Source organism: Pseudomonas sp. FW300-N1A1, from assembly GCF_058789115.1.
The window spans coordinates 1-41,821 of record NZ_JBYTBK010000042.1 but is presented as its reverse complement, the minus strand read 5'-3'; the positions used below and the strand labels follow the sequence as shown (position 1 = coordinate 41,821).

The 41,821-nt window shown below is 60.4% G+C and carries 44 protein-coding genes and 1 tRNA gene; 29 read left to right on the top strand and 16 right to left on the bottom strand.

From position 1 onward, the window contains the following. Positions 1 to 174 precede the first annotated feature (174 nt). The 4 genes from AC3WQN_RS21975 to potE all read right to left on the bottom strand — a co-directional run bounded on the left by AC3WQN_RS21975 (position 175) and on the right by potE (position 3,699). Positions 175 to 663, bottom strand: a complete 489-nt coding sequence (locus AC3WQN_RS21975; protein ID WP_095080393.1) for a copper chaperone PCu(A)C — start codon at positions 661 to 663, stop codon at positions 175 to 177. Then, complete coding sequence (locus AC3WQN_RS21970) at positions 663 to 1,268, bottom strand: SCO family protein (protein WP_103402217.1); 606 nt, start codon at positions 1,266 to 1,268, stop codon at positions 663 to 665. Before AC3WQN_RS21970 ends, AC3WQN_RS21975 begins: the two co-directional genes overlap by 1 nt. Positions 1,269 to 1,408: 140 nt before the next feature. Continuing rightward, the gene (locus tag AC3WQN_RS21965; protein ID WP_103402216.1) at positions 1,409 to 2,314 is read right to left on the bottom strand and encodes an amino acid ABC transporter substrate-binding protein; all 906 of its coding nucleotides are present in this window, start codon (positions 2,312 to 2,314) and stop codon (positions 1,409 to 1,411) included. A 44-nt stretch (positions 2,315 to 2,358) separates the two neighbouring features. Then, complete coding sequence (gene potE / locus AC3WQN_RS21960) at positions 2,359 to 3,699, bottom strand: putrescine-ornithine antiporter (protein ID WP_103402215.1); 1,341 nt, start codon at positions 3,697 to 3,699, stop codon at positions 2,359 to 2,361. A gap of 313 nt (positions 3,700 to 4,012) precedes the next feature. Here potE and AC3WQN_RS21955 point away from each other — a divergent pair, with 313 nt between their 5' ends. From AC3WQN_RS21955 to AC3WQN_RS21940, 4 genes are all read left to right on the top strand, one after another. Then, on the top strand, positions 4,013 to 5,617 hold the full coding sequence (locus tag AC3WQN_RS21955; protein ID WP_103402214.1) for a tetratricopeptide repeat-containing response regulator: 1,605 nt from the start codon (positions 4,013 to 4,015) through the stop codon (positions 5,615 to 5,617). Continuing rightward, entirely contained in the window at positions 5,614 to 6,306 is a 693-nt protein-coding gene (locus AC3WQN_RS21950; RefSeq protein WP_103402213.1) for a sensor histidine kinase, read from the top strand. Before AC3WQN_RS21955 ends, AC3WQN_RS21950 begins: the two co-directional genes overlap by 4 nt. A gap of 199 nt (positions 6,307 to 6,505) precedes the next feature. Continuing rightward, positions 6,506 to 7,747, top strand: a complete 1,242-nt coding sequence (locus tag AC3WQN_RS21945; RefSeq protein WP_178081960.1) for a glutamine synthetase family protein — start codon at positions 6,506 to 6,508, stop codon at positions 7,745 to 7,747. Positions 7,748 to 7,818: 71 nt separating this feature from the next. Then, entirely contained in the window at positions 7,819 to 9,204 is a 1,386-nt protein-coding gene (locus AC3WQN_RS21940; RefSeq protein ID WP_103402211.1) for an MFS transporter, read from the top strand. Positions 9,205 to 9,261: 57 nt separating this feature from the next. On the opposite strand, the gene AC3WQN_RS21935 is transcribed toward AC3WQN_RS21940, so the two are convergent. The 4 genes from AC3WQN_RS21935 to flgA form a co-directional block, all read right to left on the bottom strand. After that, positions 9,262 to 10,008, bottom strand: coding sequence for a flagellar brake protein (locus AC3WQN_RS21935; protein ID WP_103402210.1), 747 nt, complete (start codon positions 10,006 to 10,008; stop codon positions 9,262 to 9,264). Between the two features lie 94 nt (positions 10,009 to 10,102). Next, a complete protein-coding gene (locus AC3WQN_RS21930) occupies positions 10,103 to 10,570 on the bottom strand; it encodes a flagella synthesis protein FlgN (RefSeq protein WP_103402209.1) in 468 nt (155 codons plus the stop codon). 49 nt (positions 10,571 to 10,619) lie between these two features. Continuing rightward, a complete protein-coding gene (gene flgM / locus AC3WQN_RS21925) occupies positions 10,620 to 10,946 on the bottom strand; it encodes a flagellar biosynthesis anti-sigma factor FlgM (RefSeq protein ID WP_103402208.1) in 327 nt (108 codons plus the stop codon). A 151-nt stretch (positions 10,947 to 11,097) separates the two neighbouring features. Next, entirely contained in the window at positions 11,098 to 11,859 is a 762-nt protein-coding gene (flgA, locus tag AC3WQN_RS21920) for a flagellar basal body P-ring formation chaperone FlgA (protein WP_103402207.1), read from the bottom strand. A gap of 81 nt (positions 11,860 to 11,940) precedes the next feature. On the opposite strand from flgA, the gene AC3WQN_RS21915 reads away from it, so the two are divergent. The 6 genes from AC3WQN_RS21915 to flgE all read left to right on the top strand — a co-directional run bounded on the left by AC3WQN_RS21915 (position 11,941) and on the right by flgE (position 17,185). Then, entirely contained in the window at positions 11,941 to 12,873 is a 933-nt protein-coding gene (locus AC3WQN_RS21915) for a chemotaxis protein CheV (protein WP_103402206.1), read from the top strand. 45 nt (positions 12,874 to 12,918) lie between these two features. Beyond that, a complete protein-coding gene (gene cheR, locus AC3WQN_RS21910; RefSeq protein WP_103402205.1) occupies positions 12,919 to 13,746 on the top strand; it encodes a protein-glutamate O-methyltransferase CheR in 828 nt (275 codons plus the stop codon). A 460-nt stretch (positions 13,747 to 14,206) separates the two neighbouring features. Further along, positions 14,207 to 14,614: a flagellar basal body rod protein FlgB gene (gene flgB, locus AC3WQN_RS21905; protein WP_095145550.1), complete on the top strand. Its 408-nt coding sequence runs from the start codon at positions 14,207 to 14,209 to the stop codon at positions 14,612 to 14,614. 3 nt (positions 14,615 to 14,617) lie between these two features. Then, positions 14,618 to 15,061, top strand: a complete 444-nt coding sequence (gene flgC, locus AC3WQN_RS21900) for a flagellar basal body rod protein FlgC (protein WP_095080366.1) — start codon at positions 14,618 to 14,620, stop codon at positions 15,059 to 15,061. Positions 15,062 to 15,076: 15 nt separating this feature from the next. Next, positions 15,077 to 15,802 (top strand): flagellar hook assembly protein FlgD, encoded by a 726-nt coding sequence (gene flgD / locus AC3WQN_RS21895; protein ID WP_103401861.1) that lies wholly within the window; start codon positions 15,077 to 15,079, stop codon positions 15,800 to 15,802. A gap of 30 nt (positions 15,803 to 15,832) precedes the next feature. Then, positions 15,833 to 17,185 (top strand): flagellar hook protein FlgE, encoded by a 1,353-nt coding sequence (flgE, locus tag AC3WQN_RS21890; RefSeq protein ID WP_103401860.1) that lies wholly within the window; start codon positions 15,833 to 15,835, stop codon positions 17,183 to 17,185. A 298-nt stretch (positions 17,186 to 17,483) separates the two neighbouring features. Here the strand turns inward: flgE and AC3WQN_RS21885 are convergent, their stop codons facing one another. Next, on the bottom strand, positions 17,484 to 18,917 hold the full coding sequence (locus tag AC3WQN_RS21885; protein WP_103401858.1) for a M48 family metalloprotease: 1,434 nt from the start codon (positions 18,915 to 18,917) through the stop codon (positions 17,484 to 17,486). Positions 18,918 to 19,014: 97 nt separating this feature from the next. On the opposite strand from AC3WQN_RS21885, the gene AC3WQN_RS21880 reads away from it, so the two are divergent. Both AC3WQN_RS21880 and AC3WQN_RS21875 read left to right on the top strand, forming a co-directional pair. Beyond that, positions 19,015 to 19,254: a sulfurtransferase TusA family protein gene (locus AC3WQN_RS21880; RefSeq protein ID WP_103401857.1), complete on the top strand. Its 240-nt coding sequence runs from the start codon at positions 19,015 to 19,017 to the stop codon at positions 19,252 to 19,254. Between the two features lie 32 nt (positions 19,255 to 19,286). Then, entirely contained in the window at positions 19,287 to 20,357 is a 1,071-nt protein-coding gene (locus AC3WQN_RS21875) for an AI-2E family transporter (protein WP_095145555.1), read from the top strand. A gap of 140 nt (positions 20,358 to 20,497) precedes the next feature. Here AC3WQN_RS21875 and AC3WQN_RS21870 read toward each other — a convergent pair whose 3' ends face one another. Next, complete coding sequence (locus AC3WQN_RS21870; protein ID WP_103401856.1) at positions 20,498 to 20,971, bottom strand: peroxiredoxin; 474 nt, start codon at positions 20,969 to 20,971, stop codon at positions 20,498 to 20,500. Positions 20,972 to 20,982: 11 nt separating this feature from the next. After that, positions 20,983 to 21,543, bottom strand: coding sequence for a glycine cleavage system transcriptional repressor (locus AC3WQN_RS21865; RefSeq protein ID WP_095080353.1), 561 nt, complete (start codon positions 21,541 to 21,543; stop codon positions 20,983 to 20,985). A gap of 328 nt (positions 21,544 to 21,871) precedes the next feature. Here AC3WQN_RS21865 and dapA point away from each other — a divergent pair, with 328 nt between their 5' ends. From dapA to AC3WQN_RS21840, 5 genes are all read left to right on the top strand, one after another. Then, entirely contained in the window at positions 21,872 to 22,750 is an 879-nt protein-coding gene (dapA, locus tag AC3WQN_RS21860; protein ID WP_095080349.1) for a 4-hydroxy-tetrahydrodipicolinate synthase, read from the top strand. A gap of 17 nt (positions 22,751 to 22,767) precedes the next feature. After that, positions 22,768 to 23,880 (top strand): NlpB/DapX family lipoprotein, encoded by a 1,113-nt coding sequence (gene bamC / locus AC3WQN_RS21855; RefSeq protein WP_095080344.1) that lies wholly within the window; start codon positions 22,768 to 22,770, stop codon positions 23,878 to 23,880. Between the two features lie 4 nt (positions 23,881 to 23,884). Continuing rightward, the gene (locus AC3WQN_RS21850) at positions 23,885 to 24,643 is read left to right on the top strand and encodes an MBL fold metallo-hydrolase (RefSeq protein ID WP_095080341.1); all 759 of its coding nucleotides are present in this window, start codon (positions 23,885 to 23,887) and stop codon (positions 24,641 to 24,643) included. Between the two features lie 28 nt (positions 24,644 to 24,671). Continuing rightward, entirely contained in the window at positions 24,672 to 25,385 is a 714-nt protein-coding gene (purC, locus tag AC3WQN_RS21845) for a phosphoribosylaminoimidazolesuccinocarboxamide synthase (protein WP_047526793.1), read from the top strand. 83 nt (positions 25,386 to 25,468) lie between these two features. Next, positions 25,469 to 25,558: transfer RNA gene (locus AC3WQN_RS21840), tRNA-Ser, on the top strand. Positions 25,559 to 25,748: 190 nt separating this feature from the next. Here AC3WQN_RS21840 and AC3WQN_RS21835 read toward each other — a convergent pair. Further along, entirely contained in the window at positions 25,749 to 26,042 is a 294-nt protein-coding gene (locus AC3WQN_RS21835) for a short-chain dehydrogenase (RefSeq protein ID WP_103401854.1), read from the bottom strand. 614 nt (positions 26,043 to 26,656) lie between these two features. On the opposite strand from AC3WQN_RS21835, the gene AC3WQN_RS21830 reads away from it, so the two are divergent. Next, positions 26,657 to 27,211: a hypothetical protein gene (locus AC3WQN_RS21830; protein ID WP_103401853.1), complete on the top strand. Its 555-nt coding sequence runs from the start codon at positions 26,657 to 26,659 to the stop codon at positions 27,209 to 27,211. A gap of 11 nt (positions 27,212 to 27,222) precedes the next feature. Continuing rightward, positions 27,223 to 27,384 (top strand): hypothetical protein, encoded by a 162-nt coding sequence (locus AC3WQN_RS21825; protein ID WP_158248619.1) that lies wholly within the window; start codon positions 27,223 to 27,225, stop codon positions 27,382 to 27,384. Positions 27,385 to 27,665: 281 nt separating this feature from the next. Here AC3WQN_RS21825 and AC3WQN_RS21820 read toward each other — a convergent pair whose 3' ends face one another. Continuing rightward, positions 27,666 to 27,953, bottom strand: a complete 288-nt coding sequence (locus AC3WQN_RS21820) for a helix-turn-helix domain-containing protein (protein ID WP_103401862.1) — start codon at positions 27,951 to 27,953, stop codon at positions 27,666 to 27,668. A 343-nt stretch (positions 27,954 to 28,296) separates the two neighbouring features. Between AC3WQN_RS21820 and AC3WQN_RS21815 the strand changes: the two genes are divergently transcribed. The 4 genes from AC3WQN_RS21815 to AC3WQN_RS21800 all read left to right on the top strand — a co-directional run bounded on the left by AC3WQN_RS21815 (position 28,297) and on the right by AC3WQN_RS21800 (position 31,117). Continuing rightward, positions 28,297 to 28,422 carry a hypothetical protein gene (locus AC3WQN_RS21815; protein WP_256587341.1) on the top strand — a complete coding sequence of 42 codons (126 nt, stop codon included), beginning with the start codon at positions 28,297 to 28,299 and terminating at the stop codon, positions 28,420 to 28,422. A gap of 49 nt (positions 28,423 to 28,471) precedes the next feature. Continuing rightward, positions 28,472 to 29,653 carry a pyridoxal phosphate-dependent aminotransferase gene (locus AC3WQN_RS21810; RefSeq protein WP_103401852.1) on the top strand — a complete coding sequence of 394 codons (1,182 nt, stop codon included), beginning with the start codon at positions 28,472 to 28,474 and terminating at the stop codon, positions 29,651 to 29,653. Between the two features lie 99 nt (positions 29,654 to 29,752). After that, positions 29,753 to 30,673, top strand: a complete 921-nt coding sequence (locus AC3WQN_RS21805) for a LysR family transcriptional regulator (RefSeq protein WP_103401851.1) — start codon at positions 29,753 to 29,755, stop codon at positions 30,671 to 30,673. Positions 30,674 to 30,751: 78 nt separating this feature from the next. After that, a complete protein-coding gene (locus AC3WQN_RS21800) occupies positions 30,752 to 31,117 on the top strand; it encodes a 5-carboxymethyl-2-hydroxymuconate Delta-isomerase (protein WP_103401850.1) in 366 nt (121 codons plus the stop codon). A 16-nt stretch (positions 31,118 to 31,133) separates the two neighbouring features. On the opposite strand, the gene AC3WQN_RS21795 is transcribed toward AC3WQN_RS21800, so the two are convergent. The 3 genes from AC3WQN_RS21795 to AC3WQN_RS21785 all read right to left on the bottom strand — a co-directional run bounded on the left by AC3WQN_RS21795 (position 31,134) and on the right by AC3WQN_RS21785 (position 34,345). Beyond that, positions 31,134 to 32,069 (bottom strand): LysR family transcriptional regulator, encoded by a 936-nt coding sequence (locus AC3WQN_RS21795; RefSeq protein WP_103401849.1) that lies wholly within the window; start codon positions 32,067 to 32,069, stop codon positions 31,134 to 31,136. A 144-nt stretch (positions 32,070 to 32,213) separates the two neighbouring features. Then, on the bottom strand, positions 32,214 to 33,131 hold the full coding sequence (locus AC3WQN_RS21790; RefSeq protein WP_103401848.1) for a DMT family transporter: 918 nt from the start codon (positions 33,129 to 33,131) through the stop codon (positions 32,214 to 32,216). Beyond that, a complete protein-coding gene (locus tag AC3WQN_RS21785; protein WP_103401847.1) occupies positions 33,128 to 34,345 on the bottom strand; it encodes a cyanate transporter in 1,218 nt (405 codons plus the stop codon). The genes AC3WQN_RS21790 and AC3WQN_RS21785 overlap by 4 nt, the downstream gene beginning before the upstream one ends. A gap of 680 nt (positions 34,346 to 35,025) precedes the next feature. Here AC3WQN_RS21785 and AC3WQN_RS21780 point away from each other — a divergent pair. The 6 genes from AC3WQN_RS21780 (at position 35,026) to AC3WQN_RS21755 (ending at position 41,578) form a co-directional block, all read left to right on the top strand. After that, a complete protein-coding gene (locus AC3WQN_RS21780) occupies positions 35,026 to 36,408 on the top strand; it encodes a glutamine synthetase family protein (RefSeq protein WP_103401846.1) in 1,383 nt (460 codons plus the stop codon). Positions 36,409 to 36,576: 168 nt separating this feature from the next. Further along, positions 36,577 to 38,226, top strand: a complete 1,650-nt coding sequence (locus AC3WQN_RS21775; protein WP_103401845.1) for a phosphoethanolamine transferase — start codon at positions 36,577 to 36,579, stop codon at positions 38,224 to 38,226. A 72-nt stretch (positions 38,227 to 38,298) separates the two neighbouring features. Continuing rightward, entirely contained in the window at positions 38,299 to 38,979 is a 681-nt protein-coding gene (locus tag AC3WQN_RS21770; protein WP_103401844.1) for a class I SAM-dependent methyltransferase, read from the top strand. A gap of 118 nt (positions 38,980 to 39,097) precedes the next feature. Next, positions 39,098 to 40,231: a ribonuclease D gene (rnd, locus tag AC3WQN_RS21765; protein WP_103401843.1), complete on the top strand. Its 1,134-nt coding sequence runs from the start codon at positions 39,098 to 39,100 to the stop codon at positions 40,229 to 40,231. Next, a complete protein-coding gene (locus tag AC3WQN_RS21760) occupies positions 40,228 to 40,521 on the top strand; it encodes a YcgL domain-containing protein (protein WP_103401842.1) in 294 nt (97 codons plus the stop codon). The genes rnd and AC3WQN_RS21760 overlap by 4 nt, the downstream gene beginning before the upstream one ends. 124 nt (positions 40,522 to 40,645) lie before the next feature. Continuing rightward, on the top strand, positions 40,646 to 41,578 hold the full coding sequence (locus AC3WQN_RS21755; protein WP_103401841.1) for a D-2-hydroxyacid dehydrogenase: 933 nt from the start codon (positions 40,646 to 40,648) through the stop codon (positions 41,576 to 41,578). Positions 41,579 to 41,821 lie beyond the last annotated feature (243 nt).

Here is a 41,821-nt window from a genome sequence, read left to right as displayed (position 1 = left end):
GTAGTGTGGGGTTTCCCCATGTGAGAGTAGGTCATCGTCAAGATTAAATTCCGAAACCCCTATCTGCATCTGCAGGTAGGGGTTTTGTTTTTGTGCGCGAAAAAGTTTCAGCCAAAACTAAGGGCCCTATGAGGGCCCTTGTTTGTACCAAGGTTGTGTTCGAGCCTTGGGCAATCAATGCATCATGCTGTGATCTGCCATGTTCAGTGCCCGCGCCTGGGCCTCGACCGTGATCGACTCTTTCTCGCCTTTGGCATTCTCGACCGTCAGGGTCAGCGGTACCTTGTCGCCTTCTTTGACCTGGGCAACCAGATCGATAAGCATCACGTGATAGCCGTGCGGGTCCAGCGAGACGGCTTTGCCAGCAGGCAATGCCACGAACGCCACCGGTTGCATGCTCATCACATCGTTCTTCATGGTCGACTGGTGGATCTGCACTGTCTTGGCCACCGGCGACGCGACACTCAGCAGCTTGCTGTCGTCGCTTGCGGTGATGGTCATAAAAGCGCCGCTCGCTTGTTGTCCCGCGACGGTGGCGCGAACCCAAGCGTCGTCAACCTGGGTCTGGGCCGAAACCTGGCAGGCCAGCCCCAGCAGGGACAGCCCGAGCAGGGCATGTTTGACGCGCTGGGTGATGCCGGTTTTATTGGCCGTTGAGTTCATTAGCAAACCTCCATGACAGTGAGCAAATCTTCCGCGCACTCTTGCGCGGTAAGTGAGTGGGACAAGCCAAGGCGCAACGTTCCCCTGGAGTCATAGACATAACTCGTGGCGGTGTGCGAAAGGGTGTAGGTGGACCCACTGGGTATTTTTTCGTAGAACACATCGAACTCTTTAGCCGTGGTGGCCGTTTCCTCCAGTGTCCCGTAAAGCGCGACAAATGAAGGGTCGAAGGTTTTGACGTAGGCATCCAGTACGGCCGGCGTATCACGCTCGGGGTCCAGGGTGATGAAGATCACCTGCAGGCGGTCGCCATCCTTGCCCATCAACTTCTTGGCCTGTACTGCGCGAGCCAGGGTCGTGGGGCAGATTGCCGGGCATTGGGTGAAGCCGAAGAACACCATCGGCATCAGGCCTCGAAAGCTGGAAAGCGTTCTTGTGTTGCCCTCGGTATCTTTCAACTTGAAGGTACGCCCAAGGATCTTGTCGCTCAGGTCCTTACCGTACTTGTAGGACAGCTGGCCTCGACTGTCGCAACCGCTGAGGAGGCCAAGGCCCAGCAGACCCATACCTGCAATCACCTTTCGGCGAGTCAAATCAACACTCATCTAATACCGCCCTTTGAATGGCCCGACGCTCCTGAGATCTGTCGAGGCGTGTCATCTTCAAATTGCGACATGGTATCAAAATGACGGTGATCAATAGCTTGCTAATGGACGATAGGTCAGACGTTTACCATCGACGGGTACTAAGGCAATGCATAAATCTTGAACAGCTTCTTCACCGTATCGCTGGCACCCCCCAGGTACTTGGCATAAGCCTGCTCCATCACTCCTGAACGGTAAGCCTCACTGAGTGCGGTATCGACCAGCAGACGCAGGTCCTCATTGCCGCGCTCCATGGCCATCGAGGCCGGTGCGTACTCGTAGATGCGGTCAAGCACCATCAGGTTGCCGTCGGGATAGTCTGCCGCCAGCTGGTTCTTGAGCAGCATGCGTTCGGCGAAGTAGGCAGAGACCTTGCCATCGGCCACCTGCTTGAGCCCTTCGTGGCTGTTCTCGACCGTGACCAGGGTGGTAATGACACCCAGGGTGCGCATCTGCCCACGAATCCACTGTTCGGTGACACCGCCCGCCGGTGCGGCAAAGGTCTGGTTGGACAGGCCGCGGTTGAGGGTTGCGCGCCAGGTCGGGCCGGTATGGGCCTCTTGGCCGTTGAGCACATTGAGCAACGCAGGCGGCGCGTCCTGGCGGACCACGGCCGAGAGACCGGCGGTGTAGATCGGCACGGAAAAGCTCACGCTCTTGCGTCGTTCGAGGCTTTGCGGGGTGGGTGTGCAGAGGATGTCGATGTTTCCCGAGCGCACGGCATTGATTTCATCGACCTGCCTGACCGCCTGGTAGCGCACTTGCAGCGCGGGCAACGCCAGTTCGGCCTTGAGTTTGTCGACGACGGTCTGGCACAGGTCGATGGCAAAGCCTTTGGCCTTGTCACCGTCCTGGGTGCTGAAGGGCGCAAAGTCATTCAGGTAACCGAGGGTGAGGCTGTTGCTGGCCCGCACCCGCTCCAGCGTATCGGCCCGGACCGTGCCGGGCAGCAGCATGAGCATGCAGGCAAGCAGCATGGGGGTAAGGGGCGGCCTCTTCATGTTCATGTCCTTTCCCGTGATCAGTTGTCGTGCCGTCCTGGTGGGCGCCACTACGCGTCCCCGATCTCGCTCAGGGGCGGCGGCGGGGTGCCGACAAAGCGCTTGGCAATGGAGGCATAGAGCAGGTAGCCGATCACCAGCACCAGGGTGCCGCCGAACACGGCCTCCATGCCACAGGAGTAAAGGGCATAAAACGAGTACGTCAGCGCCACCAGCAACACCAGGCTGTTGCGTACATACACCGAGGCACTGACCTTGGCCTTGTACATGATCACCAGCAGCCCCGTCAGCGCGGTGACGTAGGGCACCAGGTTGGTCACTGCGGCCAGGCTCACCAGTTTGCTGAACTGGGCGCTGGCATTGGGTGAAATGGTCGAGAGCGCCATCAACGTCTGCAGTACGGCGCACACCGCCATGCCGATGATCGGTGCATTCATTGCGGTGACCTTGCTGAAAAAGTTGGGGAACATGCCCTGGTCGGCGGCCATCTTCGCCGTTTGCGCCAGGGTGAACTGCCACCCCAGCAGTGAGCCGATGCAGGCCATGACGGCCAGCACCATGATGATGTTGCCGATCATGGGGGTGAACATCCGGGCATAGACGAGGGCGAACGGCGCGGAGGAGTTGGCCAGTTCCGCATTGGGAATGATGCCCTGGATGACGGTGGTCGACAGCACATAGATCACGGCGGCCCCCAGTGTCCCGAACAGGCAGGCCAGGGGCACCGTGCGCTTGGGGTTTTCTACCGCATCGATGGCTTGAGCGGCGGATTCCATGCCCAGGAACGCCCACAGGGTCAAGGGGATGGTCCTGCTCACGGCCTCGGAGATCGGCAGCTCGTTCGGGTTCCAGGCGGCAATCAGTACCTCGGGCTTGAACCAGAACCAACCGATGATGCACAGGCCCGCCACTGGAATGATCACCCCCCAGACCGTGATCGCGCCGATCCTGCCGGTAATGCCGGGGCCGCCAAAGTTGGCCAGCGTGGTTACCCAGATCAGGCCGATCGTGCCGATGAACAATGGGATAGCACCGCTGCCCAGCCATGGCAGGAACTCCGTCATGTAGCCCACGGCGGAAATCGCCACCGCCACGTTGGCGATGGCCAGCGACAGGAAGTAGAGGTAGGAGCACAGAAAGAAGCCCGACTTGCCATGGGCCTGTTCGGTGTACGCCGACATCCCGCCCGAACGCGGGCAAAATATCCCGCATTGGGCAAAGCAATAGGCGATGGCCATTGAGCCTATCGCGGTGAATATCCAGGACAGCAACGAGACGGCCCCAAGCTGGGCCATGTTGGTGGGTAGCATGATGATGCCCGAGCCCATCATGTTCACGGCCACCAGTGTGGTCAGCCCCGTGAGGCTCATTTTCTTGCCTGACTCAGCCATTGCTGACTCCTTGCCCGGTTCAAGGCATTGACCATGAGTCCGGCGCAATACGACGGGCCATTGGCAGTCTGCGATCGAGGGGGGATCAACACCCGCAGTACTGGGTATAGATCAAATTGGTCCGTCGTCATGTCATCGGCCATGGGATTTCCCGACAATTTCGTGATTGTTTGCCGACACCTTCAAGGGAATGCCCAGTGCGGCCGATAACCCGACGGGTCGTTGTCCTGCGCTGCGCCAAACCGGGCCGCGACATTGAGCTGGCTGTTGCATGTGTCTTTGGGTTCATCTTCTTAATTGCCTGGAATCTTCGATGCTGGCGTACCACCAAAAAAGTTTTTTGATCGTCGATGATTTCTCGGATTTCCGCAGTTCCGTCAGGTCGATGTTGCGTGAGCTGGGAGTCAAGGATGTCGACACGGCCGACACCGGAGAGGCCGCGCTGCGCATGTGTTCGCAAAAGCGCTACGACTTCATCCTGCAGGACTACCACCTGGGCGATGGCAAGAAAAACGGTCAGCAGGTACTCGAAGACCTGATGGTCGATAAGCTGATCAGCCACGAAAGTGTGTTCCTCATGGTCACCGCCGAGAGTAGCCAGGCGATGGTGCTCAGCGCCCTTGAACATGAGCCGGATGCCTACCTGACTAAGCCGTTCAACCGCGCCGGGCTTGCCCAGCGGCTGGAGCGACTGGAGCAGCGCAAGACCTTGCTCAAGCCGATCATGCAGGCGCTGGATCGGGGCAAGCCGGTCGAGGTGCTGAACGCCTGCGTTGCCCTGTGCAAGCAGGACCCGCGCTATGCGCCGCTGTGCCTGCGCTATCGCGCCGACGCGCTGCGCGACATGAACCAGAACGAAGCGCTGGAGCGACTGTACAACAGCATTCTGGCGGACCGTCCGCTGCCTTGGGCCTATGCCGGTCTGGGGCGATTACTGTTCAAGCGCGGCCAGCCCGGCCAGGCCAAGGCGCTGTACGAAAAGGCGCTGAAGGTGTTTCCGATGATGCCCGGGTTGTACGACGGACTGGCCGATGTGCTGGTCGCCCAGGGCGACACCAGGACGGCACAGCGTGTACTGGAAGAGGCGGTTCGCCTTTCCCCCCTGGCGGTGCGGCGACAGGCCCTGCTGGGCAAGCTGGCGATGACCAACGAAGACTTCGACACCTCCGCGCGCGCCTATCGCCAGGCGGTCTCCCAAGGTGCGCAGTCGCGCTTCAAGGACCCGGAGAGCAACCTTGGCCTGGCGCACGCGCTGATCAGCAAGGGCAGCGAAAGAGGCCTGGATACCCGCACGCGCCTTGAGATCAACCAGACGTTGAGCGCGGTCGCCAAGGACAATCCCAATGACCCGGGCTTGCAGATCCGGGCCCGCCTGATGAAGGCCACCAGTCTGCTGATCAATGATGCCGAAACGGCGGACAAGCTCACCGAGCAAGCGTTGATCCGTCTCGATGGCATGGAGCAGTTCATGAGCGCCGAAGCGGCGTTGCTGGTGGCCAAGCAGTTGAAGATGCTGGGGCAGGCTGACGCCGGTAATTCGATGTTGAAAAACTGCGCGGAAATCTACGGTGACGACCCGGTGGTGATGCAGGGCATTGCCAAGCAGACCGACGACCCTGCGATTCTCAATTCCGGTACCGCGGCGGCCGACCTCAACCGGCAGGGCGTTCGCAGCTACAAGGCCGGTGCGCTGACCGAGGCCCGGGAACTGTTTCGCGGTGCGCTGCTGCTGCAACCGAAGAACATCAGCATCGCCCTCAACATGGCGCAGTCGCTGTTGCACGGGAACACGGCCAGCCTTGACGCGACCCTGCTGGACGAATGCCGTCGCTGCTTGAAGATGGTCGGCCTGATGCCCGAGAGTGACCTGCGGTATTCGCGTTATCAAAAGTTGCGAGACAAGGCGTTTGGCGAATGAATGAGAGTGAACCGGGGCTCGATTTTTCCACGGTGATTGCCTCCACCGTCCACGACATGAAGAACTCCCTGGCCGTGCTGATGCAGGCGCATGGTCAGTGGCTGGCTCGCTTGCCAGAAGCGCAGCAGCAAAGCGGCGAGCAGGGCGTGATCGACTTCGAGTTCGCCCATCTCAACGGCATGCTGGTGCAGTTGCTGGGGCTCTACAAACTGGGCGTCAACCAGTTGCCATTACGCCCGGACTACCATGAACTGGACGATTTCATCGAAGCGCAATTGGCCGCGCATCAAGAGGTGTTCAAGAGTCGCGGCATTCTGGTGACGTTCGAGGTCGACCCCTTGAGCCCGCTCGGGTTCTTTGATCGTGAGTTGATCGGCACGGTACTGGCCAACGGCATCAACAATGCCATCCGCTATGCCCGCAGTTCGCTGCTGATCAGTGTGGGCGAGGAAACCGGGCAGTTGGTGCTGACGATCAATGACGATGGCGAGGGTTACCCGATCCGGATGCTCGAGCGTCAGGCTGACTATGTGCAGGGCATCAACCCGGCCAGTGGCAGTACCGGGCTGGGTCTGTATTTCGCCGCACGCATTGCCCGGCTGCACCAGCGCAATGGCGTGCAGGGGCGCACCGAGATCAGCAATGGCGGGCCGCTGGGGGGCGGGCTGTTCAGTCTTTACCTGCCGTAGGCGCTTTATTCGTTGGGCCTGCTTGATATTCCGAACGGCTGAAGCCTATTTTGTACATGTCGCCGTTCGCGGCCCGCATTACAACAAGGATTGAGTCATGACGACCGATGGCCAGAGCTCACTCGCGCAGCGATTGACCGGCATTGATGAGATTGAGTGTGTCACGCCGGACCTCAATGGCGTGCCGCGCGGCAAGGTAATGACCGCTGAGGGTTTCCTCGAGGGGCGACGCTTGCAGATGGCGCGGGGCGTGCTGCTGCAATGCATCATGGGCGGTTACCCGCCCGCACGCTTTTACGGCAGTGACGACGGCGACCTGGCGCTCAACGCTGACCCGCAACAGATCCATCGTTTGCCCTGGAGCCAACCACCTCGTGCTTTGGCCATTTGTGACGCCGACGAGTTGAGCGGCGCAAGCTCGCAACTGTCCACCCGCGGCCAGTTGAAAGCAGTGATCGCCCGTTATGCCGCGCTCGGCCTGGCACCGGTGGTGGCGACCGAGATGGAGTTCTTCGTGTTTGCCCCCAACACTGACCCGACCCAGGCCTTCCAGCCGCCTGTCGGCCTGGATGGGCGCCGCGAGAACGGTCAGTCGGCCTTCAGCGTCTGTTCCAACAACGGCTTGCGGCCGTTTTTCACTGAAGTCTACGAATGCATGGCGGCGCTGGGGTTGCCGCGCGACACCTTTATGCACGAGATGGGTGTCAGCCAGTTCGAGATCAACCTGTTGCACGGCGATCCCTTGCTGCTGGCGGACCAGACGTTCCTGTTCAAGCACCTGCTCAAGGAAGTGGCACTCAAGCACGGCTTGACCGTGGTGTGCATGGCCAAGCCGTTGCCGCATACGCCGGGCAGTTCGATGCACATTCACCAGAGCGTGGTCGAGATCGGAACCGGGCGCAACGTGTTCAGCGATGAGGCCGGGCAACCGACGGCCCGGTTCCGGCACTTCATTGGTGGTCAGCAGGCGGCCATGGCGGATTTCACGGCGCTGTTCGCGCCGAACGTGAACTCTTATCAGCGGCTGTGCCATCCTTACGCATCACCGAACAACGCCTGCTGGTCCCACGACAACCGGGCGGCCGGCTTGCGGATCCCGGCCAGCGCGGCGGTTGCGCGACGGGTCGAGAACCGCCTGCCGGGTGCTGACGCCAACCCGTACCTGGCCATTGCCGCGAGTCTCGCGGCGGGCCTGCACGGTATTGAAAACCAGCTGGAGCCAACAGCGCCCATCCAGGGCGAATTTGAAGTGCCAGAAAGTTTGTCGCTGCCATGTACCTTGCATGCGGCTCTTGAGCGTCTGAAACGTAGCCAGTTGGCGAAGGAACTGTTCGGCAAGGAGTTTATCGAAGGCTACATCGCTTCGAAGACCATGGAGTTGACCAGCTTCCTTGATGAAATCACTCCCTGGGAGCGGCGCGTTTTAGCAGCCCAGGCATAACCGACCCGTCGCCGTCGGGCTATCGTTGACGGTAGCCCGATACTCACTGCAAGGAGCCGCCCGGAACGCCGATGCGCCAAATCTGGAAATCCTTTCGAGCGCTTTATTTCGCCTCGCTGATGATGTTGATCGGCTCGGGCTTACTCAGTACCTACCTGGCGCTGCGCCTCGCCGCGGACCATGTCGACGGTCTGTGGGTCGGTGCGTTGATGGCCGCCAACTACTTTGGCCTGGTGCTGGGCGGAAAAATCGGTCACCGGCTGATTGCCCGGGTCGGGCATATCCGGGCTTACTCGGCCTGTGCGGGGATCGTCGGTGCGGCGATCCTCGGTCACGGGCTGGTCGACTGGCTCCCGGCCTGGCTGATGCTGCGGGTGGTCGTGGGGCTGGGCATGATGTGCCAGTACATGGTCATCGAGAGCTGGCTGAACGAGCAGGCCGACGCCACGCAGCGTGGCGTGGTGTTCAGCGGCTATATGATCGCCTCCTACCTGGGCCTGGTGTTGGGCCAGCTGATTCTGGTCATGCACCCGGCCCTGGGGCCGGAGTTGCTGATGCTGGTGGCGCTGTGTTTTGCCCTGTGCCTGGTGCCGGTGACCCTAACCCGGCGCATTCACCCGGCGCCCTTGCACCCAGCCCCCATGGAGCCACGCTTCTTCATGAAGCGGGTGCCGCAGTCGCTCAGCACGGTATTGGGGGCCGGGCTGATTGTCGGCTCGTTCTATGGTCTGGCACCGCTCTATGCCTCGCAGCAGGGCTTGTCCACCGAGCAGGTGGGTCTGTTCATGGGCAGCTGCATCTTTGCCGGCCTGGTGGTGCAGTGGCCGTTGGGCTGGCTGTCGGACCGCTATGACCGGGCACTGCTGATTCGCAGCTTCGCGATTTGCCTGGCGCTGGCGGCGTTGCCTCTGGCGATCATGCCGCAGGTGCCGCTTGAGGTGCTGTTCATCGCCGGCTTCGCCTGCTCGCTTGTGCAGTTCTGCCTGTATCCGCTGGCGGTGGCGTTTTCCAACGACCACGTCGAGGGCGATCGCCGGGTATCGCTGACGGCCATGCTGTTGATGACTTACGGCGTAGGCGCGAGTATCGGGCCGCTGGTGGCCGGTGTGCTGATGAAGTATTTCGGCAGCCAGATGCTCTATGCGTTTTTCAGTTTTTTCGCCCTGGTCCTGGTCTGGCGCATTCGTCCGAAAGCCGTGACCAACCTGCATCAGGTCGATGACGCGCCGCTGCATCACGTTGCGATGCCCGATAACATGACCAGTTCACCCTTGGTGGCGGCGCTCGACCCGCGGGTGGATGAGCAGGTGGTGCAGGATCAGATGCAAAACGGTGCCAGCCCTGAGCCGGACCCCGAGTCCGGGGTACAACCGGATAGCCAGGCCGATGAGTCTGGCTCCGACCCCGAGGATCCGCCGCCGGAGTATCCGTCAGACCTGAGTGGCGCCAGGCCCTGAGGGCAAAAAAAACGGGCAGTCACCGTCAGGGACTGCCCGTTTTTTGATGTCGTTGGATCAGAAGTCGTCTTTGTCGAAGCGACGTGCCTCGCGCTGCAACTGATAGACAAAACGCTCGACCTGGCGCTGCACCAGACCGCTCATGTTGTGAAAGCGCACGCCGGCGAAGGTGGTGTCGATTTTTTCTTCGTGATGCAGGTAACGCAGTTCAACCGGGGCCGTCATGCTGCCGAAGGGCAGGGCGGCGACAAAGCGCTCGTAGACCTGGCCCAGTTGCAGGCCGTTGGTGATGTCCCCGTCAAAACGCAGCTTGCAGCCGGTTGCCGAAATGTCCAGCAACTTGCCGTTCAACGGCGCCTTGAGTTTTTCGCCCGCCAGTTCGATGTTGACCAGTTGCGCCAGTTTCAAGGCAGCACGAAAGGCATTGCGACGCTGGTGGTACACCACTTCATCGGGCAGCGTGCCACGGTAACAGCGGTCACCCGTGGATTCGTCGATGGTCAACAGGCCGTTGCTTTCCCAGGCAATACGTACGCCTTCGTGAAAGCCTTCGATGCGGAAAGGTTCGCCCGCCAGCAGGAAGCGCTCGCCATCGCGGGGGATCATTTCGTCCAGCGCGAGCATGTTGCTCTCGCGATCCACTTCGACCAGATAGCTCTGGAAACGCTGGCTGCGTTCATGGAACGTAATGATCAGGGGATCGTGGCTCTCTTGCAGCATTCGCAGATGACCGGCGATTTCCAAAGGGGTCGCAAGCACCTTTGGTGGCTGCGGAGCATCTTCCGCGTTTGAGGCGTTGAACACGGCTTTTCAATCTCCAGGCAGGATACGGTCACACGCAAGGCTGGCATTCTGCCAGCATGTTTGGCGCCTTCATAGGGCGCACTGAATGATGGGGTCAGGCCTGACTGAGTGGGCGAGGCTTCACCAGCATGGCGGTTGATCCGCGAGCGTCGTAGAGGGTTGGAGACTCGCCCCCGTTGAGGATCCTCAACTGATGGGCGGTGCTGGCTTGTTGCACCAGGATCGAGCGGCCATTGCGCTCATTGGCGACCTGGCAGTCTTCGAGTAGTTGATTGAGCACATCGCTTTGCGCCAACAGTTCCTGGCCAATGCCGGAGTGGGCGGCGAGTTGCTCCAGGCCGCTGCGGTCAGTCGGCAGGTTGAGGCTGGCCAGCACTTCGCTGCGCCGGCGGCCATGCTGCTCCAGCAGAATGATCAGGCCTTGCTTGCGGGCCAGAATGGCCTCCAGCAGCGGCATGTCGCGACCGTGCAGGGCAAGGGATTCTTGCTGCAGCAAATCCAGCAACTGTTGCGCTGGAGCAAAATCGTCGGTGATCAGTTGCAGTAAATTAGTATCGTGCATGGCTGGCCTTGGGTTTTTAGCGTCCAAAAGCCCTGGCGCCGGCCGTCGGCTAGCGCTGGGCTTCGAAGTTGAGCAGTTTGCTGGCGACGCGGTTGCTGTCGACTTTATAACTGCCATCGGCAATGGCGGCTTTCAACTCGGCCACGCGGGCCTTGTCGACGGCAGGCTCTTCGCGCAGCGTGTCCGTGATCTTCTGCAACTGCTGAGCCTCGTTGCTGAGGTGTACCGACTCCCCGCTCTGGCTGGCCCCGACCTGTTCGGTCTGGGTCGACAGCGGCACGGTTTTGGCGGCTTCACCGGTTTCCTGGGTGGCGCCGGTACGCGAACTGCTCGTGAGCGTGGGTGCGCTGTTTATGCGGCTGAAATCAATGACCATAGTAAAAAAACCTCTGGGAATTTGGACGCTTGCCATGTTTTCGGCCAATCCCGAAAAAACTTTAGGCTCATTTATCCATGAGCGCGGGCGCGTCGGCATTTGCCCTGCGTGAGGCACAGTTTAGGGAATGGGTCGATTACGCGCCAGTGCTCTACATGGCGACCTCTACCTGGCCGGGCGCGGTCACTTGCGCTTTGATCACCCGTTGAGAGTTCAGGTTCTTGACCCGGATCTGCTCGTTCAAACCGCCATTGGCCAGAGCTTCGCCCGGCATCCGTACGCTGAGGGTTCCGCTGCGGGCGGTGATCACGACCTGGTCGCCCTTGCGCACGACTTCTGCCTGCTCCATGTGAACCAGGGTAATGACCTGGTCATTGACCATGGATCGGACAAGTTTTTGCCCGATCGCCTGATCCACGTTCGTCAGGTACCCCTGGTTGATCAGGCTGATGTCGCGCTCGCGCAGCATCACGTCGAAAGGCTCGATGATCCCGGCGCGCTTGAGGGGCCGGGTGGTGGTCACGACCTCGCGGAACAGGTGGACCTGGGCGGGGACGAAGACTGTCCAGGGGGCGCCGCCGTCACACCGCACCCGCACCGTGACGCGTCCCAACGGCTTGGCGGGGCTTTCCAGCGTCGCTGTCAATTCCTTGTCGCACATGGGCATGCGCAAGCGCGGGTCGAGTTGATTGACCTCGATTTCATAGCGGCCTTCGGTTTGACTGGTGGCCAGATAGTCTTCTACGGTGAATTCAAGAAAGCCCTGAGTGACGCCGATAAGTAGATCAGGCAAGGTAACCGGGTCGGCAAGGGCAGGGCTGCCAGCATTGAAAACACACGCCACCGCAACCATGCAGCGCCATCGGCGGCAGGTTGAGGTCAGGCGTCGGAATAATGTCGTGTTCACGTTCATGGCAGTTCAAAAGCAAGCGCCGTGCCGTTTAGTGATGAATGTGCGTCGCAACACACTTAGCGTTGGTGTAGGAGTCTGGGCATGGCTGGTGTAATGGATGCAGTAAACCAGCGCACGCAACTGGTAGGGCAGAATCGCCTGGAGCTGTTGTTGTTCCGTCTCGACGGCCCACAGCTCTACGGGATTAACGTTTTCAAGGTCCGGGAGGTGCTGCAATGCCCGAAACTGACCGTGATGCCCAAATCCAACCCTGTCGTGTGCGGTGTCGCCAGTATTCGGGGGGCGACCATTCCGATTCTGGATCTGGCCATGGCCACCGGGTCGGGCGGGTTGAAGGATCAAAGTAATCCCTTTGTGATCATCACGGAGTACAACACCAAGACCCAGGGCTTCCTGGTGCGCTCGGTGGAGCGCATCGTCAACATGAACTGGGAGGAGATCCATCCGCCACCCAAGGGCACGGGACGCGATCACTACCTGACCGCTGTGACTCGAGTCGACAATCAGTTAGTCGAAATCATCGACGTGGAGAAGGTGCTGGCGGAAGTGGCGCCCACACCGGAGGCGATTTCCGTCGGCGTGGTGGATGTCGAGACTCAGCACAAGGCGTTGTCCTTGCGAGTGCTGACGGTCGATGACTCGTCGGTGGCGCGCAAGCAGGTTTCGCGTTGCCTGCAGACGGTGGGGGTCGAGGTGGTCGCGTTGAACGACGGTCGCCAGGCGCTGGATTACCTGCGCAAGCTGGTCGAGGAAGGCAAGAAGCCGGAAGAAGAGTTTCTGATGATGATTTCCGACATCGAAATGCCTGAAATGGACGGCTACACCCTCACGGCCGAGATACGCAACGACCCTCGCATGCAAAAGCTTCATATCATCCTGCATACTTCGTTGTCGGGTGTGTTCAATCAGGCGATGGTCAAGAAAGTCGGTGCCGATGACTTCCTGGCCAAATTTCGTCCTGATGACCTGGCATCCCGGGTAGTCGACCGGATCAAAGCAGCAGACATCAGCTAGGGGGCTTTGCCCTTGGCGGTCAACACGATTTAAGAGGCGGCATCATTGTCTACGGGTAATTTGGATTTTGAACAGTTCCGGGTCTTCCTGGAAAAAGCCTGTGGCATTTTGCTCGGTGAGAACAAGCAGTACCTGGTGTCGAGCCGTCTTAACAAGCTGATGGAACAGCAAGGCATCAAGTCCCTGGGAGAACTGGTCCAGCGTATTCAGGGCCAGCCACGCAGTGGCCTGCGCGAAATGGTCGTGGACGCGATGACCACCAACGAAACCCTCTGGTTTCGTGACACCTATCCGTTTGAAGTCTTGAAGAACAAAGTCCTGCCCGAGGCGATCAAGGCCAGTCCCGGCCAGCGTCTACGGATCTGGTCGGCCGCCTGTTCGTCGGGGCAGGAACCGTACTCGTTGTCGATGTCGATCGATGAGTTCGAACGCTTCAACATGGGCCAGTTGCGGATGGGGGTGCAGATTGTTGCCACCGATCTGTCCGGCACCATGCTGAACAACTGCAAGACCGGCGAGTACGACAGCCTGGCCATTGGCCGCGGGCTGTCGCCAGAGCGACTGCAGCGCTACTTCGATCCGAAAGGGCCGGGGCGCTGGGCGGTCAAGGCGCCGATCAAGAGCCGGGTGGAGTTTCGCTCGTTCAATCTGCTCGACAGCTACGCCAGCCTGGGCAAGTTCGACATCGTGTTCTGCCGCAACGTATTGATCTACTTCTCCGCCGAAGTGAAGAAGGACATCCTGTTGCGCATTCACAGCACGCTCAAGCCGGGGGGCTACCTGTTCCTGGGGGCCTCCGAGGCACTGAACGGTTTGCCGGATCACTACCAGATGGTCCAGTGCAGTCCGGGGATCATCTACCAGGCCAAGTGATGGTCGGGTGACAAAAATAGCGGGAGCCCTCGGGGCTAATTCCGATCAGTTAAGCCAAAGACCAGCCGAACATAGTACCCGTGGCGAGGGAGCTTGCTCCCGCTGGGCTGCGTAGCAGCCTCAAAACAGGGCCGCTTTGCGCCCCAGCGGGAGCAAGCTCCCTCGCCACGGGTTTCGTGTTCGGCTTTATTTCTCTTAACTGACCGGCATTAGCCCTTGGGGCTCCCGTTTTTTTGCCCTACACAGGCTTCTGGACGGTCGCGCACTCAGGGTGTGCTGTTGAGGCATTGCGCTGTTCCGGGCGGCAGAAAAGCGGCAGGTGGCGGAAATCGGTTGCCGCTTTTCTGGCATTGCCACGTTGCCGCCGCTGGCAAAGCCCCTGTTTACGGGGTTTTGCCAGCTGGCACGGGGCTTGCTAAGTACCTGATACGAAAAATCAGGTCACCCAAAGGTTTCCGACATGAGCATTAGCTTCGATAAAGCGCTCGGTATCCACCAGCAAGCCCTGGGCTTCCGCGCCCAGCGTGCCGAAGTGCTGGCCAACAACATTGCCAACGCCGACACCCCGAACTACAAGGCTCGGGACCTGGACTTCTCGGCCGTCCTGGCCGCCGAGAACGACAAGCACAAGAACGGCACCTTTGCCTTGAACATGACCAACAGCCGTCATATCGAAGCGCAAGGCCTGAGCAGTGGTGACGAGACGTTGCTGTACCGCACGCCGATGCAACCGTCGATTGACCAGAACACCGTGGACGCGCAGCTGGAGCAATCCAACTACGCCGAGAACTCGGTGAACTTCCAGGCCAGCTTCACGCTGCTCAACAGCAAATTCAAAGGGCTGATCTCGGCCCTGCGCGGAGAGTAATCCATGTCCCTATCCAGTGTTTTCAATATTGCCGGTAGTGGCATGAGTGCCCAGACCACTCGCTTGAACACCGTGGCCAGTAACATCGCCAACGCCGAGACCGTCTCCTCGAGCATCGACCAGACCTACCGTGCCCGGCATCCGGTGTTCGCCACCATGTTCCAGGGCGGCCAGTCGGGCGGCAGCGACTCGTTGTTCCAGAATCAGGAGGCCGCGGGCCAGGGCGTTCAGGTGCTGGGTGTGGTCGAAGACCAAAGCAACCTGGAAGCCCGCTACGAGCCGAATCATCCGGCGGCTGACGCCAAGGGTTATGTGTTCTACCCCAACGTCAACGTGGTCGAAGAAATGGCCGACATGATTTCCGCCAGCCGTTCGTTCCAGACCAATGCGGAAATGATGAACACCGCCAAAACCATGATGCAGAAAGTCCTGACCCTCGGTCAGTGATAAGGGGCAACTCAGATGAGTGTTACCGATACCACAAGCGGCCTGAGCCTCAAGGATATTCTTGCCAATTCCTCGAAGAAGACGGCCACCACCAGCAATGATGGCCTGGCGGCCGCCACCAACAGCACGACCGGCAAAAACGAGCTGGGCAAGGATGCCTTCCTGCAATTGCTGGTGACCCAGCTCAAGAACCAGAATCCGCTGGATCCGCAGGACAACAGCGCATTCGTGGCGCAGTTGGCCCAGTTCAGCAGCCTGGAAGGCATCACCACGCTGAACGAGTCGGTGAACAACATTTCCAGTGCCTTCGGTTCCTCGCAAGCCTTGCAGGCGTCGTCGCTGGTGGGGCGCTCGGTCATTGTTCAGACCGGCTCGGCCTATGTCGACACCAGCAAGAGCATGACCGGCTCGGTGATCGTGCCGGCTTCGGTGGCGTCGTCCACGGTGACCATCACCGACAAGGACGGCAAGGCGGTGAAAACCATCGACCTGGGTAGCCAGCCGCAGGGTAATGCCAGCTTCGTCTGGGACGGCACCAATACGGCGGGCGAAAAAGTCGAGCCGGGTACCTACAGCTTCAAGGCCAGTGCACCGATCGACGACAAGCCTGTCGACCTGATCACTTACCTGCCTGCGACAGTCAACAGCGTGACCGTGAGCCAGACCGGCGGCGAGATGATGTTGAACCTCGCCAACATGGGCACCATCGCACTGTCCAAAGTACAAACTATTGGTCTATAGCGCCGGCTAACGCGGCACAAGGAGTGGAATATGGGTTTTAACGTCGGCCTCAGCGGCCTCTCTGCAGCCAACAAGCAGCTGGACGTTACCGGCAACAACATCGCCAACGTCGGCACCACCGGTTTCAAGTCCTCGCGCGCGGAATTCGAAGACGTCTACTCGGCGACCAAGCTGGGTACCGGCAGCAAGAGCATTGGCAATGGTGTGCGCCTGGGCAACGTTTCCCAGCAATTCAGCCAGGGTGACGTGAGCAACACCGGCAACGTGCTGGACATGGCCATCCAGGGTTCGGGGTTCTTCGTGCTCAACGACAGCGGCTCGCTGACCTACACCCGTGCCGGTACCTTCAGGGTCGACAAGGACGGCTTCGTCACCAACAGCGCCGGTACCGCGCGCCTGCAAGGCTATGGCGTCGATGCCAATGGCAAGATCGTCAACGGTGTACTCAGCGACCTGAGAATCGACCAGTCGAACCTGGCGCCGAAAACCACCAGCACCATTTCCTCCAGTATCAACCTGAACTCGAGCAAGCCGAACATCGATCCGGCCGTGACACCGTTCGACCCGAACAAGCTCGAAACCTATACCGAGATGTTCAGCACACCGATCTATGACAGCCAGGGCAACCAGCACACCATGAACCAGTATGTGGTCAAGACCGGTGCCAATGCCTGGCAGACCTACACCCTGGTGGAGGGTCGTAACCCTGACGGTGGCGCCTATGTACCCGCCGGTACTGGTACGCCACCCGTGACGCCGGGCAATCAGGAGCCGATGACCATGAACTTCGGTTCGGACGGCAAGCTGCTGAGTATCGTCCCGCCAACCTCTGGCAGCCCTTACACGGTGAGCGGCACCTCGATCGTCATGGGCGCGGGTGTCTGGACCCCCGGCACCGTCACCGACGGTGTGTGGGCGGCGAACGGGGCGGTGGGTAACGCCACCGGTATCAGCAACGACCTGACCAAGACCACCCAGTTCAACTCCGAGACGGTACGCAACCTGCCAACCCAGGACGGTTACGCCACGGGCCAGATAACCAACCTGAGCATCGACGGCACCGGCACGCTGTTCGCCAACTTCAGCAACAGCAAGTCCAAGGCCATCGGTCAGGTCTCCCTGGCCAGCTTCAACAACGAGCAGGGCCTGCAGCCGGTAGGCGGTTCGGGCTGGAAGGAAACCTACGCGTCTGGTTTCGCCGCCTACGATACCGCTGAAACCGGTACCCTGGGCTCGGTGGTGTCCAACTCGCTGGAGGAGTCCAACGTCAACCTGACCAATGAGCTGGTGGACCTGATCAAGGGCCAGAGCAACTACCAGGCGAACGCCAAGACCATCTCGACCCAGAGCACCATCATGCAGACCATCATTCAGATGGCCTGATGCCGAAGGGCTGACCGCGCAACCGAAAAAGCCCCTCGTCGAGGCAATGTTGTTCAGTTAGGAAGCGCTTGAAGCGAGTGAGGGCCCCGTGGCGAGCGAGCTTGCTCGCGCTGGGGCGCGAAGTGCCCCCAACAAAGCGACTGCGGTCTTCCAGACCGAACTCGGCGATCGTTTTTGGGGCTGCTGTGCAGCCCAGCGCGAGCAAGCTCGCTCGCCACGGGGGCTGTATTGAGCAACTCCATCCTTAACTGAACTGCATTGCCCTATCGAGGGGCTTTTTCATTGGGGTCGCGAAGGGTCAGCCCATCATGTCCTTGATCAAGCGCTCTTGCTCCATCAGCTCGCGCTGACGGGCATCGATACGTGACGACAGCGGGAAGTTGCTGCCAGCCTTACGCTTGGCGAAGTCCAGCTGCTGGATGGCCTGGCGGTAGTCGCCCACCAGTGCGAAGTACTCGGCGCGCGCCTGGTGCAGGCCGATGATGTTGCCGGACTGGCCACGGGTTTCGGCCACCATGTACCAGATGTCAGGATCGTCCGGCCGGGTCTTGAGCAGGGCTTCCAGGGCTTTTTCGGCGTCGGCGGGGCGGTTCTGCTTGAGCAGCAGGTCGACACGTACCTGGTTCAGCGGATAGTTGCCGGGGAATTGCGCCAGCATCCGGTCGACCCGCGCCTGCGCATCTGCCAGGCGATTGTTGGTCATGTCGAGATCGATCTGGGCCAGGTTGTAGATGATTTCGTTGGGGGCCTTGGCCAGCAACGGCTTGAGACTCTCGCGTGCGTCGCTCAGCTGTCCTCCCTTGATCTGGGCGATCGCCAGGCCGTAGCGCGCCACGTCGTTTTTAGGGTTGTCATCGAGCTGGGCGCGAAAGCGCTTGGCGCCAAGGCCTGGGGTTTCCTCGTAAATCAGCTGCACGCGTGCGCGAATCAGTTGGTACGTCAGGCTGTTTTCCTTGCCGCCCAGTGGCGCCTGGTCTGCGCGGTTGCGGGTGTCGGCGATCCGCGACTCGGTCACCGGGTGAGTCAGCAGGAATTCCGGCGGCCTGGCATCGAAGCGGTACTGACGCATCAAGCGCTCGAACATGGTGGGCATCGAACGTGGGTCGTAACCGGCTTTTTCCAGGTTGATGATGCCGATGCGGTCGGCTTCCTGCTCGTTCTGCCGGGAGAAGCGTCGTTGTTCCTGGATGGCGGCGGCCTGGGTGCCGGCAATCGCGGCGATACCGGCGTCACCGCCACCGGCTGCGGCGACGATGATCCCGGCGAGCAGGGCGGCCATCATCGGCACTTGCATGCGCTGCTGGGCTTCAACGCCGCGGGCAAAGTGGCGTTGCGACAAGTGAGCCAATTCGTGGGCCATGACCGAGGCGTATTCGCCTTCGGTCTGGGCGTTGAGAAACAGACCGCCGTTGACCCCGACAATCCCGCCGGGAGCGGCGAAGGCGTTGAGCTGCGGGCTGTTGATCAGAATGAACTCCAGCCGCCGGTCGTTGAGCTGGCTGGTTTCCACCAGGCGGTAGACACTGGTTTCAACGTAGTTTTTCAGCTGCGGATCATTGAGTTGCGAAACCTGGCTGCGCAACATGGCCAACCAGGCACGACCCAGATCGTGCTCTTGTTGTGGCGATACGATGGCAGAACTGGCGTCGCCAAGTGACGGCAAGTCGTCGGCGAAGCCTGGCGAGGCGAGCAGGCAAGCGAGCGTCAGCAGCGTGGGGCGCAGAAAAGTCATGCACAAAGCCTTAGTCGACAAAGACCTTACTGTAGCCGGACACTTGCGCTGCGACCAGATATTCTAGGCAACTCAATCACCTATCCGGAGTGAAGCAATGACCGACGCTGTAGAGCATGATGCCGAGCTGGACGCCAGCGGACTCAATTGCCCGTTGCCGTTGCTCAAGGCCAAGATGGCGCTCAACGGGCTGGCCAGCGGTGCGGTGCTCAAGGTGATTGCCACCGACGCCGGCTCGCAGCGGGACTTTCGCACCTTTGCCCGTTTGGCCGGTCATACGCTGCTGCGTGAAGAAGACGAGGCCGGCGTTTATCGCTACTGGCTGAAAAAAGCCTGATGATTGAGGGCGCTTACTGATAGGGATCGTTAATGTTCAAAGTGCTTCGCGACTGGGTCCAGCGCTACTTCTCCGATGAAGAAGCGGTGGTGCTCGCCGTTCTGCTGGTCCTGGCCTTCACCGCCGTCCTGACCCTGGGCGGCATGCTGGCCCCGGTACTGGCGGGGATGGTGCTGGCCTACCTGATGCAGGGGCTGGTGAGCACCCTTGAGCGCCTGCGCCTGCCGGGTGGCGTGGCGGTGGGGCTGGTGTTCGCGTTGTTCATGGGGCTGTTGCTGGTGTTCATGGTCGTAGCGGTGCCGCTGCTCTGGCATCAACTCATTACCTTGTTCAACGAACTGCCCGGCATGCTCGTCAAATGGCAGTCGCTGCTGCTGTTGCTGCCCGAGCGCTATCCGCACCTGGTGTCGGATGAGCAGGTGTTGCGCGCCATCGAGGTGGCTCGCAGCGAGATCGGCAAGTTCGGTCAGTGGGCATTGACGTTCTCGCTGTCCAGCCTGCCGCTGCTGGTCAACATCATGATCTACCTGGTGCTGGTGCCGATCCTGGTGTTCTTCTTCCTCAAGGACCGGGTGATGATCGGGCAGTGGGTGCGCGGTTATCTGCCGCGAGAGCGTGCGCTGATTACCCGGGTCGGCCAGGAAATGAACCGGCAGATCGCCAACTACATTCGCGGCAAGGTCATGGAAATGGCCATCTGCGGCGGGGTGACCTACATCGGGTTCATCGCGCTGGGTCTCAACTATTCCGCCTTGTTGGCGCTGCTGGTCGGCGTGTCAGTGGTGGTGCCCTATGTCGGCGCGGTGGTGGTGACGGTGCCGGTCATGCTGATTGCCTTGTTCCAGTGGGGCTGGAGCGATCAGTTCATCTACCTGATGGCGGTCTACGGGATCATCCAGACCCTGGATGGCAACGTGCTGGTGCCGTTGCTGTTCTCGGAGGCGGTAAACCTGCACCCGGTGGCGATCATCTGCGCAGTGCTGCTGTTTGGCGGGCTGTGGGGATTCTGGGGGGTGTTCTTCGCGATCCCGCTGGCGACCCTGTTCAAGGCCGTGCTGGATGCGTGGCCGCGCAAGGAACCGGTGGTATCGCCGTTGCTTTGACCGGCAGTGGGCTGCTCGGTGAACCCGCAGGCCTCATCGCGAGCAAGCCCGCTCCCACAGGAACTGCGCGAATCCTGTGGGAGCGGGCCGGGCGGCGCTCCGCTTGCTCGCGAAGGCGTCGATACAGACGCCCTCGACAATCAGGCCTTATTCAGCGCCTGGGCCGCGGCCAATACCGCATCCACATGCCCCGGTACCTTCACGCCGCGCCATTCCTGGCGCAACACACCGTTCTTGTCGATCAGGAAGGTGCTGCGATCAACGCCCATGTATTCCTTGCCATACAGCTTCTTGAGCTTGATCACGTCGAACAGCTGGCAGAGGGCTTCGTCCTTGTCGCTGATCAGCTCGAAGGGGAACGCCTGCTTGCACTTGAAGTTCTCGTGGGACTTCAGGCTGTCGCGCGACACGCCGAACACTTCGGTATTGGCGGTCTGGAATTGCGCGTACTGATCGCGAAAGCCCTGGCCCTCGGTAGTGCAGCCCGGGGTGCTGTCCTTGGGGTAGAAGTAGATCACCGCCTGCTTGCCCTTGAGGGTGGCCAGGCTGATGGTCTGCCCGCTGGTGGCGGGCACTTCGAAGTCGGTGACCGGTTGGTCGAGTGTGACGGCCATGGGTAGTGTCCTTACATCGGGTTCTGTGGGCGCCAAGGTTCGATCAGCGCGTCGAGGTTCAGCGCGTCGGCGAAATCCAGGAACTGATCACGCAGCCAGCTGATCTGCACGCCGGCCGGCAAGGTCACGGTGAACGTGGCGTTGAGCATGGTGCCGCCGGTTTGCGGGGCCTGGTAGGTGTCGCAGGTGAGGTTTTCCAGCTCGACGTTATGGTCGATGAAGAACTGGCACAGCTCATTGACGATGTCCGAGCGGTAGGCGGAGCTGACATAGGCCACATACGGCAGGGCTTGCGGGCGGTTTTCCAGCGCGGCGCTGCGCACCACGTTGACGGTGAAGGCGTGTTTCTTGGCCAGGCTCGGCAAGCCGGCTTCAAGGCGCGCCAGGGCGTCCCAGGAACCGGAAATCTCCAGGATGAGCGCGCTGCACTCGCCATGGCGAGTCAGGCGGGAGGTGACCACGGCACAGCGATTTTCATGGCTGGCGCGGCACAGGACGTTAGTCAGCTCCATGGGGTTGGCGCCGAGGGCACTGATGACAAGGAATTGTTCGCGAACTGTGGGGGTGGACATGCAGCCTTCCTAAAGCGATGAGCGGTCGGTACGTCCATGGGCTGATATGTCGGGCGGGCGTCCATATGCGAAATCAACAAAGCCCGTTCCAGACGGTTGCTTCGAGCTCAAACAGGGCGAGTTCGGGGAGTTTGCAACGCAGGAACGGGGCTTGTGAGGCCGAAAATAGAGGCTTGCACCCGGCGCTCGAGCCTGTCGGTACGGATCAAAGTCTGAAGGGTAGCGAAAACCGGCGCCAAGGGGAATGGCACGAGCGCAGTACTTCGCTTGTGCAAGCATCTTGGCGCCAGTACCATTACGGCTCTCTTTTTCCGGCAGGAGCGGTTGCATGATTGCGGGCAGTATGGTGGCACTGGTCACACCCATGGATGCACAGGGTCGTCTGGACTGGGACAGCCTGAGCAAACTGGTGGACTTTCACCTGCAAAACGGCACCCACGCCATCGTGGCGGTCGGTACTACAGGCGAGTCGGCAACCCTGGACGTCAACGAACACATCGAAGTGATTCGTCGCGTGGTCAAGCAGGTCAACGGTCGCATTCCGGTGATCGCCGGCACGGGCGCCAATTCGACGCGCGAGGCGATCGAGTTGACCACCAATGCGAAGACTGCCGGCGCCGATGCGTGCCTGCTGGTAACGCCGTACTACAACAAGCCGACGCAAGAAGGCCTGTACCTGCACTTCAAGACCATCGCCGAAGCCGTCGACATCCCGCAGATTCTCTACAACGTGCCGGGTCGTACCGCGTGCGACATGCTGCCGGAGACGGTCATCCGCCTGTCGACCGTGAAGAACATCATCGGCATCAAGGAAGCCACCGGCGACCTGTCCCGCGCCAAGGCCATCATTGATGGCGTGAGCGAGGACTTCCTGGTGATTTCCGGTGACGACGCCACGGCGGTCGAACTGATCCTGATGGGCGGCAAAGGCAATATCTCGGTCACCGCCAACGTTGCCCCTCGCGAGATGGCCGACCTGTGCGACGCCGCCCTCAAGGGCGACGCCGAGACCGCGCGTGCTATCCACGAAAAACTGATGCCACTCAATAAAACCCTGTTTATCGAGTCCAATCCTATTCCCGTGAAATGGGCGCTGCATGAGATGGGCTTGATGCCGGACGGTATCCGTCTGCCGCTCACCTGGCTCAGCGAAGCCTGTCACGAACCGCTGCGACAGGCCATGCGCCAGTCCGGCGTACTGGTTTAATTGAGGAAGTACTACGCATGAAGCGAATGGCCGGACTTTCCGCACTTGCCTTGATCATCTCCAGCACCAGTGGCTGCGGATGGCTGTGGGGCCCGGAAGGTTATTTCCGTGACCGTGGTAGCGATTACCTGAACGCGCAACAGACTGCGCCGATGCAACTGCCGCCAGACGTCCAGACCGCCAAGCGCCTGGACCCTTTGCTGCCGATTCCGCGCAACGTAGCCGACGACAGCGTCAAGGGTGAGTACATCGTTCCTCGTCCACAGCCCTTGTCGGGCATTGCCGACGCCAGCGATTACAGCCTGCAGAAAAGCGGCGACTCGCGTTGGGTAATGGCCCAGCGCCCACCGGCTGAAGTCTGGCCAGTGGCGGTGCAGTTCTTCCAGGACAACGGTTTCCGCCTGGATGAACAGCGCCCGCAAACCGGCGAGTTCACCACGACCTGGCAGCGTTCCGACGACCTGTCGGCGACGATGGCCAAGCGCATGGCCAGTGCCGGTATCGCGTCCGACAGCGAAAGCCGTGTTCGGGTGCGTATCGAGCCAGGCGTGCAGCGCAACACCAGTGAAGTCTACGTGGTCAGCGCCGAGCGTCCTGCCGGCAGCACCGAGGACGTCGCGTTCACCAACCGTTCGGTCAACACCAGCCTGGACGCCGCGCTGGTCGACGACATGCTGGTCAGCATGAGCCGTATCTCCGAGAAAGGCGGTTCGGTGTCGATGCTCGCTTCCCGTGACTTCGATACGCCAAGCCGGATCAGCCTGACCGAAGACGGCAGCGGCAACCCGGTACTCAACCTGGGCAACGACCTCGATCGTGCCTGGTCGAGCGTGGGGCGTGCGCTGGAGCAGGGCGAATGGCGGGTTGAAGACATCAACCGCAGCCTGGGCCTGTACTACATCAACCTTGCCGAAAAAGCCGAGAGCAACGAGAAGCCTGGCTTCTTCGCCAGCCTGTTCGGCAGCTCGCCGGCCAAGGAAGAAGTCGAGGCACGCGCCGAGCGTTATCAGGTTCGCCTGAGCAAGGTGGGCGAGAACGTCCAGGTGACCGTCGAGAAAGATATCAACACCGTGGCGCCGGCTGATGTGGCGCGCAAAGTGTTGGGCATGATTCAGGACAACCTGGGCTGATCAGATGCGTTTCGCCGTTCTCGGCAGCGGTAGCCAAGGGAACGGCACGCTGATAGCCAGTGATGACACCTACATCCTGGTCGATTGTGGTTTCTCCCTGCGGGAAACCGAAAAACGCCTGCTGCGCCTGGGTGTAAGCCCGACGCAGTTGAGCGCGATACTGGTGACCCACGAACATGCCGACCACGTGCATGGCGTGGGTTTGTTGTCTCGGCGCTACACTATTCCTGTTTACCTCAGCCGTGGCACCTTGCGCGGGATGCGCAAGCCGGTTGAACCGGCAGGGTTCGTGGCCGGTGGTGAACAGCTGCAGATCGGCGGGTTGAGCATTGGCGTGATTGCCGTGGCCCACGATGCGCAGGAGCCGACGCAGTACGTCTTCAGTGACGGCACGCGGCGTTTCGGTCTGCTGACCGACCTGGGTTCGTATGGCTCCACCGTGCTGGATGGCTATCAGGACCTCGATGCATTGATGATCGAGTCCAACCACTGTCGCGACCGGTTGGCCCGTGGTCACTACCCGGTCTTTCTCAAGCAGCGGGTCGGTGGCGAACTGGGACATTTGAACAACCATCAGGCCGCAAGCCTGGTGGCGGAGTTGGGCTGGCAAAACCTGCAACACCTGGTACTGGCCCACTTGAGCAGCAAGAACAACCTGCCGCAGCTGGCCCGGCAATGTTTTGTCGACACCCTCGGGTGCGACCCGGACTGGCTGCAACTGGCCGATCAAGATTCAGGGCTCGACTGGCGACATATCGCCTAGCCCATCTACTTAGCAAGCGGAGCCCATCATGGAAAAACGTGAAGAACTCTACCGCGGCAAAGCCAAGTCGGTTTACAAGACCGACGACGCTAACCGTCTGATCCTGCTGTTTCGCAACGACACCTCGGCGTTCGACGGCAAGCGCATCGAGCAGCTCGACCGCAAAGGCATGGTGAACAACAAGTTCAACGCGTTCATCATGCAGAAACTCGAAGCCGCCGGCGTGCCGACCCAGTTCGACAAACTGCTGGGCGACAACGAGTGCCTGGTGAAGAAGCTGGACATGATCCCGGTTGAATGCGTCGTGCGTAACTACGCCGCCGGCAGCCTGGTCAAGCGCCTGGGTGTTGAAGAGGGCATGAAGCTCAACCCTTACACCTTCGAGCTGTTCCTGAAAGACGACGCCAAGGGCGACCCGTTCATCAACGAATCCCACGTCGTGGCATTCGGTTGGGGCACCGCCGAGCAACTGGTTCGCATGAAAGAACTGTCGCTCAAGGTCAACGAAGTGCTGAGCAAGCTGTTCGACGACGCAGGCCTGCTGCTGGTCGACTTCAAGCTGGAATTCGGCGTGTTCCACGACGGCACCATCGTCCTGGGCGACGAGTTCAGCCCGGACGGCTGCCGCCTGTGGGACAAGGCTACCGGCAAGAAGATGGACAAGGACCGCTTCCGCCAGGGCCTCGGTGACGTTATCGAAGCCTACGAAGAAGTCGCCAACCGCCTCGGCGTACCGCTGTAATCGACGCAAGCATCTGATAGCACGGAAAAAATTTCACTTGAGGGTTTGCTTTCGGTGAACGTGCTGTTATGATGCGCGCCGTTGGAGAGATGCCAGAGTGGCCGAATGGGACGGATTCGAAATCCGTTGTACCTTCACCGGTACCTAGGGTTCGAATCCCTATCTCTCCGCCATTACATAGAAAAAGCCCCCGTCGCTGAAAAGTGACGGGGGCTTTTTCGTTTCTGGCGTTTTTATTGGATGTGATGGTGGGCGTGCGGGTTACGGGAGATGTTTTAGCATTCCGGTAAGCGCCTGGAAGACGTTTTGTTCGTCGTTGGGTGAGTTCGTCACACATTCCCGCATCGGCTCACTTCAGTGCACTCACGAAGCCTTGTGCTCGTTTGGGGGTTGAGGTTCTGCATCAAGGCGTCGCGCAATCACATCGAGTAAGTCACAGCCGTCGCGCAGCGGGATGCATATCAGTTGTGCGAAGTCGCTGAGGATCACCGAGTTGGTGGTTATGTCGCCGCGCATCGCGAGATTTTCCAGAATCTGCGTAACGGCCCGGATTCGATAACCGGCCGTGTCGAGCAGTGCGTGCAGCGGTTGGGAGGTTTTGACGAAGAGGGTGGGGAGGTCGTCGGTGTTGCTGGTTAACGCCATGTAGTCGTGCATGAGTAAAACTCCACAAGAAAGAGATTTACCAGCCTGTCGTCGCCAAACGAAAGGGTGGCAACTGTGCACAGGTTGGCGAACCGGTGTGGAAGCCGGCAGACCCGAAGGTCTCCCGTGCACAGCTGCCATAACGACAACTCTACAGATGCAAAAACGCCTGCAACCAAGCAAACGCTTCTGCATACCACAACGGGTCGCCAAACCCGGTCGCCATATGGGCGACGGGCGGACTATAAGCCGCGTGGTGAAGGTGGTGCAAGGGATTGAAGTGGAGGAGGATTCTGAGAGATGCGTAGGGATTGCCTTCCGTGACCCAGTGCTGCGACTACGAGTGTTCAGGAGGCATTATCGAGTATGTGGGAGTTAGAACGGCGAGAGTTGGCTAAATGCGGGCGCTGAAAATAAATATGTCCCTGTTTTGGTCATCCCCGTTTTGTTGCACCTCAGCCCTCAGGATCTGGCCGAAAAGCTCGGCTAAAGAAGGCATTTCGTCGGCCGACATGAAATATGGTGGCAAAACGATGCGCTTTTGCTTTCTTCGTTAGCTTTTCGTCTATAGAATCCGACAACTTTTTCGCCAGAGTGGGCGAACGGATTCGACTCGCTGGGTGTATATGGATTTTGAAATAGTTTCCGAGATTTCGTCTGAATCGGTTGGCCCAATAATTGCGGCCTTGAACGAGTCAGATGCCGGACGTACGGTAAGGATCATCCTTAAGCACAACAACGGTGGACAAATCGCTGCTGCTTTCGCCCTTATCCTTGCGATACAAGCCACAGCGGCTAGAGTAGAAATTCTGATGGATCGCCACATCATGAGTGCCGCGGCGTTCATTTGGGTTTGGTTCGCGATTCGAAATCAGGACAACGTCGTCTCATTTCGACCAGTTGAGCCGGCGGTGTTGATGTACCACAGACCTAGACATATTTGCCTAGACTCTGCGCATCACTACCTGTTTCGTGATGATCTGGAAGAAGGTCATCCTCTGCGGGAACAGCTAGCAGTAGGCGTTACCGTTTTTGACACGCTTTTTGATGAACTTATTCAAGCGTTAGGTTACTCACAAGAAATGGAATTTTTAGAGCACGATGGTGCTCAGTATCGGCATAACCTCAGTCACATGAGAGCCGCGTACTATCAAAATCGGGATTGCATCCTGACTTTCTGAAGGGAATAGCTATGACTACCGTGGCCATGAACAACTTAGACCTCAGCAAAATCAAACGCTCGAAGTCCAACAATGAGATGACGGCGATGCTAGCCGAGTACATCCGACTGGATGAGCGACTCCGAGCCGAATGCCAGCGGCAGGGAAAAGCTATTCCCAATGTGAAAGCTTGATAGCTCCAGGTAAAAAAGCCCCGTTAATCGGGGCTTTTTCATGCCACTCCTCTTCACGTTGACGGTGTCTTTCGCTTCCGACCTACCTTCGTCACCTCGTTCTCGCCATCTCGGGAAAAGGGGACCGGGAAAAGGGGACAGATTTATTTTTTGGCGTTTTTATTGGCTGTGAAGATGGGAGTTGCGGGGGGCTTTCCGCGGGAAGGTTCGGCGTGTTGGCGTATGACGTCCAGATAACGGTCAACATTCGGGACGAAGGCTGTTTACCCGTGCAGCACCGTTCAACCCACCAACGCATTCAAGACATGCACAGGGTCATTATGAATGGCCTTGAGCAATGCTTTAGCCGGCCCTGTCGGCTCACGGCGACCCTGCTCCCAGTTGCGTAGCGTGCCGAGTTGCACGTCAATCAGCGCCGCGAACCTGGCCTGGGTCAGACCGGTTGCCTTGCGCATTGCTTTGACTTGCAGTGCATCAACATGGAATTCACGGGAAGGCTGACGCTCCCCTAGCTGATACCACCAACCTTTCCCACAGCGCCGTTGCGCCCACCACCTTGCACCACTCAACCCTCGCCGCAAACCGGATCGCACTGCGCATAGTCATCACCTCCACCCACTGAACTGCACACCACCTGCGTGGCACATCCTTGCCGGTGCAGATCTACGTGCTTTACTTCGGCGTGGGCAGTCTGTTCGCGATACTCCCGCTGATTCGCGGCCGCCTGTCCTGGCCATGCTTGCGTGGAGGTTTCTGGTACGTTGCGTTCGCCCTGACCCTGAGCGTTTCGGCTTAGGTGGGTGAAGTCTTGCGCGGTGGCCTGCGTGCGGTTCCGCGCGGCGAACTGGAAGCGGCGCGAGCCTATGGCATGCGGCCCTGGCCGTCACCTTCCCGTCGGGAGCGGCGAACCTGGTGCGAACCCACACAGTGCGAGTCCATGAGCCACAGCGGGTGGTGGCCGTCATCTACTTCATTCTGGCGATCGTGATTGAACAGGGTTTTGCCTGCATCGGCAAAATGCCCCAGCGACAGGCCTGATTTCAAGGTGTATGGAAACGTTGGCCTGCGGGCTGATAAGGAGTTTCAGATGAAGTACTCATCGATGGTCAAGCGCATCAGCGGTGAAACCGTCACGGCCTGGGATATTCATTACGCGGCGTGTGAGGCACAGGAGCGGGGTGAAGATGCGATCGTGCTGAGCATCGGCGATCCGGACTTCGCCACCGCCGATGACATTTGCGCAGCGGCGGTCGAGGCCCTGACGCAAGGGGACACCCATTACACCCACGTGATCGGGCGCCCGGTATTGCGTGCAGCGATTGCCGCCAAGCAATCGGCCCTGCTGGGACAGCCGGTGTCGGCCGACAACGTGGCCCTGGTGGCCGGGGCGCAGAACGGTTTGTATGCCACCGCGATGTGCCTGTTCGAGCACGGTGATGAGGTGCTGGTGCCGGCGCCGATGTACCTGACCTACGCCGCGAGCATTCAGGCCTCGGGTGCGCGGTTGGTGCCGATTGCCCAGCCTGCGGAAAAAGATTTTCGCCTGACCCTGGCCGCGCTCGAAGCGCTGGTGACCGACAAGACGCGCGGCATTGCCCTGGCCACGCCGAACAACCCGACCGGCAATGTCTACACCCGTGAAGAACTGGAAGCCGTGGCACTGGTCGCCCAGCGCCACAACCTGTGGGTGATCAGTGACGAGGTCTACGGGCAATTGACCTATGATCGTCCGCACCTGAGCGTGGCGTCGTTCGAAGGCATGGCCGAGCGCACCATCGTGCTCAACAGTCTGTCCAAATCCCACGCCATGACCGGTTGGCGGGTGGGCTGGGTGGTCGCACCGCTCGAGCTGATCGGCCATCTGGATAACCTGATGCTGTGCATGCTCTATGGCTTGCCGGGCTTTATCCAGGCGGCCGCGCTCAAGGCGCTGGAACTGGATGAGCAGGTGGTCGGCGAGGGGCGGGCACTGTATCGCCGTCGCCGCGACCTGGTGGTCGAAGGGCTGCGCGATGTGCCGCTGCTCAAGTGCAAGGTGCCCGAGGCCGGCATGTTCATGTTGGTCGATGTGCGCGCCAGCGGCCTGTCGAGTACCGATTTTGCCTGGCAACTGTTCCGTGAAACCGGGGTGGCGGTACTCGATGCCAGTGCATTCGGCGCCAGCACCGCAGGTTTTGTGCGCATTTCGTTCACCGTTTCCGATGCCGCGCTGAGCGATGCCTGTGGTCGCATCGCCGGTTTCATCAAGCGGCTTCAGGCGCGCAACTGAGGACGGTGGCCACGCCGCTCAATCAGTCCGCGATGTTGATAGACGGCGCTCCCTGGCGCTTCATAAACTGTCGCCAGTCTTGAAGACCGGGGGCGGTAGATGAATCGCAATGAACTGCGCAAGGCCGACATCAACCTGATGGTGGTGTTTGAAACGCTGATGCTTGAACGCAACGTGACGCGGGCCGCGGAAAAACTGTTTCTCGGCCAGCCGACCATCAGTTCGGCGCTCAACCGTTTACGCGTGATGCTCAACGACCCGCTGTTCATCCGGGTCGGTCACCGCATGGAACCCACCGCACGGGCCGAAGAGCTGATCCAGCACCTTTCGCCGGCGCTGGATGCCTTGTCTTCGGCGCTGAGCCTGACCCGCGAGTTTGATCCTGCCACCAGCACCATGACCTTTCGCATCGGTCTGTCCGATGACGTTGAATTCGGCTTGCTGCCACCCCTGTTGCGCGCCTTGCGTCAGGAGGCGCCGCAGGTGGTGTTTGTGGTTCAGCACGTCGACTATTGGCGCATCCCCGATTTGCTGGCGTGCGGCGACATCACCGTCGGCATCAGCCAGACGCGCGGTTTACCGGCCAACGCCAAGCGCAAATTGCTGCGGCATATCCAGCCCTGCGTGTTGCGCGCCGATGCCTGCGATACGCCACTGACCCTCGATGAATATTGCGCGCGCCCCCACGTGCTGGTTTCGCACACGGCCAATGTCAGTGGCTTTGCCGATGAGTGGCTGGCCGAGATCGGCCGTACGCGCCAGGTGGTGTTGTCGGTGCCGCAATACAGCTCGTTGCCGGCCTTGCTTGCCGGCACCGACATGATCGCCAGTCTGCCGGACTACGCGGCGACCGCGATGGCCGCATCGGGCCAGTTGTTCAAGGAACCGTTCCCGTTCAAGACGCCGACCCTGGACCTGTCCATGGTCTGGCTCAGTCACGTCGACACCGACCCTGCCGAACGCTGGCTGCGTTCGCGGCTCGAAACCTTCATGAGTGAACGTGGCGTACCTGAGCCATAGGACCTGTGTCGTATGCAGCGGCAGGACTGCGCTGTGATATATGTAGGACCTTTCAGCAAGACCCCAAGGAGCTTCACGATGCCTCACCTGCACATGGAATACACCGCCAACCTGCCTGAACTCAATGCCGACGTCGCGTTGCTGCGCTTGAACCATGCGTTGGTCGCCTCCGGCCAGTTTTCCGCCGAGTTCGACATCAAGAGTCGTGCGGTACAGGTGAGTCGGTTCCGGGTCGGCACGGGGCTGGGCGAGCGCGGCTTTATCCATGTGCAACTGGCGATGTTGAGTGGCCGCTCGCCGGCGATCAAGAAGCAATTGTCCGAGAGCCTGTTGGCCGTGTTGCATGAACTGTGCGCATGGCCGGCCGAAGTCGATGTGCAACTGTGCGTCGAGATTCTGGACATCGACCGCGATTCCTACACCAAGACCGCCATCGGTCATTGATACCCGATACGCGGTGTCAGGGCAGGTCTTGTCCGGTACAGGCCTGGATGACTTGCTCGCGTAGCCAGGTGTTGGCGCTGTCCAGCTCGCCGGCCTGGCTCCACTGCATGTCGAGGGTGAAGCCGGGCAGGCCGTTGGGGGCCTCGCAAGGGCTGAACAACGACCGGTCGGCCAGCGCTTGCTGGATGCGTCGCGGCAGGGTCAGCACCAGGTCGGTGCCGCGGATCAACTGGAGTGCCGCGCTGTAGCTGTTGGCGCGGGCGACGATCTGGCGCTTGTGGGCCTGTTGCGCGAGCCAGCCGTCGACCATGTTGGTGGCGGACGTCCAGGGGGTGGGGAACACGTGACGGCGTTCGGCGAAGGCTTTCAGGCTCAAGCGCGGCTCCAGTGGGGCGGCCGCTTTGTCGAGCACGCACACCAGATCGTCCTCGAGCAGCACCTGTGATCTGAAGTCGCCGCGGGCGCGATGGAAGTGGGGGCCGAAGCACACCACCAGGTCGATGGAACCCTCGCGCAGGTCCTCGGCCGGGATGTCGGTCTCCAGTTTCTGCACGTTGATGGTGACCGGCAGGTCGGCCTCATCGAACGCCTTCAACAGGCGCGGCAGGATCAACTGCTCGAAGTACTCCGGCGCACAGATGTTGAAGGTCACGGCCTGTCGGGTCGGGTCGAAGGCCTGGACCCCGGCATGGCACAGGTTGATGCTTTCGAGGATCTTCAGCACATGGGGGTACATGCTGCTGGCCTTGTAGGTTGCCCGCATGCCGGTGCGGGTATTGATGAACAATTCATCCTCGAAACTGGTGCGCAGTTTCTTCAGGCAATAGCTCACCGTGGATTGGCTGACACAGAGTGAGTCGGATACCCCGGTGACATTGCGCTGTTCATGCACGGCGATGAACACCATCAGGTCCTGCATGTCGAGCTTTCTAAGCGAGTTACTGTTCAGCATCCGTACCATCTCGTTCTGCTCGTTGCGCAGGACCTGCGCAAACGTGTGCGAGCGATGCTAACGGAACGATGGTCCCAGGAGAATGGCTTGTAGGACAATTCACTGACAGGCGTGGGACAGAAACTGTAAACAACACGACGTCCGTCACAGTCCGGCGGTAGCCGGGACTGCACGGCGGCTGGACAGCACCAGCGCCAACATGCCGATGGCCACCAGCAGGACCCCGAGGATTTCCGGCAGCAAGGGTGGTTGCCCGAGCCAGAACCAGTGGAACGCGGTCAGCAATAGCGTGCTGAGGTAGATGTAGGAAATTACCGTGGACGCTGCGATCACCCCGATTGCCCGGTGCAGCAACCAGAAGGTCGCCAGCGTGGCGAACAAGGCCAGGTAGACCAGCCACAGCAGATCGCCGGCCGACAACAACGCCCCGGTTCGCCAGCCGCCACTGAGCAGGCAAAGCGCGAACAGAAACAGCGAACCAAAGAGCATGTTCCAGAATGTCATGGCCACCGGGCCGCAGTCTTTCAGGCTGTTGGCTTTCAAGCGTTGACTGAGGGGCGAGTACAGCGCCATCGCCAGGCAGCCGACGGCATAGACCGATACTGCGTACAGCGAGGGCCACTCGCCGGGACCAGCGCCCTTGAGGATCAGCAGCAAGGCACCGGCCGCTGCAATCAGCATCGGCAGCAAGCGGCGTCCGGTGCTATTGCCCGGGCTCAGGAAGGCTTCGAATATCAGGGTCATCAATGGCACCAAGGTGAACAGGGTGCCGGTGTTGACGGCCGAGGTGTGGCGCAAGGCTTCAAACAACGAGCCGAAGTACACCGCCAGCAACAAGCCGAGCCAGGCATGGCTGAGCAGTCCCTTGCCAGTGACAGTGGTGCGGCGGCCGAGCAGCAGCATCGGTAAAAACGCCAGTGCCGAAAACAGCAGGCGTAATGCGGTCAGCAGGATCGGGTCGATGGCGTGGCTGACTTGTGCCGCGGCGAAAAACGACGCGGCAATCAACATGGCCCACAGCAACATGCCAACGTTGGCGGAGGTAAAGCTGGCGGGTTTCATCGACGGGCTCCCGATCCATCCATGCGGTCGGCGTAGTGCCGTGGATCAAAGCGCAACACTATCAGCATCATCAGCACCATCACGGCGGCCAGGGACCACCAGGCCCATTCGAAACTGCCCAGTTGGTCGCGGATCACCCCGGCAAGCAAGGGCGAGACCCCGGCGATCAGGTAGCCGATGCCTTGCACGAAGGCGGTCAGGCCACCGGCGCGCTGCGGGTTGTCCAGGTGATCGAGGGATACGATCAGGCTCATGGGAAACAGGCCGCCGATGCCCAGCCCCAACAGGCATGGCCACAGCAGGCTCAGGTGCTGCGGGCTCAGGTGCTGCGGGCTGAGGACCAGGCCGCAGAAGCCGGCCGTGGTCAACCCCAGCAACACCACCAGCACCAGGCGTTTATCGCGGCTGCGGTTGGCCAGGGCAGGGGCCAGCAAGCCAGACAGGACTTCCATCGCCGTCAAGAAGCCCAGCAACAGGCCGGCACTGTGTTCGCTCCAGCCTTTCTCGACGTAGTACGGCGCCAGCCAAGCCAGTACGCAGGTGTAGGACGCCGTACCCAGACCAAAGAAGATCGCCAGCAGCCAGGCGCGGGAATTGCCGACGAACGATGCCTGGCGCGGGATGCTGACGGTCCGGGTGCTGATTGCCGAGCGTTGTGCGCACCAGAACAGCAATGCCAACAGCGCCAACGCCGCCCAGATCGCCAGGCCCATGCGCCAACTGCCAGTGCGGGTCATCACCAGGGGGGCAAACGACGCAGCGATCGCCGCACCGCCCATGATCGAGGTGACGTAAAGCCCCATGAACAGCGAGACGTTATTGCTGAAGCGGGATTTGATCAGGGCCGGCATCAAGGCCTGGATCAGCGCAATGCCGACACCGGCGAGCACCGCGCTGAGGATCAGTTCGGCTGCCGAGTCGAGGAACAGGCGCGCGGCGGTGGCCAGGCCGATGATCAGCAGTGACATCACCACGGTGCGATGTTCGCCGAAGCGTTGGCTGATGTTCGTGCCGAAGAGCATCGCCAGTCCCATGGCCATCACCGGCAGCATGGTCAGGAGCGAAGCGAGGCTGAAACTCAGCGCGATATCACTGCGAATGCCTGACAGTAGCGGGCCGACGGCGGCCATTGACGGGCGCAGGTTCAGTGCGACGAAAATCACGGCGATCATTAGCCAGAGGGCGGTGCGAGGGGTAGTGCGGACGTTTTCCATGACCAGACCTTGAAGAGCAAGGCAGGTATTAGGCGGTGGGGTGTCGGTGTCGGCAAATCAGAAAGTCCCGGGGCGGATCTAGAAATTAAATAACGGTCGAGCGCATTCATTGCAGATGTACACCGATCGGTAGGGCTCATCCACAGAGGTAACCCATCAGTTCAAGCACATGGGTACCGGTTTTTAACTGGCGCAGGCCTGCGACCGTTGGTCTTTCCCCCGTACCCCATGGCGCTGCCCAGTCGCAAGTGGGCCTATCGCAGCGCCGCGTGCCGGGCGTTTGTCGAGCACGTGGTGAAGGCGGCGAATGTTTAGCCGATCTGCAACCAAGGTTCTTCAAGTCTGGATTTAACGACTTATCGCCCCGTGTGACGCTGCTCAGCCTCTGTGTTCCGCGGTTTACGTTATGCACGGTTGTTCAGTCGACACCCACCCCGAGGCTTCGCCCGGCGCTCCCGCGTCAGGCCGACAGCATCCGTGTCGATCCATGTCCGCCACCGCACTGAACTTGTCTGCACTTCCCTCTGAACTGGCCTTTTGGGCGCTGTGGCACTGTCGCCATGCGCGCCCACCGGATTCGCGCATCCCCTGCTGATTTTTCAGACAGATCCACGCCTATGGCGATGGATACACTCGGCAGCGCCCCTGCGCTTGCCTGACGCGGAAATACGAGAGCCCTCATGAGTTCAGCCACGACCCCCTTTGCCAACCTGCAAGAAGCCCGGACCTTTCTTGAGCACAATCCGGATATCGAGATGTTCGAGTTGTTCATCCTCGACAACAACGGCGTGCCACGGGGCAAGCTGTTGCACCGCGATGAGTTGTTGGCGGTCTACGAAAGCGGTCGGCCGTTGCCGAGCACCATTCTCGGGCTGACCATCAATGGCGAGGACGTGGAAAACTCCGGGCTGGTCTGGGAAGTCGGCGACATCGACTGCCGCGCCTATCCCCTCAGCGGTAGCCTGCAGCGCATGCCGTGGCGACAGATTCCGACAGCGGCGGTGCAGGTCAGCATGCACCCGCAGGAGGGGATGCCCGCCACCGTGGCCGACCCTCGGCATTTGTTGAGCAAGGTGATCGACGGGCTCAAGGCCGACGGCTATTACCCGGTGATGGCGGCGGAGCTGGAGTTCTACCTGCTCGACCAGCAGCGCGACAGCCACGGTCGCCCGCAACCGGCGCGGGACGTCGACGGTGGACGGCCGCGCTCGACCCAGGTCTACGGTTTGCGTGAACTGGAACAGATCGAACCCTTCCTCGCCGATCTCTATGCGGCCTGTAAACTCCAGGGCATTCCAGCGCGCACAGCGATTTCCGAGTATGCCCCGGGGCAGGTGGAAATCACCCTTGAGCACCGTGACGATGCCCTGCAAGCCATGGACGAGGCGGTGCGCTACAAGCGCCTGGTCAAGGGCGTGGCGCACAAGCACGGCATGGCCGCGTGCTTCATGGCCAAGCCCTTTGACGACCTGGCCGGCACCGGCATGCACATGCACGTCAGCCTTGCCGACAAGGACGGCAACAATCTGTTCGCCAGCGACGCGCCGGACGGTACGCCGCTGCTCAAGCAGGCGGTGGGTGGCATGCTCAGCACCTTGCTCGACACCTTGCTGATGTTCTGCCCCAACGCCAACTCCTATCGGCGCTTCCAGACCAACAGTTATGCGCCGCTCGCCGCCACCTGGGGTGTGGATAACCGTACCGTGAGCCTGCGAGTACCGGGTGGGCCGGCATTCTCCCGGCATATCGAACACCGCATCTGTGGTGCGGACGCCAACCCCTATCTGGCCGCGGCCGCCATTCTGGCCGGCATTCATCGTGGCATTCGCGAGCAACGTGACCCTGGCGCACCGGTCGAAGGCAATGGTTATGCCCAGGCCAAGGAGTTGCTGCCCACGGACTGGCTGACCACCCTGCGTGCACTGGAAGGTTCAGCCTGGGCGCGTGACGCGTTTGGCAGTGAGTTCCTTGGGGTTTACCTGGCGGTGAAACGCGCCGAGTACCGTCAGTTCATGGGCGAAGTCGGTGAGCAGGACTGGCGCTGGTACTTGCACCAGGCGTGAGAGGGGTTGAATAACGGTCACTATTTTGAAAAAGCCATGGGCCAACTATTTGTTGGCTTCTTTTTCACGAAAAATTGATAGGAGGCTGCTTAAAGTTTGTGCTGTCGTGAGGAACGAATAGTTCGTTCTTTCCTGGCGGCACTTACTTCAGGAATCAACAGACCTCTCATGTTTAAAGTCAAAGCCGTGCGCCCCGAATGGGTGACGTTGATTGCCAGCGCGTTTTTTTTGGCCGGCTTCAACTCCGTACTCTGGCAACACCTGTTCCAGATTACTGCAAACGATGCCCAGGGCATCGGCATGCGTGTGGCATTTGGTGTGATGATCCTCTGCGGGTTCAACATAGTCCTGACCCTGCTGGCCTTTCGGCCGGTGTTCAAACCCCTGTTGATGCTGATGTTCATGGTCAGTGCCAGTGTGGCGTATTTCATGAGCCAGTACGGTGTGCTGATGGACGCTGGCATGTTGCGCAACTTGGCCGAGACCAATGCCACGGAAGTGCGTGACCTGCTGTCGCTGAAGTTGCTGGGGTATAACCTGCTGTTAGGTGTGTTGCCATCCTGGCTGTTGTGGAAAACCCCGATTAGTTATCGTCGCTGGCACCGTGAGTTATTCGGTAAAGTTTTAGTGGGCGTGGCATCGGCTGCTGTTATTGGCGGCGTGGCACTGGTTAATTATCAGGGCCTGTCTTCATTGTTTCGTAATCACCACGAACTGCGTTTGATGCTGGTGCCGAGCAATTACATCGGCGCCTCCATGGGTTACTTGCGTGAACAGGTGAAGTCCGCCCATCAGCCCTTCGCCAAACTGGGTGAAGACGCCCAGCGTGATCCGGCCTGGGGCCGCCATGCGCGCAAGTCCTTGACGGTGCTGGTGGTCGGGGAAAGTGCTCGCGCAGAGAACTTCGGTGTCTTGGGCTATGAGCGCAATACCACACCGAAACTGGCTCATGAGGCCGGGTTGATCGCCTTTACCGATGTGCACTCCTGCGGTACGGAAACAGCGGTTTCGGTGCCCTGCATGTTTTCCAACATGGGGCGCAAGGACTACGACGCCAGCAAGGCGAAGAATGAAGAAGGTTTGCTGGACGTGCTCAAGCATGCCGGGCTGGACGTGATCTGGCGTGATAATCAGTCAGGCTGCAAAGGGACCTGCGACCGGGTCACCGTGGACGATGTCAGTAATCTCAAGGACCCGGTGTTGTGCGCCAACAATGAGTGTCGCGATGAAATCCTCCTGCAAGGCTTCCAGCATTTCATCGACACCCTGGACAAGGACACTGTGCTGGTGCTGCACCAGATGGGCAGCCACGGCCCCGAATACTTCAAACGCTATCCCAAGGAATACGAACACTTCACCCCTGTGTGTGAAAGCAATGCCCTGAACAATTGCAGCCGCGAAAGTATCGTTAATGGTTACGACAACACGCTGGTCTATACCGACTATGTGCTCTCGACCCTGATTGACCTGTTGCGCAGCAATCAGGACAAGGTCGATACCGCGATGCTCTATCTGTCGGACCATGGCGAGTCGCTGGGCGAGTACAACCTGTTCCTGCACGGTACGCCGTACATGCTGGCCCCCGATCAACAGAAGCATGTCGCCATGCTTGCCTGGTTCTCCGACAGCTATCAGAAGTCGTTCTCGGTCGACACCCATTGCCTGCAACTGAGCCGGGACAAACCCCTGAGCCAGGACAACCTGTTCCACTCGATACTGGGTCTGCTGGAAGTCGACACCCGGGTCTACAACGCCGGCCTGGATATGTTCGCCGGTTGCCGGGGCGCGGTGATCGATGGTGTATCAGCCAGGGATTGAGTGGGCTGCCGCTTTTTTCATACAGCCGCCATCAGGCGGGTTTGCACCACTAGCCAACGAGAGTCGCCTGTCATGTCAGTGCAACCCCCATCCTCCCTCGAGCGTGAAATCGCCGGGCGTTACCGCCAGGTGCACGCCTGTGCGTGCGTAGCACCGCAACCGCCCGGGTTGAGCCAGCGGTTGTCGCACTGGCGCACTGGGCACCTGCTTCGCAGCGCACTGAAAGCGGCAGGGGAGCCGGGGTTGATCCTCGATCTGGCGTGTGGCGCCGGGCGCTTCTGGCCGGTTCTGGGCGAGCATGCCAATCGGGTGATCCTGGCGGCCGATCAGTCGCAGGACATGCTCAATCATGCCCGTACCCACCACCCGGCGAGCGTGCTTGAGCGTATCAGGACCTTCCAGAGTTCGGCGTTCAACATCGGTCTGACCGCCAATGCCGTGGACTGTATTGTCTGCTCGACACTGTTCAAGTACCTGGACCACGCCGAACACCGCATGGCCCTGCTGCAAGAGTGCCAGCGGGTCAGTCGTGACACGGTGATTGTTTCGGTACGCCTCGATAGTTGTTTCATGCCGGGACGCGATCAGGCCCAGGCTACGCTTTCACTGGTGCCGGCGCGTCCCGGGGTCAGGAAAAGCACGGTCGAGGCCGAGTTCAAGGCCGCCGGCTTCGAGATCGTCATGCATCGGGACTGGCTGGCAGGCTTTGCCGCATCGCGGATTTACGTGCTGCGCAAAACCGGCCAGGACTGACCCGTCGAACGGCGCTTGCGCCACGGTGAGTGATTTCGCTCATGCTCTTGCATCAGTGGAGGCGCGGAAACTGCCGACGGCGATATATACTGCGCGCCATTCTTCAAGGGAGAGCCGTGTGGCCATCGATATTCACTGGATTCGCGACAACGATAGCCTCGGTCAGTTTTGCGCCCAATGGCAGCAGTTGCCGTTCGTCGCCCTCGACACTGAATTCATGCGGGTCGACACCTTTTATCCGATTGCGGGCCTGCTGCAGATCGGTGATGGCGAGCGCGCCTACCTGATTGACCCTTTGACCATCGACAATTGGCAGCCTCTGGCCGCATTGCTGGAAAACCCGGCCGTGGTCAAGGTGGTGCATGCCTGCAGCGAAGACCTCGAAGTCCTGCTGCGCTTGACTGGCAGCCTGCCAGAGCCCCTGTTCGATACCCAGCTGGCAGCCGCCTACCTGAACCTGGGATTCTCCATGGGCTACTCGCGCCTGGTGTCGGAGGTGCTTGGCATCGACCTGCCCAAGGGCGAAACCCGTTCGGACTGGCTGCAACGCCCGCTCTCGGAGACCCAGATCAGCTATGCCGCCGAAGATGCCGTACATCTGGCCGAGGTGTTCGTCCATTTGCGCGCCAAGCTGGCGGACGACAAGTACGCCTGGGTGCTGGAAGATGGCGCGGAGCTGGTGGCCAACCTGCGCCGCGAAGTCGACCCGTATGAGGTGTACCGCGAGGCCAAGCTGGCCTGGAAACTGTCGCGCGCGCAACTCGCGGTCCTGCGCGAACTCTGCGCCTGGCGCGAGCGTGAAGCCCGTGCCCGCGACTTGCCGCGTAACCGTATCGTGCGCGAGCATTCGTTGTGGCCGCTGGCCCGTACCCAGCCGGACAACCTCGCGGCACTGGCTAAAATTGAAGACATGCACCCGCGCACCGTGCGTCAGGACGGTGAGTTTCTGCTGGACCTGATCAAGCAGGCGGGCAGCGTCCCGCCTGAGCAATGGCCGCCAGCCGTGCCGGAGCCATTGCCGGTCGAAGCCGCTGCGCTGGTCAAGCGCCTGCGGGCGCTCGGTCAGGCAGAGGCGCAGCGGTTGAACATCGCCCCTGAACTGATGCTGCGCAAGAAAACCATGGAAGCGCTGCTCAAGAGCGGCTTCCCGAACGGTCCTTACCAATTGCCTGACTCGCTGCGTGGCTGGCGCCGCGAGTTGATGGGCCAGGCCTTGCTCGACAGCCTGGCCACTGCCGGAGAACAGCCTTGAAACGTATTTGTTCCATCTACCGCAGCTCCAAGAAAAACGAAATGTACCTCTACGTGCTCAAGAGCGATGCACTGGAGCGTGTGCCGGACGTGCTGATGGCGGCCTTCGGCAAGGCGATCCACGCCTTTGACCTGGTACTGAGCCCGGAGCGCAAGCTCTCGCGCGAAGACATCACGCAGGTCCTGGAAAACCTCGACACGCAGGGCTACCACCTGCAAATGCCACCGGCCGAAGACGAGTACATCGAGCACTTGCCCGAAGAGTTGCTGCGACGCAACGATCCGATGTGACCGGCCGCTGTAGAGGCTCTGTCCAGGGCCTCTGGCAACAAGGGAATTGATTTTTCTGGCAAGGGCCGCCGAGGGTGCTGTACGCCCTCGGTGGCCCTGTGCACTGTTTTTGAAGGTTTGAACCATGCGCGTTCTGATTGCTGAACACGACCACGCTGTGTATGCCCAACTGCTGCGCGAGGCGGCTCCCGAGCTGCAGGTACTGACCAGCGGCGACTCTGCCGAGCTGGCCAGCCTGGCGGCCGACTGCCCGGTGTGGCTCGGTCAACCGGACCTATTGGCGACCCTGTTGCGCCAAGGCCACCAGCCACAGTGGCTGCAGTCGACCTGGGCCGGGATCACGCCGCTGCTGGCGGAGGGCTTGCCACGTCACTACCGGCTGACCCGTGCCGTGGGCATTTTCGGCCAGGTCATGGCCGAATACGTACTGACCTACATGCTCGGCCACGAGCGTGAAGTGCTGGCGCGGCTGGTCAGCCAGGTCGAGCGCAAGTGGGATAACCGCCTGGGCCAAAGCCTGGCCGGGCGCAAGGTGCTGATTGTCGGGACCGGGGACATCGGCCAGAGCGTGGCGCAGTTCCTGCTGCCGTTCGGCGTCAAGCTGTACGGTATCGCCAGTACCCCGCGCGAGCAGGCACCGTTCATCGAAGTGGTGGGGCTGGAAGACCTGGGGCGCCTGGTGGGTGAAGTCGACTACGTGGTCAACCTGTTGCCGAACACCCCGAACACCCACGACCTGTATGACGCCGCGCTGTTCAAGCAGTTCAAGTCGACCGGTTTGTTCATCAACGTCGGACGCGGTGTGGCGGTGGTCGATGCGGATCTGGTGGAAGCCTTGAAAGAAGGGCATCTGGCGGGCGCGGTGATCGACGTCTGCCGTCAGGAGCCGCTGCCGCAGCGTCACCCGTTCTGGACCGCCTGGGGGCTTTTGCTGACCGGCCACAGTTCGGCGCCGACGTCACCGTCGATGATGGTGCAACTGTTCGTCGAGAATCTGCGGGCGTATCAGGCGGGTGAAGCGCTGCGCGGGGAAGTGGATTTCGCGCGGGGTTACTAGGTCCATTACGCTTGTGTGTGGCGAGGGAGCTTGCTCCCGCCGGCCGGTCCGCGCTCAGGCGAAGCGGTCGCAAGCCGGCACAAGTGTTTGTCTGATAACACAGGGTTGCCGGTCTTGGGGTTGCTACGCAACCCAGCGGGAGCAAGCTCCCTCGCCACAAGGGGCGTGTTTGGACCGGGGACATGGTTTACACCTGTTCGGGGACATGGTGGACACTTTTTAATACGACACATTGATCATCTG

Coding starts and splice junctions, on each gene's coding strand:
- AC3WQN_RS21975 (WP_095080393.1), bottom strand. CDS start 663: ATGAACTCAACGGCCAATAAAACCGGCATCACCCAGCGCGTCAAACAT.
- AC3WQN_RS21970 (WP_103402217.1), bottom strand. CDS start 1,268: ATGAGTGTTGATTTGACTCGCCGAAAGGTGATTGCAGGTATGGGTCTG.
- AC3WQN_RS21965 (WP_103402216.1), bottom strand. CDS start 2,314: ATGAACATGAAGAGGCCGCCCCTTACCCCCATGCTGCTTGCCTGCATG.
- potE (WP_103402215.1), bottom strand. CDS start 3,699: ATGGCTGAGTCAGGCAAGAAAATGAGCCTCACGGGGCTGACCACACTG.
- AC3WQN_RS21955 (WP_103402214.1), top strand. CDS start 4,013: ATGCTGGCGTACCACCAAAAAAGTTTTTTGATCGTCGATGATTTCTCG.
- AC3WQN_RS21950 (WP_103402213.1), top strand. CDS start 5,614: ATGAATGAGAGTGAACCGGGGCTCGATTTTTCCACGGTGATTGCCTCC.
- AC3WQN_RS21945 (WP_178081960.1), top strand. CDS start 6,506: ATGACCGCTGAGGGTTTCCTCGAGGGGCGACGCTTGCAGATGGCGCGG.
- AC3WQN_RS21940 (WP_103402211.1), top strand. CDS start 7,819: ATGCGCCAAATCTGGAAATCCTTTCGAGCGCTTTATTTCGCCTCGCTG.
- AC3WQN_RS21930 (WP_103402209.1), bottom strand. CDS start 10,570: ATGCACGATACTAATTTACTGCAACTGATCACCGACGATTTTGCTCCA.
- flgM (WP_103402208.1), bottom strand. CDS start 10,946: ATGGTCATTGATTTCAGCCGCATAAACAGCGCACCCACGCTCACGAGC.
- flgA (WP_103402207.1), bottom strand. CDS start 11,859: ATGAACGTGAACACGACATTATTCCGACGCCTGACCTCAACCTGCCGC.
- AC3WQN_RS21915 (WP_103402206.1), top strand. CDS start 11,941: ATGGCTGGTGTAATGGATGCAGTAAACCAGCGCACGCAACTGGTAGGG.
- flgB (WP_095145550.1), top strand. CDS start 14,207: ATGAGCATTAGCTTCGATAAAGCGCTCGGTATCCACCAGCAAGCCCTG.
- flgC (WP_095080366.1), top strand. CDS start 14,618: ATGTCCCTATCCAGTGTTTTCAATATTGCCGGTAGTGGCATGAGTGCC.
- flgD (WP_103401861.1), top strand. CDS start 15,077: ATGAGTGTTACCGATACCACAAGCGGCCTGAGCCTCAAGGATATTCTT.
- flgE (WP_103401860.1), top strand. CDS start 15,833: ATGGGTTTTAACGTCGGCCTCAGCGGCCTCTCTGCAGCCAACAAGCAG.
- AC3WQN_RS21885 (WP_103401858.1), bottom strand. CDS start 18,917: ATGACTTTTCTGCGCCCCACGCTGCTGACGCTCGCTTGCCTGCTCGCC.
- AC3WQN_RS21880 (WP_103401857.1), top strand. CDS start 19,015: ATGACCGACGCTGTAGAGCATGATGCCGAGCTGGACGCCAGCGGACTC.
- AC3WQN_RS21875 (WP_095145555.1), top strand. CDS start 19,287: ATGTTCAAAGTGCTTCGCGACTGGGTCCAGCGCTACTTCTCCGATGAA.
- AC3WQN_RS21870 (WP_103401856.1), bottom strand. CDS start 20,971: ATGGCCGTCACACTCGACCAACCGGTCACCGACTTCGAAGTGCCCGCC.
- AC3WQN_RS21865 (WP_095080353.1), bottom strand. CDS start 21,543: ATGTCCACCCCCACAGTTCGCGAACAATTCCTTGTCATCAGTGCCCTC.
- dapA (WP_095080349.1), top strand. CDS start 21,872: ATGATTGCGGGCAGTATGGTGGCACTGGTCACACCCATGGATGCACAG.
- bamC (WP_095080344.1), top strand. CDS start 22,768: ATGAAGCGAATGGCCGGACTTTCCGCACTTGCCTTGATCATCTCCAGC.
- AC3WQN_RS21850 (WP_095080341.1), top strand. CDS start 23,885: ATGCGTTTCGCCGTTCTCGGCAGCGGTAGCCAAGGGAACGGCACGCTG.
- purC (WP_047526793.1), top strand. CDS start 24,672: ATGGAAAAACGTGAAGAACTCTACCGCGGCAAAGCCAAGTCGGTTTAC.
- AC3WQN_RS21835 (WP_103401854.1), bottom strand. CDS start 26,042: ATGCACGACTACATGGCGTTAACCAGCAACACCGACGACCTCCCCACC.
- AC3WQN_RS21830 (WP_103401853.1), top strand. CDS start 26,657: ATGGATTTTGAAATAGTTTCCGAGATTTCGTCTGAATCGGTTGGCCCA.
- AC3WQN_RS21825 (WP_158248619.1), top strand. CDS start 27,223: ATGACTACCGTGGCCATGAACAACTTAGACCTCAGCAAAATCAAACGC.
- AC3WQN_RS21810 (WP_103401852.1), top strand. CDS start 28,472: ATGAAGTACTCATCGATGGTCAAGCGCATCAGCGGTGAAACCGTCACG.
- AC3WQN_RS21805 (WP_103401851.1), top strand. CDS start 29,753: ATGAATCGCAATGAACTGCGCAAGGCCGACATCAACCTGATGGTGGTG.
- AC3WQN_RS21800 (WP_103401850.1), top strand. CDS start 30,752: ATGCCTCACCTGCACATGGAATACACCGCCAACCTGCCTGAACTCAAT.
- AC3WQN_RS21795 (WP_103401849.1), bottom strand. CDS start 32,069: ATGCTGAACAGTAACTCGCTTAGAAAGCTCGACATGCAGGACCTGATG.
- AC3WQN_RS21790 (WP_103401848.1), bottom strand. CDS start 33,131: ATGAAACCCGCCAGCTTTACCTCCGCCAACGTTGGCATGTTGCTGTGG.
- AC3WQN_RS21785 (WP_103401847.1), bottom strand. CDS start 34,345: ATGGAAAACGTCCGCACTACCCCTCGCACCGCCCTCTGGCTAATGATC.
- AC3WQN_RS21780 (WP_103401846.1), top strand. CDS start 35,026: ATGAGTTCAGCCACGACCCCCTTTGCCAACCTGCAAGAAGCCCGGACC.
- AC3WQN_RS21775 (WP_103401845.1), top strand. CDS start 36,577: ATGTTTAAAGTCAAAGCCGTGCGCCCCGAATGGGTGACGTTGATTGCC.
- AC3WQN_RS21770 (WP_103401844.1), top strand. CDS start 38,299: ATGTCAGTGCAACCCCCATCCTCCCTCGAGCGTGAAATCGCCGGGCGT.
- AC3WQN_RS21755 (WP_103401841.1), top strand. CDS start 40,646: ATGCGCGTTCTGATTGCTGAACACGACCACGCTGTGTATGCCCAACTG.